Origin of the sequence: Pseudomonas sp. GM74, from assembly GCF_000282455.1 — a bacterium.
Classification (GTDB): Bacteria; Pseudomonadota; Gammaproteobacteria; order Pseudomonadales; family Pseudomonadaceae; genus Aquipseudomonas.
In genome coordinates this window covers 57,672-114,256 of the sequence record NZ_AKJG01000039.1, presented here as the reverse complement: position 1 = coordinate 114,256, position 56,585 = coordinate 57,672, and the positions used below count along the sequence as shown (strand labels likewise).

General features: G+C 59.2%; 49 protein-coding genes, 1 other RNA gene and 2 pseudogenes (2 of these 52 cut by a window edge). 24 read left to right on the top strand and 28 right to left on the bottom strand.

Translation table 11 applies throughout. The annotated features are described in order from the left end of the window. A protein-coding gene (locus tag PMI34_RS21390) for a CoA-acylating methylmalonate-semialdehyde dehydrogenase (RefSeq protein ID WP_008047572.1) crosses the window boundary here: on the top strand, positions 1-632 show its 3' end. The gene continues 895 nt to the left of window position 1, outside the view; 632 of the gene's 1,527 nt are visible here — the last part of the coding sequence; the start codon falls outside the window, past its left edge; the stop codon is at positions 630-632. Positions 633-642: 10 nt separating this feature from the next. Continuing rightward, positions 643-1,530: a 3-hydroxyisobutyrate dehydrogenase gene (mmsB, locus tag PMI34_RS21395; RefSeq protein ID WP_008047570.1), complete on the top strand. Its 888-nt coding sequence runs from the start codon at positions 643-645 to the stop codon at positions 1,528-1,530. Positions 1,531-1,706: 176 nt separating this feature from the next. On the opposite strand, the gene PMI34_RS21400 is transcribed toward mmsB, so the two are convergent. The 4 genes from PMI34_RS21400 to PMI34_RS21415 form a co-directional block, all read right to left on the bottom strand. Next, entirely contained in the window at positions 1,707-2,051 is a 345-nt protein-coding gene (locus PMI34_RS21400; RefSeq protein ID WP_007900627.1) for a cupin domain-containing protein, read from the bottom strand. A gap of 106 nt (positions 2,052-2,157) precedes the next feature. Further along, positions 2,158-2,529 carry a MerR family transcriptional regulator gene (locus tag PMI34_RS21405; protein ID WP_008047568.1) on the bottom strand — a complete coding sequence of 124 codons (372 nt, stop codon included), beginning with the start codon at positions 2,527-2,529 and terminating at the stop codon, positions 2,158-2,160. A 49-nt stretch (positions 2,530-2,578) separates the two neighbouring features. Next, entirely contained in the window at positions 2,579-3,157 is a 579-nt protein-coding gene (locus PMI34_RS21410; RefSeq protein ID WP_008047566.1) for an NAD(P)H-dependent oxidoreductase, read from the bottom strand. Between the two features lie 42 nt (positions 3,158-3,199). Further along, positions 3,200-4,084, bottom strand: coding sequence for a LysR family transcriptional regulator (locus tag PMI34_RS21415; protein WP_008047564.1), 885 nt, complete (start codon positions 4,082-4,084; stop codon positions 3,200-3,202). Positions 4,085-4,304: 220 nt separating this feature from the next. On the opposite strand from PMI34_RS21415, the gene PMI34_RS21420 reads away from it, so the two are divergent. Next, positions 4,305-5,069: a sulfite exporter TauE/SafE family protein gene (locus PMI34_RS21420; protein WP_008047562.1), complete on the top strand. Its 765-nt coding sequence runs from the start codon at positions 4,305-4,307 to the stop codon at positions 5,067-5,069. Here the strand turns inward: PMI34_RS21420 and PMI34_RS21425 are convergent. Beyond that, entirely contained in the window at positions 5,059-5,373 is a 315-nt protein-coding gene (locus tag PMI34_RS21425; protein ID WP_008047557.1) for a putative quinol monooxygenase, read from the bottom strand. The genes PMI34_RS21420 and PMI34_RS21425 overlap by 11 nt on opposite strands. Before the next feature lie 163 nt (positions 5,374-5,536). Here PMI34_RS21425 and PMI34_RS21430 point away from each other — a divergent pair, with 163 nt between their 5' ends. From PMI34_RS21430 to PMI34_RS21465, 8 genes and pseudogenes are all read left to right on the top strand, one after another. Next, the gene (locus tag PMI34_RS21430) at positions 5,537-6,127 is read left to right on the top strand and encodes an NAD(P)H-dependent oxidoreductase (protein ID WP_008047554.1); all 591 of its coding nucleotides are present in this window, start codon (positions 5,537-5,539) and stop codon (positions 6,125-6,127) included. A gap of 66 nt (positions 6,128-6,193) precedes the next feature. Then, positions 6,194-7,105: pseudogene (locus PMI34_RS21435) on the top strand (LysR family transcriptional regulator). A 103-nt stretch (positions 7,106-7,208) separates the two neighbouring features. Then, positions 7,209-8,102 carry an NAD-dependent epimerase/dehydratase family protein gene (locus PMI34_RS21440; RefSeq protein ID WP_008047550.1) on the top strand — a complete coding sequence of 298 codons (894 nt, stop codon included), beginning with the start codon at positions 7,209-7,211 and terminating at the stop codon, positions 8,100-8,102. Between the two features lie 278 nt (positions 8,103-8,380). Continuing rightward, a complete protein-coding gene (locus PMI34_RS21445; protein ID WP_008047547.1) occupies positions 8,381-9,826 on the top strand; it encodes a SulP family inorganic anion transporter in 1,446 nt (481 codons plus the stop codon). A gap of 220 nt (positions 9,827-10,046) precedes the next feature. Next, positions 10,047-11,396, top strand: a complete 1,350-nt coding sequence (locus PMI34_RS21450) for a GntT/GntP/DsdX family permease (RefSeq protein WP_008047545.1) — start codon at positions 10,047-10,049, stop codon at positions 11,394-11,396. 14 nt (positions 11,397-11,410) lie between these two features. Then, positions 11,411-12,271, top strand: coding sequence for a MurR/RpiR family transcriptional regulator (locus PMI34_RS21455; protein ID WP_007973204.1), 861 nt, complete (start codon positions 11,411-11,413; stop codon positions 12,269-12,271). Position 12,272: 1 nt separating this feature from the next. After that, the gene (locus PMI34_RS21460; protein ID WP_008047544.1) at positions 12,273-13,730 is read left to right on the top strand and encodes an N-acyl-D-amino-acid deacylase family protein; all 1,458 of its coding nucleotides are present in this window, start codon (positions 12,273-12,275) and stop codon (positions 13,728-13,730) included. 229 nt (positions 13,731-13,959) lie between these two features. Then, a complete protein-coding gene (locus PMI34_RS21465; protein ID WP_008047543.1) occupies positions 13,960-14,328 on the top strand; it encodes a glyoxalase superfamily protein in 369 nt (122 codons plus the stop codon). A 12-nt stretch (positions 14,329-14,340) separates the two neighbouring features. Here the strand turns inward: PMI34_RS21465 and gliR are convergent, their stop codons facing one another. After that, positions 14,341-15,369, bottom strand: a complete 1,029-nt coding sequence (gliR, locus tag PMI34_RS21470; protein ID WP_008047541.1) for an AraC family transcriptional regulator GliR — start codon at positions 15,367-15,369, stop codon at positions 14,341-14,343. Between the two features lie 210 nt (positions 15,370-15,579). Between gliR and PMI34_RS21475 the strand changes: the two genes are divergently transcribed. The 6 genes from PMI34_RS21475 to PMI34_RS21500 all read left to right on the top strand — a co-directional run bounded on the left by PMI34_RS21475 (position 15,580) and on the right by PMI34_RS21500 (position 25,418). Beyond that, the gene (locus PMI34_RS21475; protein ID WP_008047539.1) at positions 15,580-17,175 is read left to right on the top strand and encodes an FAD-binding oxidoreductase; all 1,596 of its coding nucleotides are present in this window, start codon (positions 15,580-15,582) and stop codon (positions 17,173-17,175) included. A gap of 5 nt (positions 17,176-17,180) precedes the next feature. Next, positions 17,181-18,776: a glycerol-3-phosphate dehydrogenase/oxidase gene (locus tag PMI34_RS21480; protein WP_008047537.1), complete on the top strand. Its 1,596-nt coding sequence runs from the start codon at positions 17,181-17,183 to the stop codon at positions 18,774-18,776. A 20-nt stretch (positions 18,777-18,796) separates the two neighbouring features. Then, the gene (locus tag PMI34_RS21485) at positions 18,797-20,365 is read left to right on the top strand and encodes an FGGY-family carbohydrate kinase (RefSeq protein ID WP_032829442.1); all 1,569 of its coding nucleotides are present in this window, start codon (positions 18,797-18,799) and stop codon (positions 20,363-20,365) included. A 240-nt stretch (positions 20,366-20,605) separates the two neighbouring features. Continuing rightward, a complete protein-coding gene (locus PMI34_RS21490) occupies positions 20,606-21,895 on the top strand; it encodes a hypothetical protein (RefSeq protein WP_008047534.1) in 1,290 nt (429 codons plus the stop codon). A 60-nt stretch (positions 21,896-21,955) separates the two neighbouring features. After that, a complete protein-coding gene (locus tag PMI34_RS21495) occupies positions 21,956-23,911 on the top strand; it encodes a DUF1302 domain-containing protein (RefSeq protein ID WP_008047532.1) in 1,956 nt (651 codons plus the stop codon). Between the two features lie 133 nt (positions 23,912-24,044). Further along, positions 24,045-25,418, top strand: a complete 1,374-nt coding sequence (locus PMI34_RS21500; protein ID WP_008047530.1) for a DUF1329 domain-containing protein — start codon at positions 24,045-24,047, stop codon at positions 25,416-25,418. A 159-nt stretch (positions 25,419-25,577) separates the two neighbouring features. Here the strand turns inward: PMI34_RS21500 and PMI34_RS29660 are convergent, their stop codons facing one another. Continuing rightward, positions 25,578-26,282 (bottom strand): methyl-accepting chemotaxis protein, encoded by a 705-nt coding sequence (locus PMI34_RS29660; RefSeq protein WP_407514505.1) that lies wholly within the window; start codon positions 26,280-26,282, stop codon positions 25,578-25,580. 201 nt (positions 26,283-26,483) lie between these two features. Beyond that, a pseudogene (locus PMI34_RS29655) lies at positions 26,484-27,362 on the bottom strand (methyl-accepting chemotaxis protein); the annotation flags it as partial. 395 nt (positions 27,363-27,757) lie between these two features. On the opposite strand from PMI34_RS29655, the gene PMI34_RS21510 reads away from it, so the two are divergent. Both PMI34_RS21510 and PMI34_RS21515 read left to right on the top strand, forming a co-directional pair. Beyond that, a complete protein-coding gene (locus PMI34_RS21510) occupies positions 27,758-28,429 on the top strand; it encodes a histidine phosphatase family protein (protein WP_008047526.1) in 672 nt (223 codons plus the stop codon). A 31-nt stretch (positions 28,430-28,460) separates the two neighbouring features. After that, positions 28,461-29,294 (top strand): phosphatase PAP2 family protein, encoded by an 834-nt coding sequence (locus tag PMI34_RS21515; RefSeq protein WP_008047523.1) that lies wholly within the window; start codon positions 28,461-28,463, stop codon positions 29,292-29,294. A gap of 232 nt (positions 29,295-29,526) precedes the next feature. On the opposite strand, the gene PMI34_RS21520 is transcribed toward PMI34_RS21515, so the two are convergent. From PMI34_RS21520 to PMI34_RS21530, 3 genes are all read right to left on the bottom strand, one after another. Further along, a complete protein-coding gene (locus PMI34_RS21520) occupies positions 29,527-30,933 on the bottom strand; it encodes a DUF2252 domain-containing protein (protein ID WP_008047521.1) in 1,407 nt (468 codons plus the stop codon). Positions 30,934-31,048: 115 nt separating this feature from the next. Next, positions 31,049-31,399: a DUF6124 family protein gene (locus PMI34_RS21525; protein WP_008047519.1), complete on the bottom strand. Its 351-nt coding sequence runs from the start codon at positions 31,397-31,399 to the stop codon at positions 31,049-31,051. Between the two features lie 318 nt (positions 31,400-31,717). Next, complete coding sequence (locus tag PMI34_RS21530; protein ID WP_008047517.1) at positions 31,718-32,179, bottom strand: isochorismatase family cysteine hydrolase; 462 nt, start codon at positions 32,177-32,179, stop codon at positions 31,718-31,720. Between the two features lie 202 nt (positions 32,180-32,381). Here PMI34_RS21530 and PMI34_RS21535 point away from each other — a divergent pair, with 202 nt between their 5' ends. Next, entirely contained in the window at positions 32,382-32,645 is a 264-nt protein-coding gene (locus tag PMI34_RS21535; protein ID WP_008047515.1) for a hypothetical protein, read from the top strand. A 1,423-nt stretch (positions 32,646-34,068) separates the two neighbouring features. Here PMI34_RS21535 and PMI34_RS27895 read toward each other — a convergent pair. From PMI34_RS27895 to PMI34_RS21595, 15 genes are all read right to left on the bottom strand, one after another. Continuing rightward, on the bottom strand, positions 34,069-35,061 hold the full coding sequence (locus tag PMI34_RS27895) for an HNH endonuclease (protein WP_008047512.1): 993 nt from the start codon (positions 35,059-35,061) through the stop codon (positions 34,069-34,071). Positions 35,062-35,280: 219 nt separating this feature from the next. After that, the gene (locus tag PMI34_RS27660) at positions 35,281-37,149 is read right to left on the bottom strand and encodes a DNA cytosine methyltransferase (protein WP_008047510.1); all 1,869 of its coding nucleotides are present in this window, start codon (positions 37,147-37,149) and stop codon (positions 35,281-35,283) included. A gap of 661 nt (positions 37,150-37,810) precedes the next feature. Beyond that, positions 37,811-38,086 (bottom strand): hypothetical protein, encoded by a 276-nt coding sequence (locus PMI34_RS21540; protein WP_008047503.1) that lies wholly within the window; start codon positions 38,084-38,086, stop codon positions 37,811-37,813. Continuing rightward, entirely contained in the window at positions 38,083-39,063 is a 981-nt protein-coding gene (locus PMI34_RS21545) for an integrase domain-containing protein (RefSeq protein WP_032829441.1), read from the bottom strand. Before PMI34_RS21545 ends, PMI34_RS21540 begins: the two co-directional genes overlap by 4 nt. Next, positions 39,041-39,409 (bottom strand): hypothetical protein, encoded by a 369-nt coding sequence (locus PMI34_RS21550; RefSeq protein ID WP_008047499.1) that lies wholly within the window; start codon positions 39,407-39,409, stop codon positions 39,041-39,043. Before PMI34_RS21550 ends, PMI34_RS21545 begins: the two co-directional genes overlap by 23 nt. Continuing rightward, positions 39,393-40,793 (bottom strand): YfjI family protein, encoded by a 1,401-nt coding sequence (locus PMI34_RS21555; protein ID WP_008047498.1) that lies wholly within the window; start codon positions 40,791-40,793, stop codon positions 39,393-39,395. Before PMI34_RS21555 ends, PMI34_RS21550 begins: the two co-directional genes overlap by 17 nt. Before the next feature lie 1,030 nt (positions 40,794-41,823). Further along, entirely contained in the window at positions 41,824-43,080 is a 1,257-nt protein-coding gene (locus PMI34_RS21560; protein ID WP_008047496.1) for an integrase domain-containing protein, read from the bottom strand. 187 nt (positions 43,081-43,267) lie between these two features. After that, positions 43,268-43,664: a transfer-messenger RNA gene (ssrA, locus tag PMI34_RS27885) on the bottom strand. A gap of 94 nt (positions 43,665-43,758) precedes the next feature. Further along, positions 43,759-44,037, bottom strand: a complete 279-nt coding sequence (locus tag PMI34_RS21565) for a hypothetical protein (protein ID WP_008047494.1) — start codon at positions 44,035-44,037, stop codon at positions 43,759-43,761. A 333-nt stretch (positions 44,038-44,370) separates the two neighbouring features. Continuing rightward, positions 44,371-44,646, bottom strand: coding sequence for a hypothetical protein (locus PMI34_RS21570; protein ID WP_008047492.1), 276 nt, complete (start codon positions 44,644-44,646; stop codon positions 44,371-44,373). Between the two features lie 200 nt (positions 44,647-44,846). After that, a complete protein-coding gene (locus PMI34_RS21575; RefSeq protein ID WP_008047489.1) occupies positions 44,847-47,657 on the bottom strand; it encodes an FAD-binding and (Fe-S)-binding domain-containing protein in 2,811 nt (936 codons plus the stop codon). Beyond that, entirely contained in the window at positions 47,654-48,325 is a 672-nt protein-coding gene (locus PMI34_RS21580) for a LutC/YkgG family protein (protein ID WP_008047481.1), read from the bottom strand. Before PMI34_RS21580 ends, PMI34_RS21575 begins: the two co-directional genes overlap by 4 nt. Continuing rightward, positions 48,325-49,779, bottom strand: coding sequence for a LutB/LldF family L-lactate oxidation iron-sulfur protein (locus tag PMI34_RS21585; RefSeq protein WP_008047480.1), 1,455 nt, complete (start codon positions 49,777-49,779; stop codon positions 48,325-48,327). Before PMI34_RS21585 ends, PMI34_RS21580 begins: the two co-directional genes overlap by 1 nt. Then, positions 49,776-50,600, bottom strand: a complete 825-nt coding sequence (locus PMI34_RS21590) for a (Fe-S)-binding protein (protein ID WP_008047478.1) — start codon at positions 50,598-50,600, stop codon at positions 49,776-49,778. Before PMI34_RS21590 ends, PMI34_RS21585 begins: the two co-directional genes overlap by 4 nt. A 151-nt stretch (positions 50,601-50,751) precedes the next feature. Further along, complete coding sequence (locus PMI34_RS21595; protein WP_008047476.1) at positions 50,752-52,446, bottom strand: lactate permease LctP family transporter; 1,695 nt, start codon at positions 52,444-52,446, stop codon at positions 50,752-50,754. Between the two features lie 261 nt (positions 52,447-52,707). Between PMI34_RS21595 and PMI34_RS21600 the strand changes: the two genes are divergently transcribed. Further along, the gene (locus PMI34_RS21600; RefSeq protein WP_008047475.1) at positions 52,708-53,475 is read left to right on the top strand and encodes a GntR family transcriptional regulator; all 768 of its coding nucleotides are present in this window, start codon (positions 52,708-52,710) and stop codon (positions 53,473-53,475) included. A 178-nt stretch (positions 53,476-53,653) separates the two neighbouring features. Here PMI34_RS21600 and smpB read toward each other — a convergent pair whose 3' ends face one another. Further along, the gene (smpB, locus tag PMI34_RS21605) at positions 53,654-54,136 is read right to left on the bottom strand and encodes an SsrA-binding protein SmpB (protein WP_007993569.1); all 483 of its coding nucleotides are present in this window, start codon (positions 54,134-54,136) and stop codon (positions 53,654-53,656) included. 118 nt (positions 54,137-54,254) lie between these two features. On the opposite strand from smpB, the gene PMI34_RS21610 reads away from it, so the two are divergent. Genes PMI34_RS21610 through PMI34_RS21620 form a run of 3 tightly spaced genes read left to right on the top strand, consistent with a single transcriptional unit; the run spans position 54,255 to position 56,407 of the window. Next, on the top strand, positions 54,255-55,658 hold the full coding sequence (locus tag PMI34_RS21610) for a sodium-dependent transporter (protein ID WP_008047474.1): 1,404 nt from the start codon (positions 54,255-54,257) through the stop codon (positions 55,656-55,658). Positions 55,659-55,665: 7 nt separating this feature from the next. Further along, entirely contained in the window at positions 55,666-56,100 is a 435-nt protein-coding gene (locus PMI34_RS21615) for a type II toxin-antitoxin system RatA family toxin (RefSeq protein ID WP_008047473.1), read from the top strand. Then, entirely contained in the window at positions 56,093-56,407 is a 315-nt protein-coding gene (locus PMI34_RS21620; protein ID WP_008047471.1) for an RnfH family protein, read from the top strand. The genes PMI34_RS21615 and PMI34_RS21620 overlap by 8 nt, the downstream gene beginning before the upstream one ends. A 61-nt stretch (positions 56,408-56,468) precedes the next feature. Here PMI34_RS21620 and PMI34_RS21625 read toward each other — a convergent pair whose 3' ends face one another. Continuing rightward, on the bottom strand, positions 56,469-56,585 hold the final stretch of the coding sequence (locus PMI34_RS21625) for an outer membrane protein assembly factor BamE (RefSeq protein ID WP_007973139.1). 411 nt of this gene lie beyond the right edge of the window; the window shows 117 of its 528 coding nt (coding positions 412-528); its start codon lies off the right edge, out of view — the gene reads right to left on this strand; the stop codon is at positions 56,469-56,471.

The window sequence follows — 56,585 nt, the reverse complement described above, 5'->3', positions numbered from 1 at the left end:
TGCTGGTGGGCGCGGCCAAGCAGTGGCTGCCGGATCTCAAGGCGCTGGCGCAGAAGCTCAAGGTCAATGCCGGCAGCGAGCCGGGCACCGACGTCGGCCCGGTGATCTCGAAAAAGGCCAAGGCACGGATTCTCGACCTGATCGAGAGCGGCATCAAGGAAGGCGCGAAACTGGAGCTGGACGGTCGCGAGATTTCGGTTCCCGGTTACGAGAAGGGCAACTTTGTCGGCCCGACCCTGTTCTCCGGCGTGACCACCGACATGCAGATCTACACCCAGGAAATCTTCGGCCCGGTGCTGGTGGTGCTGGAGGTCAATACGCTCGACGAGGCCATCGCCCTGGTCAACGCCAACCCGTTCGGAAACGGCACGGGCCTGTTCACCCAGAGCGGCGCGGCGGCACGTAAATTCCAGAACGAAATCGACGTCGGCCAGGTCGGCATCAACATCCCGATTCCGGTGCCGGTCCCGTTCTTCAGCTTCACCGGTTCGCGTGGTTCCAAGCTCGGCGACCTCGGCCCGTACGGCAAGCAAGTGGTGCAGTTCTACACTCAGACCAAGACCGTCACCAGTCGCTGGTTCGATGACAACAGCGTCAACGACGGTGTGAACACCACCATCAACCTGCGTTAAGGAGCCGGACATGAAAATCGCTTTTATCGGCCTGGGTAACATGGGGGCGCCGATGGCGCGCAACCTGATCAAGGCCGGCCATGCACTGCGCCTGGTGGACCTGAACAAAGCCGTGCTGGCGGAACTGGAACAACTGGGCGGCAGTATCAGCGCATCGGCCCGTGAAGCGGCAGAAGGTGCCGAACTGGTCATCACCATGCTGCCTGCCGCGGTGCATGTACGCAGCGTGTGGCTGGGTGAAGACGGCGTGCTCGCCGGTATCGGCAAAGGTGTTCCGGCCGTGGATTGCAGCACCATCGATCCACAGACCGCGCGGGACGTAGCCACCGCCGCTGCCAAACAGGGTGTGGCCATGGCCGATGCGCCGGTCTCTGGCGGCACCGGTGGTGCAGCAGCCGGGACGCTGACCTTCATGGTCGGTGCCACTCCCGAACTGTTCGCCACCCTGCAACCGGTACTGGCGCAAATGGGCCGCAACATCGTCCATTGTGGTGAGGTCGGCACCGGGCAAATCGCTAAAATCTGCAACAACCTGCTGCTGGGGATTTCCATGGTCGGCGTCAGCGAAGCCATGGCGCTGGGCGACGCGCTGGGCATCGACACCAAGGTGCTGGCGGGCATCATCAACAGCTCTACCGGGCGTTGCTGGAGTTCGGAGATGTACAACCCATGGCCGGGCATCGTTGAAACGGCGCCGGCTTCGCGCGGTTACACCGGTGGTTTCGGTGCCGAACTGATGCTCAAGGATCTGGGGCTGGCGACCGAAGCGGCGCGTCAGGCGCACCAGCCGGTGGTACTCGGCGCGGTGGCCCAGCAGTTGTATCAGGCGATGAGTTTGCGTGGGGAAGGTGGTCAGGACTTCTCGGCGATCATCAACGGCTATCGCAAACCGCAATAGCAAGGCTGTGGCAAGAAACTGTGGGAGCGAGCTTGCTCGCGATGAGGTCGTTACAGTCGACATTGATGGTGACTGACCCACCGCTATCGCGAGCAAGCTCGCTCCCACAGGGTACGGCGTTTACCTGAAGACTTTTGACCGGGAGATCACGTCGGGTGACCCCCGGTTTTTTTGCATCAGGCAAACACGAAATATTTGCGCACGGTTTCCACCACTTCCCAGGTGCCTTTCATCCCCGGCTCAATGACAAAAATGTCGCCGGCGCGCAGGTGGATCGGCGCCATGCCTTCGGGGGTGATGATGCAATAGCCTTCCTGGAAATGGCAGTACTCCCACTTCACATACTCCACATACCACTTGCCGGGCGTGCAGATCCAGGTGCCCATGATCTTGCTGCCGTCTTCACTGGTGTAGGCATTGAGGTTGACGGTGTGCGGGTCGCCTTCGAGCTTTTCCCATTTGCAGGCGTCGAGCACGGGCAGCGGGTGGGTGTCGCGAAGAACGGTAATCGGTGCGGTCATGATGACTCCGGGCAGTGGGCTCAAGAACTGAAGTCGAACCCTATAGCGCCTGTCCGTGGGTCAGTTGTCTGTGCTCGACACTGAGCTGTCCAGAAACGCACAGTCTTCAGAGATGGGGCAACGGGCAGTCGAGCCTGGATTGTTCGAGACTGTTTTCGAACTCGACCAATTGCGCGTGCTGTTGCGACAGCGCCGCTATCCGTTCGGCGATTTCCCGTTTTTTGCTGGCGATGACCTGATGGGCCCGTTCCCATGGCAACTGCGGGCCCTGATGTCCGGCGAAGGCTGACTGCAATTCCTTGAGTCTGAAACCCAGCTGCTGGGCACATTTGATGAACATCAGCAGATCGACACTGTGCTGGTCATAGATGCGGTATTTGCCCTGACGTCGGGCGGCAGGCAACAGGCCAATCGACTCGTAGTGACGGATGCTTTTGACAGTGGTTCCGGAACGTTGCGCGGCTTGGCCGATGTACATGGGAAGGTCCTTTTCTCCGAGGATAAAGCTCGGCGCATTATCGACCGACTCAAGCGCTGGCGATAGCTTCGGCCTGGCGTAACCACTCCGTATGTCGATCTGCGCTGGCGCCGAGAATTGGCCCGAAGGTGAGGGTGCAGGTTGGCTTGATGCCACAGAATTCCAGTGTGGTTTTACGGACCTGATGCAAACCGGGCATGCGGTAGATCCAGCGGTAGTACCAGGGCGGCGTGTCCATGGTCACCAGCAGGTGAGCGGTTCGCCCGTGCAGGAGTTTGTCGGGGAAGGCTTTGCCCTGGCGATACTTGAAGGCAAAACCCGGCAAGAACACCCGGTCGAAAAAGCCCTTGAGCAAGGCCGGTACGCCGCCCCACCAGATCGGATAAACCAGTGTCAGCTGTTCGGCCCACAGGATGTCGGCCTGGGCGTTACGCAAGTCGGCCTCCAGCGGCTGGACCTGCTGATAGCCTTCGCGCAGCACCGGGTCAAAATCCAGGGTGCCGAGAAACAACTGACGCACCTCATGCCCGGCGCGCACTGCCGACAGTGTGTAACGCTCGGCAAGGGCGGCGCAGAAGCTGTTGCTGGACGGATGCCCGAGGATCACCAGTATTCGTTTACCCATCATCGCTGTCCTTAAAGATCAAACCTCAAGGATAAAGTCTGCCCCTCAGGGGAGAGTCAAGGCGTGCAGCAGGGCCTTGGCATAGCCGGGCAATGCGGCGAAGTCCCGTGTACAGAGCAGCAATTTGCGTTGGCCCCAGGGTTCTTGCAGGGCGAGGCTCTTGAAGGGCAGGCCGCCTGACCCGCGCTCGACCGCGGCCAGCGGCACAATCGCCACGCCCGCGCCACGGGCGACCATGCGCATCACGCCATCGAAGCCATCGGCGCGGATGCGAATCTGCATGCGCAGGCCGGCGTGCAGTGCCTGTTCTTCGAGATAAACCGCCAGCGCACTGTTGGCATTCAGGCCGACGTAGTCGTGATGCAGCGTGTCGGTGAAGCTCACCGAGGTTGCCTGTGCCAGGGGATGTTCGCGGGGCATGATCAGCACCAGCGGATCATCGCGGAACGGTCGGGTCTGCAAGTCATCGGTGTCCACCGCATCGGAAACGATGCCCAGGTCTGCCGCGCCCTGGCGCAAGGCGTGGGTGATACGGGCGCTGGGCAGTTCCTGCAGGTCGATGTCGAGGTTGGGATGGCTGTGCAGGAAGTCCGCGAGCTGCTCTGGCAGGTACTCGGTGATTGCCGTGGTGTTGCACAGCAGCCGCACCTGGCCTTTGACGCCCTTGGCGTATTCGGCCAGTTCCTGTTGCAGTCGTTCGGCCTGTTGCAACAGGACCCGCGCGTGTCGGGCCAGGGCATTGCCGGCCGGCGTCGGGCTGATCCCGCGACGATTGCGCTGAAGAAATTCGACGCCCAGCGACGACTCCATCGCTCGGATGCGTGCGCTGGCCGCCGCGAGTGACAAATGACTGCGTGCCGCGCCGGCGGTGATGTTGCCGGAGTCGAGGATGTTCAGGTACAGGCGCAGGTCGGTCAGGTCGAAGTGCATTGCGGCAACCTCAGGATGTGTGTCGTCTGGGACGACGCCTTCGCGAGCAAGTCGGATCGCCGCACCGCCGCTCCCACAGTGGATCGCGTCACCTGTGGGAGCGGGCTTGCCCGCGAAGAGGCCAGTCGCTTCAGCGAAACTCTTAGCCTCTGTCAAAGCAAGAGGCAACCTCAGTATATGGCAGATTTTCAATCAACCCCCGCGGGCTCACCATAGCCCCATGAACACACTCTCGGCGTTTTTCCAGAATCTCGGATTGGCCCTGTCATTGCTGGTGATCGGCACCTTTGTGCTGGCCGGCATGATCAAGGGTGTGATCGGCCTCGGCCTGCCAACGGTTGCCATGGGCCTGCTCGGTCTGGCTATGGCACCGACGCAGGCTGCGGCGCTGCTGATCATCCCGGCGACCTTGACCAACCTCTGGCAACTGGCCTTCGGCGGGCATCTGTCGGGGCTAATCAAACGACTGTGGCCGATGTTGCTGGCGATCTTCATCGGCACCGGGGCAGGCACGCTGTGGATCGGCATGAGCGGTGGCCATGGGGTGGTGCGAGGGTTGGGCGCTGCGTTGTTGCTGTATGCGCTGAGTGGATTGTGCCTGCCGACCATGCGCGTGGGGCGGTGCAGCGAACGCTGGCTCGCTCCGCTGTGTGGCCTGCTGACCGGCGTCATCACTTCGGCCACCGGCGTGTTCGTGATTCCGGCGGTGCCTTATCTGCAAGCACTGGGCTTGAGCAAGGACGAGCTGGTGCAGGCGCTGGGCCTGTCGTTCACCGTCTCGACCCTGGCCCTGGCCGGTGGCTTGCTATGGCGCGGCGCGCTCGGCGGGGGCGAGTTGAGCGCGTCGCTGCTGGCGCTGATCCCGGCCATGCTCGGCATGTGGCTGGGGCAATCGCTGCGCCAGCGGATCAGCGCCCTGTGGTTCAAACGCGTGTTTTTCGTTGGCCTGGGTGTGTTGGGCGGCCATTTGCTGATCAGCGGCTAGCGGACGACGGGCTGATCATTTCGATGGCGCGGATTTCGAAGTCCCGTTCCAGGTATTCATCGCGCTGCTCGAGGAACTGCTTCATGTGCGGCAGGTTCGAGTGCACGTCGAGGTGGGCCTGGGATTGCCAGATTTCGTAGAAGATGAACAGGGTCGGGTCCTGTTTGTCGCGCAACATGTGGTATTCGATGCAGCCGGGTTCGGCTCGGCTCGCTTGCACGTAGCCGCTGAAAAAGGCTTCGAAGGCGTCGGATTTTTCCGGGCGGGTCTTGGCGTGCAGGATGAAGCCCTGGATTTCACTCATCTACATCTCTCCTCAGGTCAGAATGGGCACCAGTCTAAGGCAACAATCGATTGTGGATTTGTGCTTGTAGGTCAAATGAATTTTGCCAAATCGACGCTTATTCCGCGCGAGGCCGACCGGTACTCTGCCGCCATCGAATTCCCGACCCTTCCCGAGACCTCCCATGAAAAAAGTCCTGTTGCTCAATGGCGGCAAACAATTTGCGCACTCCGACGGCCGCTACAACACCACCCTGCATGAAGCCGCGTTGAGCGTGCTGGATCGCGGGGGTCTGGACGTCAAAACCACCTTCATCGACGAGGGCTACGACGTCGCCGAAGAAGTGGCCAAGTTCCTCTGGGCCGACGTGATCATCTACCAGATGCCCGGTTGGTGGATGGGTGCACCGTGGACCGTGAAAAAGTACATCGATGAAGTCTTCACCGAGGGCCATGGCAGCCTCTATGCCAGCGACGGTCGCACCCGTTCGGACGCGTCGCAGAAGTACGGCAGCGGCGGCCTGATTCACGGCAAGCAGTACATGTTGTCGCTGACCTGGAACGCCCCGCAGCAAGCCTTCGACGACCCGACCGACTTCTTTGAGGCCAAAGGCGTGGACGCGGTGTACTTCCCGTTCCACAAGGCCAACGAGTTCCTGGGCATGACCGGTTTGCCGACGTTCCTCTGCGTGGACGTGATGAAGCGCCCGAACATCGAAGGCGACGTGGCGCGCTATGAGCAGCATTTGGCTGAGGTGTTTGGCCTCAAGGCATGACGCTCGGCTACTATCCGATGCAACGGCCAGGAAGATCGCAGCGCCGATTCGCAAACGAGGACACCCGTGAAAGCCAGATCCGATGAATTGCAGATATTCGTCTGCGTGATTGAATGCGGGTCGATTTCTGCGGCGGCCGAGCAGGTCGGGCAGACGCCTTCGGCGGTCAGCCGTACGCTGTCGCGGCTGGAGGCCAAGCTCGACACCACCTTGATCAATCGCACCACGCGACGCATGGACCTGACCGAGGAGGGCAAGTACTTCTTCGAGCACGCCAAGCGCATTCTTGATCAAATGGACGAGCTCGAAGAGCGCCTGTCCTCACGCCAGCAAACACCGTCCGGGCGTCTGCGGATCAACGCGGCATCACCTTTCATGCTGCACGCCATCGTGCCCTACATCGATGAATTCCGCAGGCTCTACCCGGACATCCAGCTCGAACTCAACAGCAATGACTTGATCATCGACCTGCTGGAACAGAGCACCGACATCGCCATTCGCATTGGCACCCTGACCGACTCGACACTGCATGCCCGCTCCCTGGGTTGCAGCCCGCTGCACATTGTCGCCAGCCCGGCGTACCTGGAAAAGCACGGCACACCGCAAGCCGTGGCTGACCTGGCCAACCATACGCTGCTGGGGTTCACCCAGAACGAAGGCCTCAACCAATGGCCGCTGCGTTATGTGCATGGCGATCGCTGGCCGATCCAGGCGTCGATCAGCGCCTCCAGCGGCGAGACCATCCGCCATCTGGCACTGGACGGCCAGGGCATCGCCAGCCTGTCGCATTTCATGACCATCGAGGACATTCGTGCCGGACGCTTGAAAGTGTTGCTGGCCGAATTCAACAGCGGCTAACGCCAGCCGATCAATGCGGTGTACTACCGCAACTCGCAGCTGGCCTTGCGGATTCAATGCTTCCTGGACTTTATCCAGGGCAAGTTGGCGGATTATGCGAGCGCGGATTTCAAAAGCTGATTCGTGACCCCTGCGCAAAAGTGAATTGGGTCAGAGGGCATTTTTCGGCAGTGATCGCTACCGGATACTCCTTGCATCACTTATCCACGCAGGGAGTTTCTCCATGAACGTATTCGTTACCGGTGCCGCCGGTTTTATCGGCGGTTCCATCGCCACGGGCCTGGTCCAGGCCGGCCACGCTGTCACCGGTCTGGTGCGCAGCGCCGAACAGGCCGATGAGCTGCGTGCACTGGGCATCACCCCGGTGATCGGCACCCTCGACGACTCCGCCCTGTTGGCCGATCAGGCGCTGGCTGCCGACGCTGTGATCAACGCGGCCAGCAGCGATCATCGTGACGCGGTGGAGGCCTTGCTCGATGCCTTGCGCGGCTCTGGCAAAGTGTTCCTGCACACCAGCGGTTCGAGCATTGTCGGTGATGCCTCGGGCGGTCAATCCAGCGATGACATTTACTTCGAAGACAATCTGCCGGAGCCGACCGTCGACAAAGCGGCGCGCGTGGCCATCGATAACCTGATCCTGGCGGCGGCCATGGAGGGGGTGAACTCGGCAGTGATCTGCAACACCTTGATCTACGGCCACAGCCTGGGCGTCCATCGCGACAGCGTGCAGCTGCCGCGTCTGCTCAAACAGGCGCGCAAAAGCGGCGTGGTGCGCCATGTCGGCACGGGCCGGAATATCTGGTCCAACGTGCACATCGAGGACGTGGTTGCGCTGTACCTGCTGGCGCTGACTAAAAATGTACCGGGCACGTTCTATTTCGTTGAAAGCGGTGAAGCGTCGTTCATCGACATGACTACGGCGATGGCCCGGGCGCTGAACCTGGGCGAGCCACAGGACTGGCCGCTCAAGGACGCGGAAGCCGAGTGGGGCTACGAAATGGCCAACTATGGTCTGGGTTCCAACAGTCGGGTTCGCGGCAAGCATGCGCGGGAACTGTTGGGGTGGGTGCCGAAGCGCACGTCGGTCGTGGAGTGGATTCGCGACGAGATGGTGTGAGTTCGCTTTAGACCGCGTCATCGTTCTTCGCGGGCAAGCCCGCTCCCACAGTTTCTGCGTCGTTCGATAATTTCGTGAACGGCAAAGTACCTTTGGGAGCGGGCAAGCCCGCTCCCACAGTTACTGCGTTGTTCGATAATTTTGTGAACGGCAAAGTACCTGTGGGAGCGGGCTTGCCCGCGATGGCATTTTCGATGACACAGATGATGGCCGGTCGGCCCTCGATTCCGTAACATCCGCACACTCTTTTTCGTCTCCCCCCTGTGTGCGATCTCCCCATGAAAGCAAAACGTCTACGCGCCGATGTCCTGGCCGGACTTACCACGTCCTTCGCTCTGTTGCCCGAGTGCATCGCTTTCGCCCTGGTGGCCCACCTCAATCCGCTGATGGGGCTCTATGGCGCATTCATCATCTGCACCCTGACCGCGCTGTTCGGCGGGCGACCGGGCATGGTGTCCGGCGCGGCCGGCTCGATGGCCGTGGTGATCGTCGCGCTGGTGGTGCAACACGGCGTGCAGTACTTGCTGGCCACGGTGTTGCTGGGCGGGTTGATCATGATGGCGTTCGGGCTGCTCAAGCTCGGCAAACTGGTGCGTATGGTGCCGCACCCGGTGATGCTCGGCTTCGTCAACGGCCTGGCGATCATCATTGCCCTGGCGCAAATGGAGCACTTCAAGAACGGTGAGGCCTGGTTGAGCGGTACGCCGCTGTACATGATGCTTGGCCTGGTCGCGGTGACCATGGCCATTGTCTACGTGCTGCCGCGCCTGACCCGCACCGTGCCGCCGGCGCTGGTGGCGATTCTCGGTGTGGGCCTGGCGGTGTATCTGCTTGGCTTGCCGACCCGCACCCTGGGCGACATGGCGCACATTGCCGGTGGCTTGCCGACGCTGGCGCTGCCGGACATTGCGTGGAATCTGGACACCCTGCGCATCATCGCGCCCTACGCGATCCTGATGGCGCTGGTCGGGTTGCTGGAAACCCTGTTGACCCTCAACCTCACCGACGAAATCACCGAGAGCCGTGGCTACCCGGATCGTGAGTGCGTGGCGCTGGGGGCGGCGAATGTGGTGTCCGGTGCATTCGGCGGCATGGGCGGTTGCGCCATGATCGGCCAGACCGTGATCAACCTCAGTTCCGGCGGGCGCGGGCGCTTGTCCGGGGTGGTGGCCGGAGTGTCGGTCCTGCTGTTCATCCTGTTTCTGTCGCCGCTGATCGAGCGCATTCCATTGGCCGCGCTGGTCGGGGTGATGTTCGTGGTGTCGCAACAGACCTTCGCCTGGGCCTCGTTGCGGGTGCTGAACAAGGTACCGCTCAACGACGTGCTGGTGATCATCGCGGTGACGGTGATTACCGTTTTCACCGATCTGGCCACCGCGGTGCTTTGCGGCATCATCATTGCGGCGCTGAATTTTGCCTGGCAGCAGGCCCGCCAGCTGTATGCCGACAGTCACCTGGAGAACGACGGCAGCAAGCTGTACCGAGTGCATGGCACGCTGTTCTTCGCCTCGACCACACCCTTTCTCAATCAGTTCGATCCGGCCAACGACCCGGCGCAAGTGACCCTGGATTGCCGTCACCTGAGTTTTGTCGACTACTCGGCCATCGCCGCGCTGGGCACCTTGCGCGAGCGCTACGCCAAGGCCGGCAAGCACTTGCGGGTGCTGCACTTGTCCGAGCGTTGCAAGAAATTGCTCAAGCGCGCCCGGATGCAGCACGACTGAGGTCAGTCATTCGATCTTTCCCACGCTGAGCGGGGAAAGATCGATCTGTCGGCGATGAAAATTCACACAGCCGACTTTCATAATTCGCGACACGCCATACCTCTGTACGACACCCCTTACCTCTGCACGAAAATTACTTTCACCTCGTTTGATAATCGCGCCTCGAAATGTTTTAAGAGTTTCACAAATATTTCGACGTGACCCTCTCGAGGAGTACCGCATGACCCTTTCCTTCGGCTATTGGCTGCTGGTGTATGCCGCCATCGCCATCATTGCACTGATCGTTCTGATCGCCCGTTACCGGCTCAACCCGTTCATTGTCATCACCCTGATTTCCATCGGCCTGGCGCTGGTGGCGGGCATGCCGCCGTCCGGTGTGGTGGGGGCGTACGAGGCCGGTGTCGGCAAAACCCTGGGGCACATCGCACTGGTGGTGGCGCTGGGCACCATGCTCGGCAAGATGATGGCCGAGTCCGGCGGCGCCGAGCAGGTGGCGCGGACCTTGATCGACCGCTTTGGCGAGAAGAACGCGCATTGGGCGATGGTGACCATCGCGTTTCTGGTGGGGCTGCCGCTGTTCTTCGAAGTCGGTTTCGTCTTGCTGGTGCCGATTGCCTTTACCGTGGCGCGGCGGGTGGGCGTGTCGATCCTGATGGTCGGCTTGCCGATGGTCGCCGGACTTTCGGTGGTGCATGCGCTGGTTCCACCGCACCCGGCGGCGATGCTGGCGGTGCAGGTGTATCAGGCGTCGGTGGGGCAGACCTTGATGTATGCGATCCTGATCGGCATTCCGACTGCGATCATTGCCGGTCCCCTGTACGCAAAGTTCATCGTGCCGCGCATTCAGTTGCCGGCGGAAAACCCGCTGGAACGTCAGTTCCTTGAGCGTGAACCGCGTGACAGCCTGCCAGGGTTTGGCATCACCATGGCGACCATCCTGCTGCCGGTGGTGCTGATGCTGATCGGCGGCTGGGCCAATCTGATTTCCACGCCGGGCAGTGGTTTCAACCAGTTCCTGCTGTTCATCGGCAACTCGGTGATCGCGCTGTTGCTGGCCACATTGCTGAGCTTCTGGACCCTCGGCCTGGCCCAGGGCTTCAACCGCGAATCGATCCTCAAATTCACCAACGAATGCCTGGCGCCGACCGCGAGCATCACCCTGCTGGTGGGCGCTGGTGGTGGCCTGAACCGGATTCTGGTGGATGCCGGCGTCACCGACCAGATCGTTGGCCTGGCCCACGAGTTTCATCTGTCGCCGCTGTTGATGGGCTGGCTGTTTGCTGCGTTGATGCGCATCGCCACCGGTTCTGCCACTGTGGCCATGACCACCGCTTCAGGCGTGGTCGCACCGGTGGCCATTGGTCTGGGTTATCCCCATCCGGAGTTGCTGGTGCTGGCGACGGGCGCCGGGTCGGTTATCTTTTCCCACGTCAACGACGGCGGTTTCTGGTTGATCAAGGAATACTTCAACATGACAGTGACCCAGACCTTCAAGACCTGGACCGTGCTCGAGACGTTGATCTCGGTCGTTGCCTTCGGCCTGACCGTTGGCCTTTCTTACCTGATTTAGCCGGAGCCGTTTGCATGGACATCCTCTACCAGATCCGCGCCCGTCAGGACTCCTTCAGTGCCGGTGAAGGACGCATCGCCCGTCTGATGCTCGACGACGTAGGATTTGCCGCCTCCGCCAGTCTCGATGAACTGGCGCTGCGGGCGGAGGTCAGCAGCGCCACGCTGTCGCGGTTCGCCCGTACGGTCGGCTGTAAGGACCTGCGTGACCTGCGCTTGCAGTTGGCCCAGGCCAGTGGCGTCGGCAGCCGGTTTCTCGACCCGGCGGGCACGCCCGAGCAGTCGGCGTTCTACGGGCAGATCGTGGGCGACATCGAGTCGACCTTACGCCAGCACCTGGCCGCATTCGATGAGTCGCGTTTCGCCGATGCGGTGAAACTGCTGGGCAAGGCGCGGATGATTCATGCTTTCGGCATGGGCGGCTGTTCGACCCTGTGCAGCGATGAACTGCAAGTGCGCCTGGTACGCCTGGGCTATCCGATCACGGCGTGCCACGATGCAGTGATGATGCGCGTCACCGCCGCCAGCCTCAGCGCCGAACAGGTGGTGATTGTCTGCTCACTGACCGGGATCACCCCGGAACTGATTGAAACGGTGGAGCTGGCGCGCAACTACGGCGCGCGCATCCTGGCCATCACTCGCGGCGATTCGCCGCTGGCGCAACTGGCTGACATCGTCCTGCCGCTGCAAAGCGCCGAAACCTCGTTCATCTACAAACCCACGGCGGCGCGTTACGGCATGCTGCTGGCCATCGATGTGCTCGCCACCGAGCTGGCCTTGGCCAACCCTGAAGACAATCAAGAACGTCTGCGGCGGATCAAACTCGCCCTCGACGAATACCGCGGCGGCGATGATCACTTGCCGCTGGGAGACTGACATGCAGTACGACACGCTGATTCGCAACGCCCTGATCATCGACGGCAGCAACAGCCCCGGTTACCCCGCCGACGTGGCGATTCTGAGCGGACGCATCGAGCGTATCGGCGACTTGCGCGATGCCCGTGCCAACGAAGAAATCGACGCACAGGGCCATGTGCTGGCGCCGGGTTTCATCGACGTGCACACCCATGACGACACCGTGGTCATTCGTCAACCGCAGATGTTGCCCAAGCTCAGCCAGGGCGTGACAACGGTGATCGTCGGCAACTGCGGGATCAGTGCTTCACCGGTGAGTTTGCGCGGTGATCCCCCGGACCCGATGAACCTGCTCGGCACAGCCGCTGCATTCGTTTATCCGACCTTCCGCGACTATCGTGCGGCGGTCGAAGCGGCGAACACCACGCTGAACGTCGCCGCGCTGGTCGGCCATACCGCGTTGCGCAGCAACCACCTCGACGATCTGTTCCGCACCGCCACGGCAGACGAAATCAGCGCGATGCGCGAGCAATTGCGCGAAAGCCTTAAGGCTGGCGCCTTGGGCCTGTCCACCGGCCTTGCCTATGCCAGCGCCTTCTCGGCATCCACCGATGAAGTGATGCAACTGACCGAAGAGCTGACCGCGTTCGGGGCGGTCTACACCACCCATTTACGCAGCGAATTCGAACCGGTGCTGGAGGCCATGGACGAGGCGTTCAAGATCGGTCGCCATGCGCAAAGCCCGGTGATCATTTCCCACCTCAAATGCGCCGGTGCCGGTAACTGGGGGCGTAGTCCGCAGCTGCTGGCGTCCCTCGAACAGGCGGCGAAGACCCACCCGGTGGGTTGCGATTGTTATCCCTACGCCGCGAGCTCTTCGACCCTGGACCTCAAGCAAGTGACCGATGCCCACCGCATCACCATCACCTGGTCGACGCCGCACCCGGAGATGGGCGGCCGCGACCTGATGGACATCGCCGCCGAATGGAATCTGTCGTTGCTCGATGCCGCCCGCCAACTGCAACCGGCCGGAGCGGTGTACTACGGCATGGATGAGGCGGATGTCCGCCGGATCCTCGCGCATCCGCTGTCGATGGTCGGCTCCGACGGCTTGCCGGAAGATCCGTTCCCGCACCCACGCCTGTGGGGCGCATTCCCTCGGGTACTCGGACATTTCAGCCGTGACGTGGGACTGTTCCCACTGCACACCGCCGTGCACAAGATGACCGGGCTGTCGGCGGCGCGTTTCGGTTTGAAGGGGCGCGGTGAGATCCGCGAAGGCCATTGGGCCGACCTGGTGTTGTTCGATCCGGCGACCATCCGTGATGTTGCCGACTTCAACGATCCGCAGCGGGCGGCACAAGGCATTGAGGGCGTATGGATCAACGGTGTGTTGAGCTACCGCGATGGCCAGGCCAACGGGCGCAGGGAAGGGCGGTTCCTGGCCCGGGAAGGGGATTTGCGCACGGGTTTTCAGTGAGTTTCGAGGACTGCGTCACAGTGATGGCATTTTGAGATTAAAGAATGGCGTTTCCGCGCCGAAGGACTGACATCAAATCCGACTACCATTGTTGTTCAATCATGTAGGAGCGAGTCTGCTCGCGATGGAGTCAAAGGCGCCGCGTTTAGCCAGTCAAAACGCGTGATCGTTAACGACCATCGCGAGCCAGCTCGCTCCTACAGGTCTTTCATCGTCTGGGAGCAACCCGATGAGCTTCGGCAAAACCACTCCGGTCCTGCGTATTTTCGACGAAGCCAAGGCCGTGGAGTTCTACGTCGACTTCCTCGGTTTCAAGATCGACTGGCAACATCGACTTGAAGCGGATTTCCCGCTGTACCTGCAAATCTCCCGTGGCGATTGTGTGCTGCATTTGTCCGAACACCATGGCGACAGCGCACCGGGTTCTGCGCTGCGGATCGAGACGGATGAGCTGGAGCAGTTTCAGCAGCAACTGTTGGCCAGGGAATACAGGTTTTCCCATCCGCAGATTCAGGCCATGCCCTGGGGCAGCCAGGACATGACCATCGCCGACCCGTTCGGCAATCGCTTGGTGTTCACCAACGCGATCAGTCTCTGAACCTTCAACCCTTCAGCCTTCGTTCGGCACCCGGTGGGTTTGGCGAAACTCACCCGGCGGCATCCCGCGCCGGCTTTTGAACGTGCGGTGAAACGAACGGGGTTCGGTGAAACCCAGGTATTGGGCGATGTCCTGAATCGGCAGGGTGCTGTTGAGCAGGTAATGCTCGGCCAGTTCCTGGCGCAGGTCATCGAGGATCTGCTGGTACGACGTACCGGCCTGATGCAGCTGGCGTTGCAGCGTGCGCACGGACACGGCGAGATGCTCGGCCACCTGCTCCTTGCGTGGCAGGCCTTCCTTGAGCAACTGGCGCAGGATGCTTTTGACCCGCTGTTCCAGCGATGCGTCCTCCAGTGTGGCCATCAATCCCTGGGCATGTTCTTCCAGCGTGCGCAGCAATTGCGCATCGGCCTGGCGCAATGGCAACTGCAAATACGGCAACGGGACAATCAGCGCTGAATAAGGCTGGTCGAACAGTACCGGGCAGTCGAAGATCTGCTCGTACTCTGCCAGCGTTGTGTCGGCCGGACAGGCATGTTCCAGCCAGACGGCGGCCGGCGACATTTGCGTGTCGGCGATCCAGCGCGCGTATTGCAGCCAGGAGCCGAGCACGTTTTCCACCAGGTGCCGGCGAATTCGCGGGCGTTGATGGCGGCAGGTCCAGATCAGGTGTACGTCGCTGCCTTGCACCTCGGCGCGGCTGACGCCCATGTCTCCTACCAGTTTTTCGAACGGCATGATGCGGCTCATCGCATCGCCCAGTGTCGCGCAGTTCATGGTGATGTAACCCAGCACGCTCCAGGAGTTGGGCAACACAAAACGCGCGGCGTTGAGACCGAACAACGGATCGCCCGAGTGTTCGCAGAAATAATCGAGCAGCCGTTCATGGGCTTCACCGGGCAACCGCAGGCTGTTGTCGCTCAATTGCTGTGCCTGCAACCCGGCAGCCGCCAACGCAGGCTCGATGGCCATGCCCAGTTGTTCGGCATGACGCAGGTACTTGAGCAGCGGCGGAACGGAAGTGAAGCCCAGGGATTGCATGATCGTATTCCTTTGATCAAGGCCCGCGTGCGCGGATGAATGCCCTGAAAGGTAATTTGAAACCACGGCTAAAGTAAATGGCTGACGCCTGCGCGACGTTTGACTCAATTGGCTACTCGAACTGGCCCGATGCGACCGTGACACTTTCCGGCGGCTGACTAGTATGGGGGCCTGAAATATCACTGATCAGAACCGCAAAAGGACACACGCATGCGACGCTGGAACGGCTGGGGAGATGCAACCACGGTGGTCGAACTGCCGGCCCAGGGCGCGAGTTTTCTCGCCCGGCGGGTGGGTGACGGTCGAGCGCTGCCCGACGCGACGCTTGAGACGGCTTTGGCCCGCGTACCTCCATCGCGGTTGCAGCCACACTTCCTGTACAGCGTGGATGCCCATGATCGTTTGCTGCATGCCCGGGGCCAGAGCCTGCCGGACTGGCTGGCGTTGCGTGAGGGCGAGCTGGGAAATTACCCCGACGCCGTGGCCTATCCCGTGAGCGCTGAACAGATTCGCCGTTTACTGCTGCTCGCCCATGAACAGGACCTGTGTCTGATTCCCTATGGCGGCGGCACCTCGGTGGCCGGTCACATCAATCCGCCGAGTTCCGCGCGGCCGGTGGTGACGGTTTCCCTGGCCCGCATGAATCGCCTGCTGGACCTCGACGAAGAGAGTCTGCTGGCCACCTTCGGCCCCGGCACCAGTGGACCGCAGGTGGAAAGTCAGTTGCGCGCCCGGGGTTACACCCTGGGGCATTTCCCGCAGTCGTGGGAACTGTCGACCCTGGGTGGCTGGGTCGCCAGCCGCTCCAGTGGCCAGCAGTCGCTGCGCTATGGGCGAATCGAGCAACTGTTCGCTGGCGGGACCCTGGAAACCTTTGCCGGACCTTTGGAAATCGCTTCCTTTCCGGCCTCGGCGGCCGGGCCTGATCTGCGCGAGGTGGTGTTGGGCTGTGAGGGCCGTTTCGGGATCATTTCCGAGGTGAAGGTGCGGGTCAGCGCACTGCCCGCCGACGAGCGCTTCTATGGGGTGTTTCTGCCCGATTGGCCCAGGGCGCTGCAAGCCATTCGCCAGTTGGCCCAGGCGCGGGTGCCGCTGTCGATGCTGCGTCTGTCCAACGCGGTGGAAACCGAAACCCAGCTGGCGCTGGCCGGTCACCCGCAGCAGATCGCCTGGCTGGAAAAGTACCTGGCCCTGCGCGGCGCCGGTGAGGGTAAATGCCTGCTGACGTTCGGTGTGACCGGCAACCGTCGGCAAAATTCGTTGTCCCTGCGTCAGGCCCGGCAGCACCTCAAGGCGTTCGGCGGCGTGTTTACCGGCACCTTGCTTGGCAAGAAGTGGGCGCAGAACCGTTTTCGTTTTCCCTACCTGCGGGAAAACCTGTGGAACGCAGGTTACGTGGTGGACACCCTGGAAACGGCCACTGACTGGAGCAACGTCGACAACCTGCTCACGCTGATCGAAAACAGCCTGCGCGACGCCTTGGCTGCCGAAGGCGAGCGGGTGCATGTCTTCACCCACCTTTCCCATGTCTACGGCGAAGGGTCGAGCATCTACACCACCTATGTGTTTCGCCCGGCGGCGGACTACCCCGCCACCCTGGCGCGCTGGCAGGCACTCAAACAGGCAGCCAGCCAGACCATCGTCGATAACCAAGGCACCATCAGCCACCAGCATGGCGTGGGCAAGGATCACGCGCCGTACCTGTTGCGGGAGAAGGGCGCGCTGGCGATGGACACCCTGCAGGCTCTGAGTCGGCATTTCGATCCGGCCGGGCGACTGAACCCTGGCACGCTGTTGCAGGAGTGACGGCCATGAGCCTGGACTGGAACGCGGCGTGGCGACAGCGGGTGCTGCCGACGCTGGCGGATGAAACCTGGGACCTGATCGTCATCGGCGGCGGCATCAGCGGCGCCGGTATCCTGCGCGAAGCCGCGCGCCGTGGCTGGCGCTGCCTGCTGCTGGAACAGCGCGATTTCGCCTGGGGCACCTCCAGCCGCTCCTCGAAAATGGTCCATGGCGGTTTGCGCTATATCGCCAAGGGCCAGTGGCGCTTGACCCGCGATTCGGTCCGCGAACGCCAGCGCCTGCTCGATGAAGCGCCGGGGCTGGTGGAGCCGATGAGTTTCATGATGCCGCATTACCGTGGCGGTTTTCCCGGACCTCGGGTGCTGGGTGGTTTGCTGTCCGTCTATGACGCATTGGCCGGGCGGCGCAGCCATCACTTCCATGACGCGCAACAACTGCGTTATCTGGCGCCAGGGGTGAAGGAAGACGGCCTTCTGGGTGGCACCTGTTTTATCGATGCGCTGACCGATGATGCCCGCCTGGTGATGCGCGTTCTGGGCGAGGCCCGGGCCGACGGCGCCGTGGTGCTCAACGGTGTGCGTGTGCAGCAATTGCTGCGTGAAGCGGGGCGTGTTTGCGGGGTTCAGGTCGAAGACTGCGAGGGCGGCGGGTCACTGACGTTGCGTTGCGGTGTGCTGGCCGTGGCCACCGGCGCTTGGGCCGAACGCTTGCGCCTGCCCGATGCACCTCGCCAGTTGCGCCCATTGCGTGGCAGTCATCTGTTGTTGCCGGGTTGGCGCCTGCCCGTGGCGCAAGCCTTCACCTTCCTGCACGAGCGTGACCGTCGACCGGTGTTCGTTTTCCCGTGGGAGGGCGCCACGGTGGTCGGCACTACGGACCTCGATCATCACGGCGATCTGGACCAGAGCGCGAGCATCAGTCCCGAGGAACTCGACTATCTGCTGGCGGCCTGTAGTCAGCAATTCCCCGGCGCTGAAGTGGTCGCTGCCGATGTGCTGTCGACCTGGTCGGGGGTGCGCCCGGTGGTGGGCAGTGCGGCGGGTGAGCATCAAGACAAACCGTCGAATGAAACCCGTGAGCATGTGCTGTGGCAGGAGCCAGGTTGCGTGACCCTGGCCGGCGGCAAGCTGACCACGTTTCGCCCGCAAGCCATCGAAGTGCTCAAGGCTTGCGCGGCCATGCTCGATCGTCCGTTCGTTGATGACGCCGCACCGGTGTTTGCCGTCGTGCCGCCACTGGCGATCCCTGGGCTCAGCGTCAGCCAGTGGCGACGACTGGCCGGGCGGCATGGCCGTGACCTGCCGAGGCTGGCGCAACTGATCGCTGAGCTGGGCCATGACACCGTCGGCGGCACTGACACCTTGTGGGCGGAACTGGCCGTTGCCTGCGATGGGGAAATGGTCCTGCACCTGGATGACCTGCTGCTGCGCCGAACCCGCCTGGGCCTGTTGCTGCCGCGCGGTGGCGAGGATTATTTCGCCGCCATTCGCCAGCTCTGCCAACCGCGACTGGGCTGGGGCGATGAGCATTGGCAGCAGGAATTACAGCGTTATCGGGCGTTGTGGCAACGCCATCATGGTTTGCCGGATACCGCGCATTGATGCCCATTGAAGAGAGCTCCATGGATAACCACCCGAACAAGCGTTACCTGTTGGCCATCGACAATGGCACCCAGAGCGTGCGCGCGCTGCTCTTCGACCTGCAGGGCAATCTGCTGGGCAAAGGCAAGGTCGAGTTGCAGGCCTATTATTCGACTCAACCCGGCTGGGCCGAGCAGGACCCTGAGTATTACTGGGCAAAACTGGGTGAGGCCTGCCAGCAGTTGTGGCAGCAAACCGGCATCGATCGTTCACAGATTGCCGGTGTTTCCCTGACCACCCAACGCGGCACCGTGATCAACGTCGATGCCCAGGGCAAGGCGCTGCGCCCGGCGATCCTGTGGCTCGATCAACGCCAGGCCGAAGTCAAAGGCGGCATCAAGGGGCCGTGGGGCTGGCTGTTCAAGCTGGTCGGCGCGCAAGCCACGGTGGACTACTTTCGCGCCCAGGCCGAGGCCAACTGGATCGCCCGTAATCAGCCTGACGTCTGGGCGGCAACCGACAAATTCTTGCTGCTATCGGGGTTTCTCACCCATCGCCTTTGCGGGCGCTTTGTCGATTCCGTGGGCTGTTGCGTCGGTTACCTGCCGTTCGACTTCAAGCGCTTGCGCTGGGCCGCACCCGCCGACTGGAAATGGCAGGCGCTGGCAGTGCGTCCCGAGCAACTGCCGGGCCTGCACAAACCCGGTGAAACCCTGGGCTACATCAGCGCCGAGGCCAGCCGCCACACCGGCATTCCCGAGGGGCTGCCGCTGATCGCCGCGGGTGCCGACAAGGCTTGCGAAGTCGTGGGTTCCGGCGTCGTCGACCCAGGCACCGTATGCCTTTCCTACGGCACCACGGCGACGATCACCAGCACCCGGTCGCGCTACCTGGAAATCGTCCCGTTGATTCCGCCTTACCCGTCCGCAGTGCCGGATCAATACAACTGCGAGGTGATGATTTATCGCGGCTACTGGATGGTCAGCTGGTTCAAGAACGAGTTCGGTCTGCGGGAAATGCAGCAGGCCAAAGCCCAGGGTGTGGAGCCCGAGCAACTCTTCGATGCACTGGTCGACGCCGTGCCGCCAGGCTCCATGGGGTTGATGCTGCAACCCTACTGGTCGCCCGGCATCCGCGAGCCGGGCGTGGAAGCCAAGGGCGCGATGATCGGCTTCGGCGATGTGCATACCCGCGCGCACATTTACCGGGCGATCCTCGAAGGTCTGGCGTATGCCTTGCGTCAGGGCCTGGAGAAAATCGAGAAGCGCTCGAAGGTCTCGATCAAGCGCTTGCGCGTCGCCGGTGGAGGTTCGCAGAGTGATGCCGCGATGCAGCTCACGGCGAACATTTTCGGCCTGCCGGCCGAGCGTCCGCATATCTACGAAGCGTCCGGCCTGGGCGCGGCCATTTGCTGCGCGGTGGGCCTGGGGCTGCACGCGGACTTCCCCACGGCGATGGCCGCCATGACGCGGGTCGGTACGGTGTTCATGCCGCAACCCGAGGCGCAGCAGATCTATGAGCGACTGTACAAAGAGGTCTACCTGCGCATGTATCGACAGCTCAAGCCGTTGTACCAAAGCATCCGCAAAATCACCGGTTACCCCGCTTAGGAAAACACCCGAGAACCCTGTGGGAGCGAGCTTGCTCGCGATGACGGCAGCAAATTCGATATCAATGGTGACTGACCCACCGCCATCGCAAGCAAGCTCGCTCCCACAATGACCTTCGGTGTTTTTTTACACCGCGCATGTGGCGCTATCGGAGAGCTTTTCTGGTGAGATTGGACAGTGTCAGGGGCAAGGTCGGTTGTTAGGCTCAACCCCCACGGCACATCCAATAAGAACCAGGCAATGAAGCTGACATTCCTCCTGTTGCTGCTTTGTTCAACGGCCCCCACAGCCTGGGGCTGGTCGAACCATACGGTGGGCAGCTACCTGGCGTTGCAGGATTTGCCGACGTTGCGTGATGCACCGCAGGTTGAAGTCGAGCCGCTGGAACAGTTTCTTTCGCAGCAATACCAGGCCGTGAGTGCGCTGCTCGATGAGCAGGAGCGCTTCGCCCGCGAGCACTTCGCCCAATACCCGCCGCGCCCGGACAGCCTGCGATTGCCTGCCGTGCCCGGGGACAATCTGCGCCACGACTTCCTCACCGCACTGCGCATCAATCCCGGGATTCATCTGGCGATGGTCATCCAGCCGATGCCGGGCAAGGATCTGCCCGAGCGTGAACACCTCAAGGCCGAACAAGTCATGGTGGAGCAGACGCTCTCACCGTGGAGTCGCCAGCGCTTCATCGTTGTGGCTGACCACGAACAAGTCGCGCCCCTGGCCGTGTTGGCCAGCGCCGCCGATGAGCCGGATTACGGCCACGACATCAACCTGTTCAGCGACAACCCGGGCGAAGTCGGCGCGTTGTACGGCTTCGGCCCGCAGCCCTTCGGCGACGCCCGGTTTCAGTACAGCTCCCAGGCGCCGTTCCACATGGGGTTTTTCCATGAAAGCCCGGTGGTGTATGCCGCTGCCGGGTTTCTTCAGCGCAGCTGGCCGGACTGGCGCGCCTACCAGTACATGGGGTTGGCGCGACTGGCGTTTGCCACTGGCCATCCTTATTGGGGCTATCGCTTTCTCGGCTGGGGCCTGCACCACATTCAGGACCTGACCCAGCCTTATCACGCCAAGCCATTGCCCGGCGTCGACCTCGCCAATCTTCTTCTTTTGGAAGGCAAGGCACTGGTCGGATTCGATGCCGACAAGCAGGCGGCCATCGAACGGGTCGCCACCCGGCACATGGAAGTCGAGAAATATCAGTCGACCTGGCTTCGTCGCCTGCTGTGCGCCGGCCAGGCACACCCGATGCTCGACGTTTATGCCGACTCTGACCAAGACGCCCGTTACCCACCGTACTCGGTGGACTACCTGCGCGAAGTGGTGAGTGCCGAGTCCATCGACGAATCCGCAGCGTTTGATGCAGCCATCGGCCAGTGGCTGGACACAGCACCGATCACCAGCAATTTCAGCAACGGTAATCAGTTGCAGCGCGAAGACTTCGACCATCCGGCACTTAACCGACAGCTGTTCAAACTGCTGGGACATTTCGGCGCCCACAGCCGGATTTACGCCGGTGCGGGATTGGCTCCATAGCCATCGCTGCAACGGTGTCAGAACACAAAAACAATAAAACCAGGGAAAGAGGAAAGGACCATGAGCACTCGATTTCGCCTGTCTGGCGCGGCGCTTCCCGGCGTGGGCCTGGCAGGGCTGCTGCAACTGTGCGCGGTCGACGGCGTGCAGGCCAAGGAGTTCAGCGTGCTGGACAACCAGGTCACCGGCTCATTCGACAGTACCTTGTCTTATGGCCGCTTGTGGCGGGTCCAGGGCCGGGACAAGAACAACGACGACGTCAACACCAACGACGGCAATCGCAACTTCGACACCGGGCTGGTTTCCGAGGTGTACAAGATCACCTCGGAGCTCGAGGCCAACTATCAGAACTACGGGATGTTCGTGCGCGGTACCGCGTTCTATGACACCCAGCTGATGGACAAACGCAACGATTACTACGGCAACAACAACCCGTCGCAACCGAGTCAGAGTTTCCCCCAGGACGACCATTTCACCAGCCAGACCCGCGATATCGCCGGCAGCCGGGTGGAGTTGCTCGACGCCTACCTCTATGGCAACTGGGACGTCGCGCAGATGCCGGTCACCGCGCGTGTCGGGCGCCAGGTGTTCAACTGGGGCGAGGGGATTTTCTACCGAGGCGGGATCAACACCACCAACCCGGTGGATGCGGCCAAGTACCGTTTGCCCGGGGCTGAAGTCAAGGAAGTGCTGGTGCCGGTGGAAGCGCTGAGCTTCAACATCGGCCTGACCGACAGCCTGACCATGGAAAGCTTTTACCAGACGAACTGGAAGGAAACCCGCATCGACCCGGTTGGCACGTTCTACTCGCAGACGGACCTGTTCGCCGACGGCGGCAACACCGCCTACAACAACTTCAGCGGTACCGCGCTGGACACTCCGGTGCCTGGCTTCGGCAACGTCATCGATCTGTACAGCGCGCTGGGCAACAACCCGTTGCTCAGCCAGGCCCTGAGCACCACCGGCCTGTATGCCAACGGGGTCACCCCGGCCTTTGGCAACACCGTCAAAGTGGCCACGGTCGGCAAGGACTTCAACGCGCGCAACGACGGCCAGTTCGGTTTCGCTTTTCGCTACATCGTAGAAGAGCTCAACAGCACCGAGTTCGGGTTGTACATGGTCAACTACCACGCCAAGGAGCCGACCATTTCCGCCGATCTGGGCGGGTACAAGGGCATCGACATGAATGCCCTGACCAACCTGTTGGCCGGTGTCGCCGGCAGTCAGGCGGGGCAACTCGCCAACGGCCTGGCGACCGTGGATGTGCTGGGCAATATTCAGGCGCATCGGCGCTATGCCGAAGACATCCGCATGTACGGCTTCAGTTTCAACACCACCCTGGGCCAGGCGTCTGTGTTCGGTGAAGTGGCCTATCGGCCGAACCTGCCTATCGGGGTCGCCGCCACCAACGACCTGATCGGCGACCTGGCCAACGGCGCCGCCGCAGCGGCAGGCGGCCAGACCATCAACATCGGCGGGCAGCAGGTCACGCTCGACAGCCAGATCAATAACGCCGAGCGGGTGGAAGCGTTCAACGCGTCCATGGGCACCATTTACAACTTTGGCCCGAGCCTGTCATTCGACTCGATGTTCGGCGTATTCGAACTGGCGTCAGAGCATCTGCGCGGCAGCAGCCTGCAATACACCGCTTTTGACGGCAGTACCCGTTACTTCGCGGGCACAGGTAACTTTTCCTATGTGTCCGGTGGCGAGCGCAGCGACCAGGTCAACCGCAACTCCTACAGCTACACCGCGATGCTCAACGGCACCTGGAACGACGTGTATGCCGGGGTCAACGTCTCGCCTTATGTCGTCTACAAGGATGACTTCGAGGGCAACAGCTATCAGGCGGGCAACGTCATCGAGGGTCGCAAGGCCTACACCCTGGGGATCAAGGCCAACTACCAGAACAAGCTGGAGGCCGAGCTGCAATACACCGAGTTCTATGGCGGCGGGCAGGACAACGGCCTGCGTGACCGCGACAACATCGGCTTCAACCTCAAGTACTTCTTGTGAAAGCTCATCTCATCCCCCTGTGGGAGCGGGCTTGCCCGCGATGACGGCAGCACATTCGACATCCATGTTGGCTGACCCACCGCTATCGCTGGCAAGCCAGCTCCCACAGGTTTTTGTATTTCGGAGAACGATCATGTTTCACACTTCACGACTGACCAAGACCACCCTGGCGCTGTTTCTGAGCCTGGCCGCCGGCAGCGCGCTGGCCGCGGTCACGCCGCAGCTGGCCGAGCAATTGAAAGCCTCACTGACGCCACTGGGGGCCGAGCGTGCCGGCAACGCGGCCGGGACCATTCCGGCCTGGAGCGGCGGTATCACCCAGGCGCCGGCGGGCTACAAGCCCGGCCAGCATCACCTGGACCCGTATGCGGCGGACAAGCCGCTGTTCACCATCACCAAGGCCAACCTTGAGCAGTACAAGGCCCACCTCAGCCCGGGTCAGATCGCCCTGTTCAACAGCTACCCCGACACCTTCCAGATGCCGGTCTATCCCTCTCGCCGCTCTGGCTCGGCGCCGCAGTGGCTGTATGACAACACCTTGAAAAATGCGACCGCGACCAAGCTGCTCGACGGCGGCACCGGTTTTGCCGATGCCTATGGCGGTGTGCCGTTCCCGGTGCCCAAGGATGGCATCGAGGTGCTATGGAACCACATCACCCGTTATCGCGGCATCTATGTGGTCCGTCGTGCCTCCGAAGCGCCGGTACAACGCAACGGCAGCTTCGCGCTGGTGACCTCGCAGCAGGAGGGGCTCTTCAACTATTACCGCCCGGGCGGGCAGTTTGCCGACCTGAAAAACATCCTGTTCTACTACCTGGCGTTCGTGAAGAGCCCGGCCCGGCTGGCGGGCGGTGCGGCACTGGTTCACGAGACCCTGGACCAGCTCAAGGACCCGCGCCAGGCCTGGGTCTACGACGCGGGCCAACGCCGTGTGCGCCGGGCACCGAACCTCGCGTATGACACCCCGATCGCCTCATCCGACGGCCTGCGCACGGCAGACGATACGGACCTGTTCAACGGCTCGCCAGACCGCTACGACTGGAAGCTCAAGGGCAAGCAAGAGGTCTACATTCCCTATAACAATTACAAAGTCGGCAGCCCTGAGGTGAAGTACGAGCAGTTGCTCACACCGGGCCACCTCAACCCGCAATTCACCCGTTATGAGCTGCATCGGGTCTGGGTGGTCGAAGGCACGCTCAAACCGGGCGCGCGGCATATCTATTCCAAGCGCGTGCTGTTTCTGGACGAAGACAGTTGGGGTGCCGCCTTGGTGGATCAATACGACGGGCGAGGGGAGTTGTGGCGGGTGTCGATGGCCTACCTGAAAAACTTCTACGACCTGCCCACCACCTGGAGCGCGCTGGACGTATTCCATGACTTGCAGGCGCGTCGTTACTACGTGCAGAACCTGGATAACGAAGAGCAGGGCACCGTGGACTTCACCCAACCGGTGCCGGAAGACGCGTACTTCATGCCGTCGGCATTGCGCCAGCGTGGGACGCGGTAAACCGCGCAGCACACCCTTTCAGATGCAGTCTGTGAGAACGCAATCGCGAGCGGGCTCCCACAGGGTTTTCAGAGCCGTTCACAGATTCTGTGTTCGACTCTTTACCTGTGGGAGCGGGCTTGCCCGCGAATGGGTTTTCCAATCACCGCAGGTATACGGTCAGACGCGGAAGTGGCTCACCATCTGCTGCAACTGACCACCCAACCGCGCCAGTTCAACGCTGGACTTGGCGGTCTCATCGCTCGCCGCAGCCGTCTGCTCCGACACATCGCGCACGTTGATGATGCTGCGGCTGATCTCCTCGGCCACGGCGCTTTGCTGTTCGGCAGCGGCGGCGATCTGCTGGTTCATCGACTGGATGTTGGACACCGTGCGGGTGATGTTTTCCAGTGACTCGCCGGCCTTGCGGGTCAGGGCCACGCTGCTGTCGGTGAGGACGCGACTGTTGTTCATCACGGCCGACACTTGTTGCGTGCCGTTCTGCAGGCCGGCCACCAGGCCTTCGATTTCCTCGGTGGATTTCTGCGTGCGCTGGGCCAGGCCGCGGACCTCGTCAGCCACCACCGCAAAACCACGACCGGCTTCACCGGCACGGGCCGCTTCGATGGCGGCATTGAGCGCCAGCAGGTTGGTCTGCTCGGCGACGGCCTTGATCACGTCCATGACGCTGCCGATCTTGTCGCTTTCCTGTTGCAGCACGCTCATGGCTTCGGTGGAGCGCACCACTTCGCTGGCCAGACGCTCGATCTGGGCGATGGCTTCGTTGACCACTTTGTCACCCTCACGGGCTTCGCCGTCCGCCGCCGCCGCGGCTTGCGAGGCTTCTTCGGCGTTGCGCGCGACTTCCTGCACGGTGGCGGTCATCTCGTGCATGGCGGTGGCTACCTGATCGGTCTCGACCTTCTGGCTGTTGACCCCGGCGCTGGTCTGCTCGGTCACGGCCGACAGCTCTTCGGCGGCGCTGGCGATCTGGGTGACGCCGTCGCGGATGCCGCTGATCAAGTCGCGCAGGGTCACACCCATACGTGCGATGCCTTGCTGCAACACGCCGAGTTCGTCGCGGCGGGTAACCAGCACGTTGTGGGACAGGTCACCGCTGGCGATGCGATCGACCACCGCCAGGGTTTCGCGCAATGGCCGGGTGATCTGGCGCGTGATGACCACGGCGGCAATGATGCCCACCAGCAGTGCCAGCAGGGTGCTGATCAGTTGCAGAGTGCGCGCCCGGGCGCTTTCGGCGTCGCGACGGTCGAGCTGGATCTGGTACAGCTGATCGCTCTGGGACACGATGGCGGCGCCCTGGTCGGTCATTTCCTTGCGCGCTTGCACTGCGTCATTGCTGGCGGTCTTGTAGGCCTGCAATGCGCTGCGGTAGTTGCCCAGCGCGGTTTCCAGCTGACGCAGGGCGTCTTGCCGGGAGTCGGCGAAATGCGCGTTGAGCGGTTTCAGGCTGGAGATGGCGGCGTCCAGTTGGCCGACAGCTTTTTGCTCGGTCTCGGCATTGGTACTGGCGGTGTAGCCGCGCACTTCGTAGCGGGCCAGCAGGAACGCTTCCTTGGCCGCGGTGATGGCCTGGAACTGTTCGAAGCGCTGGTCGCTCAACGGCATTTGCTGCACGCGGGTGTTGATGTCATTGATCAGCGTGTTGGCGGTTTCGGCGTTGGCACTCATGGCGTCGCGGGCGCTGTTGCCGGCGCGATAGGCGCTGCGCATCTTGCCCAGGGACGTCCTGTAGGCGTCGATGACGGCGCCTTGCTCTCGCAGCAGCTTGAGGTTTTCCGGGCTCTTGAACTTTGCCAGCAGGGCTTGCTGCTGGGCCGAGAAAGCGTCGAGGGTGGTCTGTACGCTCTGCGCGGCGGTTTCGTCGCCGTTGGTCAGCATGTATTGCAGGCGAACCACGCGCAGTTTGGTCAGGCCGGCGTTGAGCTGGGTGATGTCGCTCATCCAATTGCTGCGGTCGATCAACCCGCCCAGGCTGGTCCAGCCGGTCAGGGCCAGGACGCAGGTCAGTGCCAGGACCAGGCCAAACCCCAGGCCCAGTTTCAGGTTCACGCTGATGTTGCCGAACCAGCTATTCATCACATTCCTCCAGGAACTTGGTACTTCTTTATCGTCGGTTGGCTGGAAGATTGTTTTTTTTGGAAGCCGCCAAGCTGTGTAAGCAGGATGTATCGGCAGCAATCCCGGGAGCTGAAAGGATTTTTCCGCAGGGTTTCTGTAACAAGATTTTTACAGCGCTTTTAAGCTTTTTTTCACATAGGTTTCACCAGTCACCGACGCACCTTTCTTTAACCTGCCGGGATCTAATGAGGCAGTGTTTGCTGGCGAGGCGGCGTGATGTGGAATTAAGACTGAGTCTTTTCGGGATAAAACGCTCGATCGATCTGAAGCGCTTCGCCCGCTATCGCAACGCTGCGGTGGTGTTGGCCTCGGCGCTGCTGGTGATCCCGTTGACGGTGTTTTTACTGCGACCGGCCACCGTTCCGGACCTGGCCCATGGCAATGTGCGCGGTGCACAGGCGTTGATGAAGGGGTGGGCCAAGGGCGACCTGATCGTGCTGGTGCGCCATGTCGAACGCTGCGATCACTCTTCGGCCGCCTGCCTGATCGGCAACGATGGCATTACCGAGCGTTCGCGCAGTGTTGCCACAAATGTCGGGGCGCATTTCCGCAACCTGGGCCTGGACAAGACCGATATCTACCACAGCCCGATCCTGCGTACGGCGCAGACCGCCGGCTTCATGTTCAGCAAGGCTGGCACGGGCGAAGACTGGTTGATCAGTTGCAAGGGCACCATGCTGCGCGACGCGTTGGCGCACAAGGTGGCCGGACGTAACCTGATTCTGGTGACCCACAGCGAATGCATGGCGCAACTGGAAAAGGACCTCGATTTGACGACGTCGACCCTGGGTTACGGAGCGTCTCTGTTTATCTCCGCCGAAACGCCGAACAGTCCGCACATGCTTGGTTTTATCGAAGCATCGGATTGGCCCACGGTGACACCCCGTTGAACTTCACCCCCCCTTTGAATCAGGATTGAGCATGCAGACCGCCTCCCGCGACCGCTTTTATTGGGTGAACTTTGGTATTCCGCTGGCCTGCGCGGTCGCGGTGTTCCTGATGTTCGACATGACCAGCATCGACATCGCCTTCAACAATTACTTTTTTGATCCGGTGACGCAGACGTACCCGTTGGACCAGGTCCATCTGTTCGAAAAAATCACCCACAAATGGGCGCGGATCATTCCGAACTGGACCGGCGAAATTGCGATTATCGGTGCCTTGCTGTCGTTTCTCTGGCCGCGCCTGAAGGCTGAAAAACACTCGAAAATCATCGCTTTCCTGGAAAAAATCAAAGTCGCACCGGTACTGCGCTTTGCCACCCGCCATCGACGCGACTTTCTCTACGTGGTGTTCGCGTTCTCCATCAGCACCGGGGTCATTCACTACCTCAAGGGCCACACCAGCGTGTATTGCCCGGTCGAGACCACCCTGTACGGCGGCAAAATGGAGCACATTGAGTGGTATGAAAATTTCGACCTGCTCAAGACCGCCGGTGACGGTCGCTGCTGGCCGGGCGGACACGCGTCGGGCGGTTTCACCATGCTGGCGTTGTACTTCGTGGCTCGCCGTTATCGCTGGCGCTATTCCAAAGCGATCATGTACGGCTCGCTGACCCTCGGTTTCATCTATGGCACCACACGGGTACTACAAGGGTGGCACTACATGTCCCACACCTTCTGGGCCGGGATTTTCGTGTGGCTGGCGTGTTTGTTGACGGCGCTGGCGTTCTACGGGCGAGCGAGGCTGGAACTACCGGTGCTCTCCAAAGCGCAACAGCCGGTGCCGGTGGCTCAGACTCAATCTGTGAATTGAGTTGTTGTTGAACCGCAAAACCCGCATCTCGAAAGGGGGCGGGTTTTTTGTTGCCCGAGGAAACCTTCAGTGAGTCTCGGATTACGAATTCGCCGGCAAAAAAAAGCCCGCGGGAGGGCGGGCAAATCGTAGTTTCTTGAATGAGCGAGTGCAATGTACAGGCTGGCGCGAGAGGGTGGGGTGAAGAAAAATTCATCTCGATCAAAACCCCGCACCAGAGCCTGCGACACCGCTACGGCAAATGATCGGCGGCAAAGTCGGCTTCCGACCGTGCACGTAAACGGCCCTTGCGGCAGGCTTGCTGGAAGCGCTCGAAATCACGCTCGTTCTGCTCGGTATAACCCCGGGCATACTTATAGAGCGCATCGGCCAATGCCTCGCTCTTGCCGATGTAGCCGCTGATCACCGCCGCCTGCCCCGAAGACTTGGCGTGGGCGCGAGCCAAGGCCCGGCCGCAAAGCCGGCCATAGGCCGCGAAGGCTTCGCCATCGAAGGTCTCGAGTTCGGCGGAGATTTTCATATCGCGCAATTGCCGCACATGGAAATGCCGCCCGCTGGGGCCGGTGGTCCAGCCGAGGAACAGGTCGCTGGCCGATTGCATCAAGCGTTGACCCTCGACCACCCGCTGCCCTTCATGCCGCACCCGCGACCTGGACTTCACATAGCCGGCGAGCACCGAGCGCCGCGCTTCCTTGAATTGCAGGAACAGCGGGAACTGCTGATCGTCGGTCAGCAGCGCCACCAGGCAACGGGTGCCGACACTGCCGACGCCCACCACCTTGAACGCCATGTCCTGCACGTGAAAACGCGACAGCAGTTCACGGCGGTCCGCTTGCAGGGTGCCGCGATAGTCGCGCATGAAGGTGTCGTAGAGCGGGCGCCAGTCCGAGAGGCGCAACCAGTCATCATCGGCGTCCAGCAGCGTGGTGTTCTTGTGCAGGTGGAAAATTTCCGGCAGGTCATCGCGAATGATCAGACGCCCATGGGCGTCGCGATCACTGATTTTTGGCAGCAGTTCGGCATGGGTGCGACGCTCGGCTTTTTCGATGGCGCGTTCCACGTGTTCCAGGGTGCTTTTGTTGGCCTGCGCCAGCAGGTCGTTATAACTGATGGATTCGTACCAGGTTTCCAGCGAACTTTGTTCGGCGCATTCGAGCATGGTTTTCTGATAGGCACTCACCACCTCATGGCAGATGCTTTCTTCAACCGACTCGCCATGGCGCAAGTCGCGGGCGGCCACCAGAAAACTCGCCACCAGGCGCTTCAAGTCCCACTCCCACGGCCCGGGATGGGCTTCGTCGAAGTCGTTGACGCTGAACAGCAGGTTGCGTTCAGGCGTTGCGAAACCGCCGAAGTTCATCAAGTGGCTATCGCCACAAATCGGCGAAACCAGCCCCATGTTCGAGGTACCCGCCAGGTCGTGGGCCTGCAGCAGCGCATTGCCGCGATAGAAGGTGAACGGTGACACCAGCATGCGCCCGTAGCGCAGCTCCACCAGCGATTTGATGCGTCCCTCACTCGACGCCTTGATCAGCGGTATCGGGTCGCGATCGACATTGCCCAAGGCCGCTTGCGAACTGCGCGAGCACTTCTTGCGCGCATCCTTGCCTTGCTTCAAACGGTCGGTGAGGGTGGTCATGGGGGCCTATTCGACGGGTGTTGTAGGGCGTTTGCGAATGGAGTGTAGAAGGGCTTTGTGGGTTCGTGTTTGCCCGGCGACTGACCTGTCTGGCATCGACATGTATCGATCCATCTCAAGCCTCTGCTTCGTCGAGTGGCGCGATGTTGTCCAGGGCACTGTTCACCAGCAATTGCGCCAGCACGGCCAGTTGCTGGATCGCCAGGGCGATGTTGCGACGCGAACTTTCAAGCTCGCAGGCAAGGTCGGTACTCATGACGTTGAGCGAGGCGAGGGTTTCGCTGGCGTGGGTGAGCAGGGACGGCGTGTCTATTTCGGGGCGGATGGTGAAGACGTGGCTGACGGGGTCGAGGTGATTGGGGTTGCGCAGGCGGGCGCTGATGGCGGGTTCGGTGGTTTTGGAGAGGTTGGATAAGTCGGGTGTTTCGGTTGTTGAGTCTGGCGGATTAGGGCTTTGCTTTTTCATGTTGGGGTTCCTGGTTTGTTCAAAGGAGCCGCCGCTCCCCTGCTGTCAAACAAGGTTGGGTGGCGGCTGTACGCAGGTTGACAGACCGGAAACTCAGGAAACCGGTGCATCCGAAGATGCCCCGCGCACAGCCACCATGAAAATTGCACGCGCGAAAGCATGCCGTTTTGTTTGGGCGAGTGGAAGGTTCCTGTTTTCAGCCTGTCAAAGCCGATCGCTGATTTTCAGCGACCCAAGAAGGCTATCGTCGAGAAGCAGGCCCCGCCAGTTCATGAAAGGCGATGCGTTTTGCGGGAAATGTCCTAGGACAAGGTGAAGTCACAGGTCGCTCGATCTCACCGTGTGCTTGAAATGATGCTCCCAAAGCCTGACCCCCAACCCGCCTGTCCGGTCCAGCGATGACCCCACCGTCAAATCCGTAATCAACGTCGGTTGCAACCCCGCATCAAACAGCGCAAACCCCGCCGCCAGGCAGCAGGTCTCGGTCTGCAGGCCACACACCAGCACGCGTTCGACGTTGAGGCTTCTCAGGTAGTCGATGGTTTCCGGTGTGGGCGAGTAGCCGTGCTTGATAAAGATGCGGTCGGCCGGGATCAGGCTGTCATCGTCCGGCGCGGGGTGCCAGCCGAGCTGTTTTTCGAAGGGAGTTATGGATTCGTCATGGCGCTCGACCGTGGCGACACTGGGCAGGGTGCCGATGAGCGCCTGGATACCGTTGATCAGCCATTGCGGCGGGGCGAAGCCTGGTTGTACGTCGATGATCAGGAGGGCTTGGCGCATGGGCTACTCCGAGGTGATGGCAGTTTTAGGGGCGGCTGTGCACATATCGGCATTGCGCGACTGACCATGCGACCCTATCGTCAGATTTTACCTGCCACAAAGTGCTTTTGTGAGTTGTGGGCGTACGATGTAACTCACGTTTTCGCTGAATGCCTGGGGGAGCGAACGAAGCGACCGAGCGATGTTGAATTGGAGAAAAGTCATGATTCGCAAGCACTACTTGAAGGCCCTGGCGACGCTGCTCATCGCCGCTGGTGTGCAGTGGGTGACGCTACCCGTCTACGCGACCGAGCAGGGTGAACAACGGCGTGAAGCTCGCGATACCAGGCAGGAAGGGCGATCCACTGCCCGGCAAACCAAGGATGAATGCAGAAAGGGCAATGACAAGAGCAACGTGGAATGTCGCCAGGACAAGCGCAGTACCAAGCAGGATACCCGTCGCACGGCCCGGGATATCAAGTACTGATCGTTGGCGCGGGTCCAGCTTCAGACGGTTGCAGGGCTTGCGATACAGCCAGAAACAACAAAGCCCGCACAAGGCGGGCTTCGTTGGTGTCTCAATTGGTGGGCCGGGGTAATTTGAACTGGTGCTGTATGTATATGATTAACAGAAATAATGGTGGTTTTGTTTTATTGCTGGAATACCGATTGGAATACGGTTTAGCTGAGAATCGCTCTGCTCAGATTTTCTCTAAGAGTCAAATGTGCAAACGTCACGATGAAAAATCCAGCGGTGTAAATTTTCCGCCTCTGTTTTTTCACTATCCAGTTGCTCTGTACGACCTAATGCATAGGTGGCGCAGAAGCAGGGAGGAGAGGGGAACTCAATAAGGCAAGGGGGTATGCCTGCTGCGGTTAGATACCTGTAGTGGCGCTAGGCTACTTTGGGGCTTTCGGATGGGTGATTTGCCAAGACTGATCTCAGAGATACTCGAGGCAAGGTGGCCGTTGCCCATTTTTATTAGTCCGGGTCTTGATCGCCTGGCGGGGGAGTCAGTTTTTTTGCAGCAGGATGTTATTTATTTTAACGTGAGTATGAACTTGGTTTAAGGAGGCCGCATCTAATAACTATAATCAAAATAATTGATTGGTCTGATTGGTGGGCGAAGACTTTTATATCATCTTCGATAACTCCGGTGGGGGCCACTTTTTTGAGGTTTCAAGTACGGAAAGTATAGCGATCCGCTTAGCACACCCAATTGCATATGCGGCCGCTTGTTCAAAATATCTGGAGAAATGTTACTGGCAGTAAAGCTGTTTTGTACTCAACCTTCAATTCTAGAGGAATGCTGTGAAAGCTCAGGTCGGTTATACCGCCAGCGGCTTCGCCATGAGCTTGAAGACTTCCTCCAATATCGCTGCGGCTTCGGAGCATTTCGGTCGCCTTGCTTTGAAAAGCACGCTCCGAAGTCCCACTCTCAAAGGTTGCATCTCTCAGGGCTTGGCCAGCAATGTTCCCAATTTCTGAGAGTAGAACCATAGCGTTGGAAACGTCGTCAGGGTTGAACTTTGGTTGGCTTTTCTTAACTCGTTCCAGATTTTAAGAAGATGTTTTCGATATTTGAGAAGCCGGTAAGCGGGTTGCGCTTGTGTCGTAAGAATTGAGGGTCCTGAAGAAAATAAAGTGTGTTTGTATCTAGTTAAAGTTCTGTTTGCTACAGGGCCGACGCAGTCGGTGCTGGTTAGTAGGATGTTTGTGGTTGAGAAGCGTAGTTGGCGATTATATTGAATTATGGAGGGTAAGTATTTGTTCGTATTTAATGTGGTTTTTCAGATCGGGTGGTTTGTATTTTTATTTGATGTGAGTGATTGGCGTTGTCAAGTGTAACGATATCGTTTTGTTGGTGAGGCACTCATTTAGAGCGCCTTGTATTGCATGTGTTAATAACCTATAAGGTTGCCCAGTCGTAACAATCAATGAAATAAGTATAGCGCTGTTCAAACATCGCGTCTCTTGGTGTGCTGGCATTGGCTACGGGCAGAGTTAGCTTGATATGGGTTGACTCAATGAAATGGCGAGTCCCTGAGTTTGTTCGTGCTTCTTCATGTAGCGATGGGTGTAAATGGATGCTCTTGTCCAAGGGATTTACCCATATTAAATGTAAGTCGAATGCTCCGTGATGGTTGTGACAAAGGCTTAGGCCATTCCATATTTCATCTGTGGATCCGGGAGCCTCAACGGGATAAATATGAGCGCCTTGTAAGAGGTTTGAGCCTATGCCGCACATTGCACATTTGTGTTCATAAGCTGTACGTATTTTAAGTCCTGCACCAGATTTTCGCGCAAGGGTGCGAACTAGTCTAGAGGCTCTTGCTACCGCTTCGACCTCTTTTTCCTTGGTTATATCTTTTTCCAAAGCGCCAGAAGAAATTATTATTTTTAATAATTCGTCGTTGCTAAGAGTTTCTTTGTTGAGTATGTGTGTGATGATTATATTGAATATGCCAGGAGTGAAAGCATAAATGCGCTCGCCCTTGCTAGATTGATATACGGAAAGTCCATCGCTACGGGCTCTGGAAATAATTGACTTGTTGAATAGAATTGAAAATCGCTTTGTGCTTCCAAGTCGACTGTTTCCATTTACAGCAATAAATACCGTCGATTCTGCTGTATTGTCGACGCCTAAGAGAATAGGAAGTGCAGTACCATCTATATTGGAAACAGGGGGGCGATTGTTTTTTGCAGGGTTTTGAAAGCGCATCTCGTGAGGCTTACGAGCGTGTGGAGAAACATTTGATACATGTAGAGCGATGAGTTGAGGCGTACCTTCCAATGGAATGGCGATGACTCCTGGCCATCCATCATTTTCCACTACAGAGTCCGCAATTATTTTGGGGATTTCTTGAGCTACCGAAATAAATTTCCTTGCTCTTGGAGTCATTCAGATTCTTCCTTAGTTTCTGGGTTCTATATTTTTAGTTTGTGGTGGTTGATAATAATGTTTTTGGGTTTGGTGAGTGTTTGTTCTGAGCCATATTTGTTTAAATGAAAGGGAGGTGATTAACCTGCTCGAAAATAGCCCTCCTCTTATTTGTAAAGAGGGGGCTAAATATCAAAAATTAATCTATGCTAAATTATTGAGTGGCGCGTCCATTAAAAGCTAAATGCTGTATTCCACTGTGTTTGTGAATTTTACTTTGCTTTCCACAAGAGCTTTTGGTGACAGCAGTGGGAATGGGTAAGTACAAATTATTTTGCCCTTGCCTATTATAGGATGGCTGAGCCAAGTCCGAATATCATAGCGTAGCGCTCTCATGGTTTCTACGATTCCTTCAAGTTCAGAGGAAGAAATGGCCAAGACTTCGAGCATACGCTCTTCATGTATGAAGTCGCCGCAATTTTTAGTTTGACTAAAAAACTCTATCGCCTTAATAAGCTTGGTTTGTGATGGGTTTGTTAAGGTCGTTTCAATATTTACCACGTCGCCTCTGTTGGCGTAATGGCCGTATATATCAATTAGTGTGAAGAATTTTGATCTTTCAACTAGTGTGGCCTCTATTTCCTTCCAGCAATAGAAAATTTCCTCAATGCTGTTAATGTTCGCTGACAAGGTAAGCGTGTCGAATCTAGGTAGGTATTTCTTTAGGCCACTAACTTTTAGCTCTAAGTGTATTGGATTACTTAAAGTTACAGGTTGCTCGTCCATGTCGATGCGGATATGGGCTGCAGTTTCCGTTAACACAATTTGACTAAATTTAACTCCGGCTTTCCCTTTTTTGTCTGAGACTGCTCTTGTAAATTTGTTAGGTCTTGAAATGTAAAACTTTTCAGTCTTAGGCGAAATAGCCTCAGGGTCGATATATTTTGTGAGGCTGCCATATTTTTCTTTAATGGCTTGCGCAGCTATATCTTTGAATTTTTGACTTCTTTCTCGCTGTCGTTGTCTAAAGGTCGATTTAAAGGGGGCTGGGCGCAATTCAAATTTAAATTTTTCTTTCGAGTGAGAGAAAATTTGCTCTTTGACGCTGGAAGCTATGCAAAATGCAAGTCTTGGCGGTACCGAGTTACCAATTTGCTCAACACATTGCCCATATGAACCAATAATCTCATATTTGTCTGGGAAAGACTGGAGTCGCTTTAACTCATCAATTGTAAAGTGTCTATTGTTCCAGTGGAACGGACCTGTGAATTTTCCTGGGCTTGCCTTAAGGGTTCGCGATGGCTCTTTTCTATTTGCTTTATATAGCAGGTCATGGAATTTCGAACGCCATGCAAAAACAGGCTCAGGGTGTCCCATTTCAGCTGTGAAAAATGCATAGTTCAACCCTTCAGGAACCTCTGGAAGCAAGTGTCCATACAGGCCACCCAAACCCTTGGTCTTTAACTCTCCTGGAATTTGGAGATCAAAAATGGCTTCTTCAACGGATACGAGAGAGGGACCGTTCAAAGAATCAGGACCGTGGGTTGGCATAGGGAACTGATAGCTCCCATTTTTAACTCCGACCATCACAAGTCTTTCTCTGTGCTGAGGAACCCCGTAATCTGCAGCATCGATAACTTCAGCGTGTAGCTCATATCCATGTTCAGAGAACGCTTTAATTATTTGACGCCAAGGCTCACCGTTACTCGCACCCGGAAGCCCATAGACATTTTCAAATACAAAAACCTTTGGTTTTATAACATCCAAAATGTTGCAGTACTCTTCGTAGAGCTGCCCTCTTAAATCTTGAATTCCAATCACTCCACCAGAGCGTCTTCCTGCTGCTGAAAAGGTTTGACAAGGAGGGCCACCGATAATGCATTCAATTCCTGCATCTTTGTAAAGGTGAGGGTCGAAATTTCTAATGTCTATATTGTGAATATTTGTAGAGGGGCTAAGAAAATTGCCTTTCTTTTTATTGGCTTCGAGCGAGTTGCAGTACTTTGTTTCTAGCTCGACACAAGCAACAATATCAAATCCCGCCATGTGGAAGCCTACATCAAGCCCTCCTGCGCCGGAAAATAAACTTAATGTTTTGATGCTGCCCATTAATTTGCCTCTTAATTTCCTACAGGCGCAACCAAAAAAATTGCGCGATTACTTGCTTTCATTTTATAACAATTTTTTGGTTTGGGCGAGAATTCTTTAATTGTGTTGGATGGATGGTGTGTTTTGATCATTTTAGATGAGTTGGATTTGAGACGAATGTTAATTTTTGTGTGAATATAGGTCATGTGTTTTGTTGTAATTAAAGTGGCTTCGACTGAGGTTTGTTTGGTGTTAATGTTTGATGGATTTTAGTGTCATTTTTTTATTGTGCTTGCGGGTTTGAGTTTTTTTAGTTGGGGGTGGTTTTTATGAAAATTTATTGCGGTTCTAAATACTGATTGTTTTGGGAGGTAGCTTGCCAGCGACTACTACTCGCCTTGACCGTAGTGGGGTTAGATCGCAGGCGGTGAAATTGGGCCGGCACTTTTCCGGTCGCCGGTGCAGTAGTCGACTGGCTTCTTTCAGCTTGGTGCGGGCCGGTTCCTATTCAGTCAGCCGCAGGATTTCGGTCAACTAGTAATCTATCGGTGATGAGACATGCTAGTTATGCTTGGCCTTGATCGACTCGCTATCTTCTAGCACCGCCAAGATTCCCTCGGCTGAGATAGATCAATGCGAACAAGTGAATCTGGTGGGCTGCCTATCTACGACTAGTCGAGCGTCAGATCTTAAATTTTCGGTTGTTCGCTAATCGCTTCCAGACGAATAGGGCGGTGAGCCGATAGTAATAGCGGGTGGCGTCTGAATGGTCTTTCAGGTGCTGAGTGAGAAACCAGCGCACATGCTTGAGTTGCCAGGTCCAGGGATTGTCTCGCTGCCATCGTTGTTGAATGGCCGCTTGCATGATTCGGGCTTGGCATAGGTGGCGTCGCTGAGTGGCCTTCGAACCGGTCAGTACGCCGCTCAGGAACAGCGTCATATCGAAGGGCTTGGTCACGCTCTCCCTCCAATGTAGGCCGAAACTACATCGATCCGGTTATGCCCGAGTTCAAGGCTGATTTGTTGCCGCGCCTCTTGATCAAGGTCGCGGTCAATGCGATAGCAGTGGCCACCATTGATCGGGGCCGCATGGCCCGTGAGCTGCTCGTAACGTTCGCAGGCGTAGGCTGCTCGCAGTTCATGAAAACCCTTCAGCCCTTGTTCATGCAGCACTTCGCGGGCGGGGAGTACGATCTGTTGCAGGAACGCGGCGTAGCTTTCGTCGCGGGCCAGCAAGTTGCGGCTGCGGGGCGGCGACGCACGACGAGCCAACTGCAACGCCGCCTTTACCTCTTCATTGACCACAATCCATCGCGGCGCGGATGCCCCTGAGCGACCGCCTTTGGTGCCGTCCTGGATGTTGATGCGGCCTAAGTGTTCAGCTTCGCGGTGCAAGCGTGGCAGGTCAGCCAGGATCGCTTCGCGCAGGCGCATGCCGGTTGCTCGGGCCAGACGGACAATCGCGGCCACCCGCTCGTGGTGCTGTTCGCCAAGTACCTCAAGCACTCGCTGCACCGGTTGGTGGTCTTGGTCATCCGGCGCACGGGTGCGTACGCTCGAGCGCTTCTGTCCTAACGCCTGACTCGGGCTGGCGATCCTCACGTCCTGATCACCGCGCAGCGCGGCGAGGGTGCGGTTGACGCTGCTCAGGCGATTCTGTGCGGTAGCGATGCAGAGTTCACCTTGCTGGATCTGCTGGCGCAGGTAAGCGGCGTAGTCTTGCAGCGTCCGTCGATCGATTTGGCGCGCATCGTTGTAACCGGGGCCGTCCTCTGACCGACACCAACGCACGAACGCTTGCCAGCGATCACTATGCGCTTTGACCGTGGCGAAGTGGCCGCCAGCAAACAGATCGTTGAGCGCTTGTGGGCCGGCGTAGCTCAGCTGACGACCGTAGCCAAAGTTGCGACCATCACGCCGACCGACCAAGGCCATCGTCATCACCATTTTCGTTTGTTTGCAGAAAGAGCAGCAGGGCTTTCCAGTGAGGGCTGAGCCTGTCCACCTGCTGCCAGTGTGTCGGGCGGATCAGGAGAGCGTTCTCGTGGTGCTGCAGCAGTGCCCCTTCCTCACGCAATTGCTCAATCAGTAGGGCGAGGTTGGCAGGCTCAAGAGGTGGTGTGGCGACAGCGGCGACAGCGGGGACAGTGGCGACAACCCGCGTCGTTCCTGGCCTGGCGCGTGGCGACAGGGTGGCGACAGAGGTGGCGACACACCGCGATTCTGGCTGCGCTTGATGTTGCGCCCGGTAGCGGCGCACCGCGTCATTGAGGCGAAACATGACGGACCTCGAAAGTTTTTCCGTCGCGGCTATTCAGCCAGCGATGCGTGATAAGTACGACCAATAAAGAGGCGGTATGGTCAGTACTCTTGCGGGCAAAACGAGGACCGTTGCGATTGACGTCGCGGATGGTGAAGTGGGTCCAGCCTTTCTGCACCAGCCAGCGCAGCAGTCGATCCGCTTCCTCGCGTCGGCTATTGACCGGCTCCTGTTCGGTCAGGCGCTGAATCTCGGCCAGGTAGTAATCCATCAACGTGGAGGCGCGCTGGATGTGTCCTTCATCCAATGCACTGGCCTCTTCAACCATGGCCAGCACGCCCGCAATACGCAGTACATTCGCCGCCGCCTTGCCCGCGACAGGTTGGACGCCGGCCAGCTCGCCGAACTCGCCAGACTGACATTCGATGGTGTCGTGAATATCAATCCAGGCACGACGGGCACGGGAAGTCAGCTCCAGTGTGGTGGGATTGAGTGAACCATCCTTGTGAAGCGACCAGGGCTGTTGCAGCAGGGCGGTGATCCGCTGTTGGTAGCGCTGGACTTTGGCATCTCTGGTCAGGTCGATTGCCTTGTAGAGTCGCTGGCCGGCCAGGCGCTCGGGCCAACTGATCAGGCAACGGCCAAGGATGCCTTGGCCATTGATCACCGGGTCTTTGAACAGCTGATTGGCCAGGTAGGGCTGCAGCATCAGATGCAGGCTGAGGCGGCGGTCATAGGCACGCAGGCTTTCTCCGGCCATGGAGCGGGCCCGGTCGATCGGGCTGCCATCCCACAATGTTGATAAGGTGGTGATCGCCTTGAGCAGATTCTCTTTGCTCATGGTGCTGCTGCCCAAGAACTGGCCACCTTCATCATTGAATAAACCCATGCTGGGCAAACCCTGGCACAGGCTTTTGACCAGGGCCTCAATGGTGGGCTCGGCAATGATCAATCTCGGCGGTACCGGTTCGGATAGCTCACCGCCTTCCGCCTCCGTGTGTTTCTTTGAGGTGTTGGGTTTGGCCATGATGTTGCTGGCGGCGCGATAGGCTTTGAGCTTTTCCGTATACAGGGTCCACTGCTGTCGTTCCCAGTCGCGCGCCGCTTTCAGGGCTAGATGGTCCACCGCGCTTTTGCGATCACCTGAGGACGCCACCGTCAGTAGGTAGAGGGAAAGCGGATAGGTTCGGCCGTCGAGTTGGACATTGGCATGACCTTGGCTCACCAGGGCAGCGCTTGCCAGCACCGATTGGGCCGCCATGGCGCAGGGTACGCCAATCACCTCGGCCAGTCGTTCGACCGCAAGGCCCAACAGTTCTCCGAGTGCTTCGACTGGGTAGGGCAGCGGCGCCTGCTGGTATTCCAGCAATGGTTGTGGTGGCTCGAACGCTTCGCACAGTTGCATCGCTATTCTCCTGAGATTATCGACTTCGCCCTCACTCATCCCGCCACGGTTGTTGAGTGTTATCAGGGATCAAGGCCCCTGCGACCTGTGAGGTTTGTCCACTCACGCGGGACTGACGGCTCCTTACGGCCGGGAGCTTGGGCATCTCATGATCTGGCCTCCTGAACACTTCCGAGAAAGTGGGCGGGTGGAGGCTGCGCTGGCTGACGAGACCAATGCCGCGGGATCCTGAGTCGAGTGAAGACAGCGAAGCGATGACCGGGGCATGCCTGACTGTCAGTCAGGTGCAGCCTGTCCATCGGCTGCGGCACCATTATCGGCATCGCTGTGGCGGGTGAGCATTCGGTGTTTGTCACGCCGATTGTCACGAGGGGGAAAGCCGCAAAGCCCCATGCGAGCAGGGCTGCAGCAGTATGAGATGCGCCCGTCTCTTTAGGGGGCAAAGAGACGGGCAACAGGTTGGCGCAAGAAATGGCCAAGCGGATAAGTTGCTGCAGAGCAGCCAGGAGAAGGCCTGAGTTGCCGCAGTGGGCATTCTGGAAGAGTGGGCATCCATCACATCGCTGTGACCGTGCGAGCCGCCGGACGCTAATCGTACTTGGGGGTGAACCACCACGGTGTGGCGTAGCCTCAAAGGTTCTGGCTACCTGGGGGCTGTCGAGGACAGCGCTTGTACGGCTCTGATTTAGCGCTCGTTCTGCTCGCGGTCAACAGTATTTTGGGGGCGACTCTTGCGCCAATCGGTAGTGCTGGAAGACCTTGGAGGCCGGTGGTTTCCCATGGCCGGGTGATCGTTCGTCGGTTTTTAATGTGAGCCCAAGCGAGTGGGAATGCGGAGCCTTCCCGCTCGCGTGGGCTTGGTCGAGAAAGCCTCAAGAGAGAGGCTTGCAGCGGCGACAGTCGCCACTTCTGTCGCCATGCGGCAGACCAGGTATTACGCGGGTTGTCGCCGGTGTCGCCGCTGTCGCCAAATCAACCATCACTCCATCTGGGGAGTTATTTTCGGTTACCGGCGGCGTCCGGTGAGCGCTCACCGTATCGGCACGACATTGCAGTTCCTGATGTCATTAATGGCAGCTGCCGACAGACTGCCCGTTGCTGCTTTTTGGATATGTTCACTCCACCACGCCATCATCGGTCTCCGGCGTTCGATGTAGTCCGCTCGGTTGTAAGCGCTTCGGACTTCGTCCTTGTCGACATGCGCCAGCGCGACTTCGATCAGCTCCGGATCCCACCCATGCTCGTTCAGGATGGTGCTGGCCATGGAGCGCATGCCGTGGCTGACCAAGCGGTCCTGGAAGCCCATGCGCTTCAACGCCATGTTGGCGGTCTGGCTGTTGGCATGGGTGCGCGGATTTCTATCTGCCGGGAACACGTATTCCCTGTGGCCGCTGTGGGGCTTGAGCGCCTCCAGTAACGCGAGTGCCTGTTCGGTCAGCGGGATGGTATGCGGGCGACGCTTTTTCATGCGCTCCGGCGGGATGGTCCAGATGCGTTTGTCAAAGTCGATGTCTACCCATCGGGCAGTAGCCGCTTCGGCAGGACGGGTCATAGTGTGCAGTTGCCATTCGATCAGGCAGCGGGTGATCCGCTTGATGCTGGCGTTCGCGATTTCGATCATGAGCTCGGAAAGCTCATCGGGTCGTAGCGCGGCCATGTTCTGTTTCTTGGGTTTCTTGAATACCGCCCGAATGCCACTGAGGGGATTAGCGAAAATCAACCCGGAGTTCACCCCGTAGGTCATGATCTCGTTGAGCCGTTGGCTCAATCGCTTCACTGTCTCGAGGCTGCCTTTGGCCTCGATTGGGCGAAGCAGTTCGATGACAATCGGTGCGGTAATTTTCGAGAGCGGCGTTGTTTTCAGGTCTGGAAATACATGCAGCGTGAGCGATCGCCAAATGTCTTCGGCGTACGCCGGCGTGACGGAGTCCTTCTTCAGCTCGAACCAGGCGGTGGCCACGTTCTCGAACGTATGTTCCGTCTCCGCTCGTTTGGCTTCGTCCTGTGCATTGCGTTGCACCTTGGGATCAATGCCTTGTGCAAGCAGCTCGCGTGCTTCCACCACTTTCTTCCTGGCGTTCGCTAGCGAGAGCTCTGGGTATGTGCCCAGCCCCATATTGATACGATTTTTGGTTACCGGCTCGCGGTAGTTGAAGTTCCACAGCATCGAGCCATTGCTCCTGACTCGGAGCTGAAGGCCGTCACCATCGCTGAGGACGTAATCCTTGTCTTTTGCCTTGACTGCCTTGAGCTGGCGGTCGGAAAGGCGAAGGGCTGGAGCGGGCATGAGAGCTACCTCTGACACCGTTTTGGTATTCCAAAAAATAGCACCGGATGGCTTGGAATACCATTTGGAATACCCAAACGGCTGGAACTCAAAAAACCTCTCCAGCGCCCAGTAGCGCTTAAGCCCTTGATTTTGCTGGATTTCAGGCACAAAAAAAGACGTCCGTGGACGTCTTTAGATGATGAAGTGGTGGAGCCGGGGGGATTTGAACCCCCGTCCGCCAGTACTCCGCTGTCGGTACTACATGCGTAGCCGTGTCTATTAAGTTAACCCTCAGCGACCCGACGGGCAGGGTGCTTTGGGCGAGTTGTGTAAGTTTTAGCCGCTTCGTCCACAACGTACTGCACGGCGATTCTGTTCTATATGACAATCACTTTGGGTTTACAGACATCCCCTGGTGATTGCTGGACCCGAAGGTACCAGAAGCTCAGGGCTAAGGCTGCTTACGCAGCGAGAGCGAATTCCTGGCCGTAGTTATCGTCATTGGCAACTATAAGTAGTTGCAACAGTGGATTTACGAGTTCTGTTACCAACTCGGCATGCACCTAAAGTTTCGCAACCGGCGTCGAATCCTAAACGGCCCCGAGCCTGATGCTCTGTGAATCAAATGAGCAGCAGGCCTGTACAGTGTACGTCATCACGCCCCGGAAGGCCAACCCGAAGGTTGGCCACCACAGATCATGGGGTTGGTTGGGTGCTCTGTCTGTCTGCGAGTGCCAATGCCTGGGTGGCCTCGGTGACGCATTTTTTGTCGTCTCCGGAGGCTTGTGAGGCTTCGGCGCTGGACATCAGCCTTTTGATCTCCATTGAGGTGTTTGTGGAGGTCGCCGGCAGCGCACTCACCTTGCCTTTGAGCTCTTGCAACTTGCTCGTACAAAGGTTGTTGTCCGCAGCAAATACAGGAGAGGCCAGCATTGCAGCTGAAATGAACAGGCCAGCGAGTGTGGTTCGTTTCATGGGAATCTCCTTGAGCTGATGGTCTCGGTGTTGCCGTATGAGCGGACGGTCAAGCCGAGCCCGAAAAATCAGCCACGATCTGACGGGGCCTACCTCAAAGACTACGATTCAACGCAAGAATTCGGTTTTTTCAGAAAATCTGCCGAGCTTTTCCAGCGATGGGGGTTACACATTTCCAGACCCCAGATGCAACAAAACCCGCAACTGGCGGGTTTTGTTTTGCTTCGTAGCGGGCGCAGCCGGGCTTTGTGAGCTCCCGGCTGCCAGTACTCCGTTGTTGATGTACGTCTGCGCGGCCCGGAAGGCCAACCCGAAGGTTGGCCGTGAACCGGGTTACTTCCCGCCTTTTTTCGAGTCGGTGACGGCCTTGATGATGTCGTTGGTCTCGGCGACGCAATCATCAATGCCTTCCTTGGTGCCTTTTGCCTGGTCGGCTTTGGCTTGCTCGACGGAGGCTTTTACCTGCTCAGTCATTTCCGGAGGAATCTGTGCCTTGCCGTTTTCGATGGTTTGCAGGTTGACCGCGCATAGGTCTTTTTCGGCCGCAAACGAAGTGGAAGCCATGATGGAAGCAGCAACAAACAAACCTAACAGCACAGAACGATTCATGTGTTTCTCCTTGAACTGAAGGACCAGCATTGCTGGCCATCAAATCGGTCTACCGAGTTTTGGGAAGGTCCCGCATTGGCGGGACTTGATCAGTGGACTGCGGCGGCACATCAGGGTTCTTTTTTCTGCTGTAGAACTGTTGATTCCGGCGAGAAGCATCAAGAGAGGCGTATTAATGTGCCTGCCTTGATGTCCAGATTTCAGGGCTCCCTAGCCTGGGTAACGCGGTCCACCAGATAGACTAGTCCGTGGTAGTCAATGCCGCCATGTTGCGTCAGACCGATCTCACAGGTGCGGCTGGTGGAAATCCCTTCGCTGCACTGTTGCACCGCGTCCTTGAGCGTGCGCAGCGAGTGGGCGTTCAGCTCCGGGGTGGTGAAACCCTTGTCACCGGCGAAGCCGCAGCAGTGAATGCCTTCGGGAATGATCACGTTTTTGCTGCACTTGCGCGCCAGGTCGATCAACGCCTGGCTTTCCCCAAGGTGCTGGGTGCTGCAGGTTACGTGCACGGCGATCGGCGCCTCCTGAGGCGTGAAAGCCAGACGATCCATCAAGTGCGTGCGGATGAAGCGTACCGGGTCGTACAGGTCCAGACGGACCTCGCCGAGGTCTTGAACCAGGCGCAAGGTGCAGGGGCTGGTGTCGCAGTAGATCGGGTCGAGCCCGCCACGGCTGGCGTGGAGCAGGGCGCCGATCAGTTCCTGTCGTTTGTGCTCGGCCTGTTCTGCATAGCCTTTGGAGGCGAATGGTTGGCCGCAGCAAAGGTTGTCCAGGTTGTCCGGGAACACTACCTGGTAGCCGGCCTTTTCCAGCAGGCCTCGGGTCTTGTCGTGCAACGACATTTGCTCCGTGTCGCCCGCTGCCGGGCCCATGGCACGGGATACACAGGCCGCCAGATAGATCACGCGCGGGCGTGCGTCCGTCACCGTCGGGCTGAAGCGAATGGCTTTTTCCGGTTGCGGCATCGCGTTGGTCCATTGCGGGACCTGACCCTTGGACAGGCGCGTCAACGTCGCCGACAACTTCGCCAATCTCGGCGCCCCCAGCAACATCCGCGCGCCATTGGCCACGTGCAGGGTGAAGCGTGCACCTTGCAAAGCCGTGGCGAAGTTTCCTTCAAGCCAGTTGGCGGTTTTCGTATGCGTCGCCTTCCGGCTACGCAGCTTTTTCACCAGCTCGCCGGTATTGATGCCTACAGGGCAGCGTTGTGCGCACAGGCCGGTGGCGGCGCAGGTATCGATGCCTTGATAGTCGTAAGCGGCTTCGAGTTCGGACGTATCGATGCCCGCGCGTTTCTTCGCCTGAATGTCGCGCCAGATCACGATGCGCTGGCGCGGGCTCAGGGTCAGTCCTTTCGACGGGCAAACCGGCTCGCAGAAGCCGCATTCGATGCACTTGTCCACAATCTCGTCAGCGGCGGGCAAGGGCTTGAGGTGCTTGAGGTGGATCTGTGGATCTTCGCTGAGCACCACGTCCGGGTTGAGAATGCCGTTGGGGTCGAGCAGTCGTTTGAGTTGCCACATCAACTGGTAGGCATCGCCGCCCCATTCCAGTTCAACGAACGGTGCCATGTTGCGCCCGGTGCCGTGTTCGGCTTTCAGCGAACCGCCGAACTCCACCGCCACCAGTTGCGCCACGTCGTCCATGAACGCCTGATAGCGTGCGACTTCTTCCGGGCTGTTGAAGCCTTGGGTGAAGACGAAGTGCAGATTGCCTTCCAGGGCGTGTCCGAAAAGGATCGCTTCGTCGTAGTGATGTTTGTCGAACAGTTCGATCAGGCGGTTGACGCCGATGGCCAGTTGCTCGACCGGGAAGGTGACGTCTTCGATGATGACCGTGGTGCCGGTCTTGCGCACCGCGCCGACGGCCGGGAAGGTGTCTTTGCGGATGGCCCAGAGACGGGCGTTTTCCTGCGGGTCTTCGGTGAAGTCGACCTGCTTTTCCACCGGGAACGCCTTCAGCGACGCCATGATCTGTGCCAGTTGCTCGTGCAGCAAGGTGGACGACGCGGCGCGGGATTCGATCAGCAAGGCGCAGGCATTGTTCGACAGATGCTGTACGAAAGCGGGCATGCCGGGTTTGTCCTGCACCGAGCGTAGGCTGCGTCGGTCCAGCAGTTCCACGGCTGATACCGGTTGGCTTTTCAGCACAGTCACTGCGTTGCAACAGGTTTCCACGTCCGGGAAAACGATCAACGCCGAGGCCTTGTTCGGATGGTCGATCACCGTGTCGTAGGTCACGGCACTGATGAACCCGAGCGTGCCTTCGGAGCCCACCAGCAAGTGGCTCAAGATATCCACAGGCTCGTCGAAATCCACCAGGGCATTGAGCGACAGGCCGGTGGTATTTTTCAGACGGTATTTGTGGCGAATTTTCGCAGCCAGTTCGGCGTTTGCCCGGGTCTCGCGGCCCAGGATCGCCAAGCGCTCCAGCAGGGCGGCGTGGCTTTGGCGAAATGCCGCGACACTGGCGGCATCTTCAGTATCGAGGCGACCGCCGTCGGCCAGCACCAGACGAATGCCGGCCAGGGTGTGATAGGTGTTTTGCGCCGTGCCGCAGCACATGCCGCTGGCATTGTTGGCGACGATGCCGCCGATCTTGCAGGCGTTGATCGAGGCCGGGTCCGGACCGATCTTGCGGCCGAACGGTGCCAACCAGGCATTGGCCTGGGCGCCGATCACCCCCGGTTGCAGGCGGATTTGCGTGCCTTGGTCGCGGATCTCGCGGCCGTTCCAGTTATCCCCCAGCACGATCAGCACCGAGTTGCTGATGGCTTGCCCGGACAGACTGGTACCGGCGGCGCGGAAAGTCACCGGCACCTGATCCCGTTGTGCCAGTTGCAGCAGCGCCACCACTTCATCTTCGGATTCGACGCGGATCACCAGTTGTGGAATCAAACGATAGAAGCTGGCGTCGGTGCCGAAAGCCAGGGTCGACAGCGGGTCATCGAAACGTCGCTCTGGGGGAATCAGTAGCTGTGCATCACGCAGGAAAGCGGCCGGTAGACTCATTGGTCCTCCAGGATCAGTACCACCAGGTCCTTCGGACCGTGGGCGCCGTAGGCCAGCACTTGCTCGATGTCGGCGGTCTTCGACGGGCCGGATACCAGCAACGCGTTGGTCGGCATGCCTTGGGCCCATTCGAACTCCTGCTGCACCTGATAGAAGTTGTCGCGGATTTCACTGGCCTTGAGCAGGGCGAAATGCACCGGTGGCGCCAGGCTCATCAGGCGCGGCTCTTCACGTGTCGGCCAGAGAATCAGGCTGCCCGTGGCAGCGATGGCGCCGAGGGTAGTGGTCAGGCTCGCCGGGGTGTCGTTGAACAGCTCGGCTTTCCATTCTTCAACCGGACGGTCGTAGGCCTTGAGCATTGGCAGGCCGGGATTATTCGCCCAGTGCTGCGTGATCCGTTGACCGTGGGGCGTTGTCGGTGCGATCAGCAGACTCGGCAACTGGCGGTCTCGCAGCAATTGCGCGAGTAGCGTCGGCCACTCTTGGCCGGACGTCAGATGAATTTCCGTGTGCACCGCTTCCATCAACTTGCGCAGTTGCGCAATGCGTTGCTCAGGCGCGTAGGTGTAAGGCTGGGTCACCAGATCGACATCGAAGTTGTCGGCCACCGGCGTGGTGCCTGTCAGGCTTTTGCGCAGTTTGGCGAGGATATTTTGCTTGGCGCTCATCAGCGGTCTCCCTGTTTGGCCAAATGTTCGCGGGCCATGTCATGCAGCGAGCGGGCGGCGGGTTTTGGTGCGCTGTGGTTTTGCGTCCACGGGCCGATGTTGCTCGGCGTGAGGGCGCGCAAACGGGTGGCGAAGAAACCGAACAGGCGATACAGCGTCGGCGAGCTGTTGAGCTTCGCCCAGGCATTCCAGATGAACCGCTCCTTGCGCGAATACTTGCTGCCCTGGCCACGCATCACTTGATTAGGGCTGTCCGGGGCCTTGACGTTTTCTTCCCGCAGGCGTCGCAGCAAAGCAGGGATCGGGATTTTCACCGGACAGACCTCACCGCAGGCACCGCACAGCGATGAGGCGCTCGGGTGATCCGGGACTTTCGCCAGGCCGACCATGTGCGGGGTGACGATTTTTCCGATAGGGCCTGGGTAAACCTCCCCATAGGCATGGCCGCCAATTCGGGTGTAGACCGGGCAATGATTCATACAGGCGCCGCAGCGTATGCAGTTCAGGGTCTGGCGCAGTTCGCTGTCGGCAAAGGCCTGGCTGCGGCCGTTGTCGAGCAGTACCAGGTGCACTTCCTGCGGGCCGTCGAGTTCATGCTCCTTGCGTGGGCCGGAGATCATGTTGACGTAGGTGGTGATCGGAATGCCCAGTGCCGAGCGGGTCAGCAGCGACAGCAGTGGCACTACGTCGCGCAGGTTTTCCACGACTTTTTCGATGCCGGTGACGGCGATGTGCACCGGTGGCACCGTGGTGGTCATGCGGCCGTTGCCTTCGTTTTCCACCAGCAGCAGGGTGCCGGTTTCGGCCACGGCGAAGTTGACGCCGGAGACGCCGATGTCTGCTTCGAAGAATTTCTGCCGCAGGACTCTGCGGCCGATCTGAATGAGTTGGTCTACGTCCTTGGTGTATTCCACGCCAAGTTTGTCGTGGAACAAGGACGCGACCTGACCGGCGTTCTTGTGGATTGCCGGCATGATTATGTGTGAAGGCTTCTCGTGGTCGAGCTGGACGATGTACTCGCCCATGTCCGATTCCAGGCATTCAATGCCCTGTTCAGCGAGGAAATGGTTCATCTCCATCTCTTCGCTGACCATCGATTTGCCCTTGATCACTTGCCGCCCCTCGTGAGCGCGGATGATCGAGAGGACGATGCCATTGGCCTCGTCCACCGTTTCCGCCCAGTGCACTGTCACACCGTTGCGGGTCAGGTTCTGTTCCAGTTGCTCGAGCAGGTCGGGCAACCTGGAGAGCGCGCGGGCACGAATTGCATTGCCCAGGGCGCGCAAGTGTTCTCTTTCGTGGGCATCGCTGAACGCCGCTGCCCGTTTGCTCATCAGTGAATCCATCGCCTTGCGAAAGTTGCCTCGCAATTGCGCGTCACCCAGCGCGTTGTGGGCGCGGGTGCGGAAATCTTCTTCTACGGCAACCGTAGGAATAATCGTCGAGGTGCTCATTTCGCACCTCCGGTTCGCTGCCAGAGGAAACTGGCCAGATGTTGACCGCGTAACGCCTCCTGCTGTTTTTCCAGCGAGCCGTTGATGTTCATCAAACAGCCGCAGTCGGCACTCAATACCTTGTGCGCTCCGGACTCCTTCAGCGCCCGGGTCTTGTCAGCCACCATCGCGCCGGAAATGTCTGGCATACGGACGCTGAATGTCCCACCAAAGCCACAGCACTCACTTTCGTGATCGTGATTGACCCGCTCTACATTGCTCAACTGCGCCAACAACTCGCGGCCGTGCAGGTGGGTGTTCATTTCACGGCGTGCCGAACACGAGGTGTGCAGCGCCACTTTTACCGGCTCGCCGCTGTCCTTGAGTTGCACCTTGCAGACAAACAACAGGAACTCGGCCAGCTCAAAGGTTCTGGCCGCCAGGGCCTGAACCTGTTTCAGCGTGTCCGGCTCGTCCTTGAACAAGTCGGCGTAATGTTCGCGCAGCATGCCCGCGCAAGAACCCGACGGCACCACCACCGGATAGTCGCCGGCAAACAGCGCCAGTTGTGAGCGCGCCACGGTCCGTGCCTGTTCGGTGTAACCCGAGGTGTAGGCCGGTTGGCCGCAGCAGCTTTGCCCTTGCGGGTATTCGACACGAATGCCTTCGCGCTCCAGCAGGTGGATCGCATCCATCCCGGCTTCCGGGTAGAACAAATCGACCACGCAGGTCCCGAACAGGTAGACCCGTGACGGTTTTTCGCTGGGGTATTGCCGAGGCTCGGGCAGTGGCGGGGCGACACGGGTCGCATTCGGCACGGCGTTGTAAAAAAGCTCGCTCATCAGGCGGTCTCCGGGTGGTCCCGGTTATTCGTCTGGTGAGGCTGCTGAATATAGTGATGGAAGCTTTCAGCAGCCTTACAGACCGGGGGTGTGAATAGCGGACGCCGGGGGCGTGGCCCGGCGTCGGTTTTTATCGTGTTGCCTGTAGCCCTTAGTGCACCAGCATGCCGGTGAACCAGTAGGCCTGGGCCAACGTGATCAAGCCGACAATCGTTGCAAAGAATAGGCTGTGCTTGAGGGTGAAGCGGAACAGATCCGATTCTTTACCCACCAGACCGGTCGCGGCGCAGGCCACGGCGATCGATTGTGGCGAGATCATCTTGCCGGTCACGCCGCCGCTGGTGTTCGCCGCCACCAGCAAGGTGTCGTTGACACCGATCTGATGCGCGGTGGTCGCTTGCAGCGAACTGAACAGGGCGTTGGACGAGGTATCGGAACCGGTGAGGAACACGCCCAGCCAGCCGAGGAACGGTGAGAAGAACGGGAAGGCTGCACCGGTGCCTGCCAACACCAAGGCCATGGTCGAGGACATGCCCGAGTAGTTGGTGACGAAGGCGAACGCCAGCACCATGCCGATGGACAGGATCGGCCAGCGCAGCTCGTAGAAGGTCTCCTTCAAAGTGGTCAGACCAATTTTGAGGTTGATTTTCAGCACCAGCATCGAGATCAGGGCCGAGAAGAAAATCGCCGTGCCGGTGGCGGAAATCGGGTCCAGTTTGAACACTGCTGGTATAGCCGTTGGCGCAGCCACGATCGGCGCGACCTTGATCACCATTTGATCAAGATGCGGGATCGCAAAGTTGAACACGAAGCTATACATCGAACCGCCGGCGGCGAACATCGCCTTGAACGGCTTCAGCGTCCAGATGGTGACCAGTACGGTCAGGATCAGGAACGGCGACCAGGCCTTGAAGATTTCCCCGAGGCTGTAAGGCGAAGCCACGGTGGTGCGCTTCTGGCCGAAGCCACCGACGCTGGCGCTCACCACGGAGGCCGAGACAGCGCCGACGATGTGTTGGCCGGCGGCGCGTTTTGGTTGCCAGACTTTCAGGAACAGGGTCAGGGAAATCAGACTGGCGAGGGCCGAGGTGATGTCCGGCAGTTCCGGGCCGATGAAGTTCGAGGTGAAGTACTGGGTCACGGCAAAGCTCAAGCCGGCCACCAGGGCTGCTGGCCAGGTTTCCCGCACGCCGCGCAGGCCGTCCATCATGAATACCAGCCAGAACGGTACGAACAGCGACAGCAGCGGCAGTTGGCGGCCGGTCATGGCGCCGATCTTGAACGCGTCGATGCCGGTGACTTGCCCGGCCACGATGATCGGAATGCCCAGGGCGCCGAAGGCCACCGGCGCGGTGTTGGCGATCAGGCACAAGCCAGCGGCGTACAGTGGGTTGAAGCCCAGTCCTACAAGGAGTGCGGCGGTAATCGCCACAGGCGCGCCGAAACCGGCGGCACCTTCCAGGAATGCACCGAAGCAGAAGCCGATCAGCAGCACCTGCAGGCGTTGGTCATCGGTGATCGACAGGACCGAACTGCGGATGACTTCAAACTGACCGCTCTTGACCGTCAGCTTGTAGAGGAACACCGCTGCCACGATGATCCAGGCAATCGGCCACAGGCCATAAGCGAAGCCATACCCGGCGGCGGCGAGCGCCATATCGACCGGCATCTGGAAAGCGAAGATCGCCACCAGGATCGACAAAGCCAGGGTAATGCTGCCGGCCACGTGCCCTTTGAGGCGGAACACGGCCAAAGCCAGGAAGAAAAACACGATGGGGATGACGGCTGCGAGTGCGGACAGGCCGAGGCTGCCGAGCGGGGTATAGAGCTGTTGCCAGGTTTGCATATGGGGTGGCCCCTAATTGTTGTTGGTCAGGCACTGATCAGCGTTCTTGGATAATTGGTAAGACCAATTTACAATCGCTGTTGGCTAGGGTAAAAGCCTTGTAGGCGGTGTGTCAATTTGCCGCCCTAAAACTTTTGTCTTATGCGAAGTGCGCAGGCTGTCTGCCTGGTATGACCAAATGCGTTGTGGCAGGTGCTGGCGCGGCGCCAATAGGCCAGAATAGAGCCCCGGCGAGCCGTCGGATCGTGGAGTAATCGAGTTATGGGGTTTGATCAGATTCGTCAGCGCCGTTTGTCTGACGATATTGTCGAGCAGCTTGAGGGCATGATCCTCGAGGGCACGCTCAAAGCGGGTGAGCGCTTGCCGGCCGAGCGTGCGCTGGCCGAGCAATTTGGCGTGTCACGCCCTTCATTGCGCGAAGCCATTCAGAAGCTGACCGCCAAGGGCCTGCTGGTCAGTCGTCAGGGTGGCGGCAACTATGTGGTGGAATCGCTGGGTACCACCTTCAGCGATCCCTTGTTGCAGCTGCTGGAAAGCAACCCCGAGGCGCAACGCGATCTTCTGGAGTTTCGCCATACGCTGGAAGCGTCTTGCGCTTACTACGCGGCGCTGCGTGCCACGGATGTGGATCGCGAGCGGTTGACCGCGGCATTCAACGAATTGCAGGACTGTTATTCGCGTCACGAAGAGGTGAGTCGTGCCGAAGAGGGGGCCGCGGACGCAAGTTTTCACCTGGCGATTGCCGAGGCCAGCCACAATGCCGTGTTGCTGCATACCATTCGTGGGCTGTTCGACCTGCTCAAGCGCAACGTGGTGACCAACATCGGTGGCATGTACAAACAACGCACTGAAACCCGCGACATGCTGATCATGCAGCATCGGGAGTTGTATCAGGCGATTATCGAGGGGCGGGCGGAGCAGGCGCGGGAAGTTTCCAGTCGACACATTCTGTATGTGCAGGAAGTGCTGGAAGAGGTGCGTCAGGAAGTGCAGCGCATGGCTCGGGCGGAGCGGCGCAAGGGGATGTGAGGCTGTGGCGAGGGAGCTTGCTGTGGTGAGAGGGCTTGTTGTGGCGAGGGAGCTTGCTCCCGTTCGGCTGCGCAGCAGTCGTCAGCAGTTTAGGTGATGGACGCCGTCAAGCGAGGGGCGCTTCGCACCCCAGCGGGAGCAAGCTCCCTCGCCACAATGCCGCAATCCGGCAGGAAAATTACTCTTCCTTGCCCTTGTTGCGCACCGCACGCTGCAATTCGCGACCGGCGTCGCGTTCGCGTTCGGTATCGCGCTTGTCGTATTCCTTCTTGCCCTTGCCCAAGGCGATCTCGCACTTGACCATGTGCTTGCTCCAGTACCAGGACAGGCACACGCAGGCGTAACCCTTTTGCTGCACGGCAGCGGCCAGCTTTTCCAGCTCGCGCCGGTTGAGCAGCAACTTGCGGGTGCGCACCGGGTCAGCGATGACGTGGGTACTGGCGGTCGTCAGGGGCGTGATGTGGCTGCCGAGCAGCCAGGCTTCGCCATCCTTGAGCAGCACGTAGCTGTCAACCAGCTGCAGCTTGCTTGCCCGCAGACTTTTTACTTCCCAGCCGGCCAGGACCAGACCAGCCTCGAAACGATGTTCGATGAAGTAATCGTGTCGCGCCTTTTTGTTTTGCGCGATGGTCCCTGTTGGGTGTTTCTTCTGTTTAGCCATAGGGGCGGCATTATAGGGAGTTGCACGCGAGTCGGCTACGGTGTTGCTACGTGCTTGAGCAGGTTGATTGAATCCCGGACAATGCGGCCTCTTTTTTGAACGCTTGGGCGTGATAACGATGTCGACAGACAAGGTTTCTGTCCACGGCAGTTGGGCTAGCCGCTGGGTCTTCATACTCGCCGCGACCGGTTCGGCCGTGGGGCTGGGTAGTATCTGGAAATTCCCGTACATGGTCGGCGTCTATGGCGGCGGTGCCTTCGTGCTGATGTTCCTGGCCTGCATCGCGCTGATCGGAGTGCCGGTCATGCTGGCGGAAACCCTGATCGGCCGGCGTGCCCGGCAGAGTCCGGCCAATGCCTTGAAGATACTGGCGGTGGAGGCGGGGCACTCGGCCAAATGGTCCTGGGGCGCGTTTGCCGGGATGATCACGGCGTTGCTGATACTGTCGTTCTACAGTGTGGTCGGCGGCTGGTCGCTGGACTACATCATCGACATGGGCCGTGGCGACTTCCAGGGGGCGACGCCTGATCAGGTGGGGGCTTACTTCGGCAATGTGATCGCCGATCCCTGGCGCCTGACACTTTGGCACACGATTTTCATGCTGTTGTCCGCGGTAGTGATCGCCAAGGGCGTGGTTGCCGGGCTTGAACGCAGTTTGCGCATCATGATGCCGCTGCTGTTCGTAATGATCCTTGTGCTGCTGGGCTACAGCATGACCACCGGGCATTTCATGGAAGGCGTGCATTTCATGTTCGACTTCCACCCGGAAAAGGTCCTGGATGGCTTGCTGCCCGCGATGGGACATGCGTTCTTTTCCCTGAGCGTGGGCGTCGGCTCGATCATGATCTACGGGGCCTACATGCCGAAGAACTCGTCGATTTCAGGGACGGTTGTTGGTGTGGCGCTGCTCGATACCTTCGTTTCCCTGGTGGCCGGCCTGGCATTGTTTCCGATTGTTTTCGCGGCGGGCCTGAATCCGAGCGAAGGGCCGGGGCTGATGTTCGTCAGCCTGCCCTTTGCCTTCGGTAACGTGGCGTTCGGGCAGTTGATGGGGGTGGTGTTCTTCGTGCTGGTGGCGGTCGCTGCCTGGAGTTCGGCGATTTCCCTGCTGGAACCGATGGTGGCCTACCTGGTCGAGCGCACTAAAGTGAGTCGTGCCTGGGTCACCTTCTGGCTGGCGTTCAGTTGCTGGTTTGTCGGCCTGGGCACGGTGTTCTCCTTCAATATCTGGAAGGAGGCCAAGTTCTTCGTGAACGAAGGCGGGATGTTCCACCTCTACCAGTGGGGAGCAACCGGTGGCCTGGACTTCTTCGGTGTGATCGATTTCTTCACCTCGCGACTCATGTTGCCGCTTGGCGGTTTGTGTTTCGTGGTGTTTGCGGGCTGGATCATGGGGCGTGAAGCGGTGCGCGACGAGTTGTCGATCCGCAACCCTGTGCTGTTTGGCCTGTCCTTGTTCTTGATGCGCTATGTGGCGCCCATCGGCATTCTCGTAGTGTTTGCCGCCCAGCTGTGGAAGTGACGCTGACATGACGACACACATTTCACGTTCGGCCTTGCTGCCGTACCCGGCGCAAGCGCTGTATGACCTGGTCAACGACGTGGCGCGCTATCCGGAGTTTCTGCCGTGGTGTTCCTCGGCCGAAGTCCTGGAGAGCACCCCTGAACATATGCGGGCGAGCGTCGGCGTGGCGAAGGGCGGCCTCAGCCAGCATTTCGTCACGCGCAACACCCTGGTTCCGGGGCAGTCGATCGAAATGAACCTCGAAGAGGGTCCTTTCACCCAATTGCATGGCATCTGGGTATTCAAGGCGCTGACTGACAAAGCCTGCAAGATCAGCCTCGATCTGTCGTTCGATTATGCGGGGCCGCTGGTTCGTGCCACCTTGGGGCCACTGTTCAATCAGGCGGCGAACACTTTGGTGGATGCGTTCTGCCAGCGCGCCAAGCAGATACATGGTTGAGGTCATGATTGAAGTCGAGGTGGTCTACGCGGCCGTAGACCGTCAGGTGCTGCTGACAGTGGCCGTGCCTGTCGGAACGACCGTGCGTGCGGCCTTGCTCAGGTCGGCGGTGGCTGAAGAGTTTCCGGAGCTGGATCTGACCCATTGTCCTGTGGGGATCTTCGGCAAGGTGGTAGCTGACCCGGAGAGTCGGGCAGTCCAGGCCGGGGATCGCATCGAGATTTACCGCCCGTTGCTGGCCGATCCGAAAGAGGTGCGCCGACTGCGGGCGGCGAAAGCTGCCGAGGCCAAGGCGCGGAATCAGTGAATGGCTGAAACACCAGACAATAAAAAGCCCGGGCATGCCGGGCTTTTTATTGCGTCGCAAATTATTGCGGCGAGGTATCCAGTGGTTGCGGCGTCGGGACCGGAACGGTTTCTACACCGTCGACGTCCTTCTGGATCTGATCCAGCAACGAACCTGGCTTGACCGGTTTTTCCGGTTT

What these genes read in the sequence shown, in the direction of transcription:
- PMI34_RS21440 (WP_008047550.1), top strand. Translation starts at nt 7,209, where the DNA reads ATGAACGTATTCGTTACCGGTGCCGCCGGTTTTATCGGCGGTTCCATC.
- PMI34_RS21425 (WP_008047557.1), bottom strand. Translation starts at nt 5,373, where the DNA reads ATGAGTGAAATCCAGGGCTTCATCCTGCACGCCAAGACCCGCCCGGAA.
- PMI34_RS27895 (WP_008047512.1), bottom strand. Translation starts at nt 35,061, where the DNA reads ATGACTCCAAGAGCAAGGAAATTTATTTCGGTAGCTCAAGAAATCCCC.
- PMI34_RS21610 (WP_008047474.1), top strand. Translation starts at nt 54,255, where the DNA reads ATGTCGACAGACAAGGTTTCTGTCCACGGCAGTTGGGCTAGCCGCTGG.
- PMI34_RS21485 (WP_032829442.1), top strand. Translation starts at nt 18,797, where the DNA reads ATGGATAACCACCCGAACAAGCGTTACCTGTTGGCCATCGACAATGGC.
- PMI34_RS21585 (WP_008047480.1), bottom strand. Translation starts at nt 49,779, where the DNA reads ATGAGCACCTCGACGATTATTCCTACGGTTGCCGTAGAAGAAGATTTC.
- PMI34_RS21550 (WP_008047499.1), bottom strand. Translation starts at nt 39,409, where the DNA reads ATGTTTCGCCTCAATGACGCGGTGCGCCGCTACCGGGCGCAACATCAA.
- smpB (WP_007993569.1), bottom strand. Translation starts at nt 54,136, where the DNA reads ATGGCTAAACAGAAGAAACACCCAACAGGGACCATCGCGCAAAACAAA.
- PMI34_RS21545 (WP_032829441.1), bottom strand. Translation starts at nt 39,063, where the DNA reads ATGGCCTTGGTCGGTCGGCGTGATGGTCGCAACTTTGGCTACGGTCGT.
- PMI34_RS21525 (WP_008047519.1), bottom strand. Translation starts at nt 31,399, where the DNA reads ATGAAAAAGCAAAGCCCTAATCCGCCAGACTCAACAACCGAAACACCC.
- PMI34_RS21560 (WP_008047496.1), bottom strand. Translation starts at nt 43,080, where the DNA reads ATGCCCGCTCCAGCCCTTCGCCTTTCCGACCGCCAGCTCAAGGCAGTC.
- mmsB (WP_008047570.1), top strand. Translation starts at nt 643, where the DNA reads ATGAAAATCGCTTTTATCGGCCTGGGTAACATGGGGGCGCCGATGGCG.
- PMI34_RS21500 (WP_008047530.1), top strand. Translation starts at nt 24,045, where the DNA reads ATGTTTCACACTTCACGACTGACCAAGACCACCCTGGCGCTGTTTCTG.
- PMI34_RS21580 (WP_008047481.1), bottom strand. Translation starts at nt 48,325, where the DNA reads ATGAGCGCCAAGCAAAATATCCTCGCCAAACTGCGCAAAAGCCTGACA.
- PMI34_RS21400 (WP_007900627.1), bottom strand. Translation starts at nt 2,051, where the DNA reads ATGACCGCACCGATTACCGTTCTTCGCGACACCCACCCGCTGCCCGTG.
- PMI34_RS21450 (WP_008047545.1), top strand. Translation starts at nt 10,047, where the DNA reads ATGACCCTTTCCTTCGGCTATTGGCTGCTGGTGTATGCCGCCATCGCC.
- PMI34_RS21460 (WP_008047544.1), top strand. Translation starts at nt 12,273, where the DNA reads ATGCAGTACGACACGCTGATTCGCAACGCCCTGATCATCGACGGCAGC.
- PMI34_RS21480 (WP_008047537.1), top strand. Translation starts at nt 17,181, where the DNA reads ATGAGCCTGGACTGGAACGCGGCGTGGCGACAGCGGGTGCTGCCGACG.
- PMI34_RS21430 (WP_008047554.1), top strand. Translation starts at nt 5,537, where the DNA reads ATGAAAAAAGTCCTGTTGCTCAATGGCGGCAAACAATTTGCGCACTCC.
- gliR (WP_008047541.1), bottom strand. Translation starts at nt 15,369, where the DNA reads ATGCAATCCCTGGGCTTCACTTCCGTTCCGCCGCTGCTCAAGTACCTG.
- PMI34_RS21495 (WP_008047532.1), top strand. Translation starts at nt 21,956, where the DNA reads ATGAGCACTCGATTTCGCCTGTCTGGCGCGGCGCTTCCCGGCGTGGGC.
- PMI34_RS21590 (WP_008047478.1), bottom strand. Translation starts at nt 50,600, where the DNA reads ATGAGCGAGCTTTTTTACAACGCCGTGCCGAATGCGACCCGTGTCGCC.
- PMI34_RS21420 (WP_008047562.1), top strand. Translation starts at nt 4,305, where the DNA reads ATGAACACACTCTCGGCGTTTTTCCAGAATCTCGGATTGGCCCTGTCA.
- PMI34_RS21445 (WP_008047547.1), top strand. Translation starts at nt 8,381, where the DNA reads ATGAAAGCAAAACGTCTACGCGCCGATGTCCTGGCCGGACTTACCACG.
- PMI34_RS21415 (WP_008047564.1), bottom strand. Translation starts at nt 4,084, where the DNA reads ATGCACTTCGACCTGACCGACCTGCGCCTGTACCTGAACATCCTCGAC.
- PMI34_RS21465 (WP_008047543.1), top strand. Translation starts at nt 13,960, where the DNA reads ATGAGCTTCGGCAAAACCACTCCGGTCCTGCGTATTTTCGACGAAGCC.
- PMI34_RS21600 (WP_008047475.1), top strand. Translation starts at nt 52,708, where the DNA reads ATGGGGTTTGATCAGATTCGTCAGCGCCGTTTGTCTGACGATATTGTC.
- PMI34_RS27660 (WP_008047510.1), bottom strand. Translation starts at nt 37,149, where the DNA reads ATGGGCAGCATCAAAACATTAAGTTTATTTTCCGGCGCAGGAGGGCTT.
- PMI34_RS21530 (WP_008047517.1), bottom strand. Translation starts at nt 32,179, where the DNA reads ATGCGCCAAGCCCTCCTGATCATCGACGTACAACCAGGCTTCGCCCCG.
- PMI34_RS21405 (WP_008047568.1), bottom strand. Translation starts at nt 2,529, where the DNA reads ATGTACATCGGCCAAGCCGCGCAACGTTCCGGAACCACTGTCAAAAGC.
- PMI34_RS21475 (WP_008047539.1), top strand. Translation starts at nt 15,580, where the DNA reads ATGCGACGCTGGAACGGCTGGGGAGATGCAACCACGGTGGTCGAACTG.
- PMI34_RS29660 (WP_407514505.1), bottom strand. Translation starts at nt 26,282, where the DNA reads ATGACCGCCACCGTGCAGGAAGTCGCGCGCAACGCCGAAGAAGCCTCG.
- PMI34_RS21620 (WP_008047471.1), top strand. Translation starts at nt 56,093, where the DNA reads ATGGTTGAGGTCATGATTGAAGTCGAGGTGGTCTACGCGGCCGTAGAC.
- PMI34_RS21595 (WP_008047476.1), bottom strand. Translation starts at nt 52,446, where the DNA reads ATGCAAACCTGGCAACAGCTCTATACCCCGCTCGGCAGCCTCGGCCTG.
- PMI34_RS21410 (WP_008047566.1), bottom strand. Translation starts at nt 3,157, where the DNA reads ATGATGGGTAAACGAATACTGGTGATCCTCGGGCATCCGTCCAGCAAC.
- PMI34_RS21520 (WP_008047521.1), bottom strand. Translation starts at nt 30,933, where the DNA reads ATGACCACCCTCACCGACCGTTTGAAGCAAGGCAAGGATGCGCGCAAG.
- PMI34_RS21555 (WP_008047498.1), bottom strand. Translation starts at nt 40,793, where the DNA reads ATGCAACTGTGCGAAGCGTTCGAGCCACCACAACCATTGCTGGAATAC.
- PMI34_RS21490 (WP_008047534.1), top strand. Translation starts at nt 20,606, where the DNA reads ATGAAGCTGACATTCCTCCTGTTGCTGCTTTGTTCAACGGCCCCCACA.
- PMI34_RS21575 (WP_008047489.1), bottom strand. Translation starts at nt 47,657, where the DNA reads ATGAGTCTACCGGCCGCTTTCCTGCGTGATGCACAGCTACTGATTCCC.
- PMI34_RS21455 (WP_007973204.1), top strand. Translation starts at nt 11,411, where the DNA reads ATGGACATCCTCTACCAGATCCGCGCCCGTCAGGACTCCTTCAGTGCC.
- PMI34_RS21515 (WP_008047523.1), top strand. Translation starts at nt 28,461, where the DNA reads ATGCAGACCGCCTCCCGCGACCGCTTTTATTGGGTGAACTTTGGTATT.
- PMI34_RS21535 (WP_008047515.1), top strand. Translation starts at nt 32,382, where the DNA reads ATGATTCGCAAGCACTACTTGAAGGCCCTGGCGACGCTGCTCATCGCC.
- PMI34_RS21615 (WP_008047473.1), top strand. Translation starts at nt 55,666, where the DNA reads ATGACGACACACATTTCACGTTCGGCCTTGCTGCCGTACCCGGCGCAA.
- PMI34_RS21565 (WP_008047494.1), bottom strand. Translation starts at nt 44,037, where the DNA reads ATGAAACGAACCACACTCGCTGGCCTGTTCATTTCAGCTGCAATGCTG.
- PMI34_RS21570 (WP_008047492.1), bottom strand. Translation starts at nt 44,646, where the DNA reads ATGAATCGTTCTGTGCTGTTAGGTTTGTTTGTTGCTGCTTCCATCATG.